Raw genomic sequence first — 56,741 nt, forward strand, 5'->3', positions numbered from 1 at the left:
CCCCCGGGCCGGCCGCCCCGGCCCGGGCCGCTCCCGCCCGGGCCGCTCCCGCCCGGGCCGCTCCCGCCCGGGCCGGTCACCGCCACGGCCCCGTCACCGCGAAGGTGGTCCCCGGGTCGTAGGCGTTGACGTACATCGTGCGGCCGTCGGGGGCGAAGGTCACCCCGGCGAACTCGCTCCACAGCGGCGCACCCCCCGTGCCGATGTCCTCGGCGGCGCGGGCCACCGGGTACACCGTGCCGCGCCGGGTCACACCGAAGACGTACTGCGCCCCGCCCCCGTCCTCGCACACCATCAGGCCCCCGTCCGGGGCGAGGCAGATGTTGTCCGGGGAGTCACCGGGCAGGGTCACGTCGGTGGCCGGGCCGAAGACCACCTCCAGGCGGATCAGCCGGGCGTGCGGATCGTGGAACCACACCTGCCCGAAGTGGTCGGCGACCGCCCCCTCGCGGCGGCGCGCGTAGCTGGAGACGAAGTACACCCCGCTGCCGCCCCAGTAGCAGCCCTCCAGCTTCTGCGCGTGCGTGATCCCGCCCGGCCCGAAGTCCTGGAGCCGCACCGGGGTACGGGCCGCCGACGGGTCCGGCACCGGCACCCACTCGACGGGCAACTCGGTGCCCGGCTCCCGCACCGCGGCCAGGTCCGCAACCCCCGGGACCCGCATGGCCTCCAGCGTGCCGCCCGCCCGCAGCGAACCGGTGCCGCCCAGCGGCCGGTCCGGCAGGAAGCGGTAGAACAGCCCGAACGGCGCCACGAAGGCGTCCTCGGTCTCGTAGACGACCCCCCGGTACGGGTCCACGGCCACGGCCTCGTGCGGGAACCGGCCGAGCGCGGTCAGCGGGACCGCCCCGGTGCGCAGCGGGTCGGCCGGGTCGACCTCGAAGACGTACCCGTGGTCCTCGGCGTAACCGGCGGTGCCCGCCCGGTCCTCGGTCTCCTCGCAGGACAGCCAGGTGTGCCACGGGGTGCGTCCGCCCGCGCAGTTGACGGCCGTACCGGCGAGGGCCACCCGCTCCCCGGTCAGCTCGCCGCGCCCGTCGAGCGAGAGGACGGTGACCCCGCCGACGGCGTACGGGTCGTACACCAGGCCGGGGACCTTCGGGACCGGATGCGGGGCGTCGACGCGGTTCTCGTGGTTGCGGGCCAGCCGGACCCCGCCGCGCCCGGCGGGGAAGGCGGCCATGCCGTCGCAGTGGCCCGGGACCCGCCCGCCGCCGGACCACAGGGGGTCACCGGCCCGGGACAGCAGCCGGTACGAGAACCCGTCGGGCAGGTCCAGCAGCCCGTGCGGATCGGGGACGAGCGGACCGTACCCGGGGGTGCGGCCCTGCGGCAGGGCCCTCGGCGTGCCGGCGAACAGGGCGCCCAGCGCCCCGCCGAACGCCACGGCGGCGCCCGCCAGTACCTTGCGACGGTCCACGGACATCGGCAACTCCCCACGACGGGACAGGAGATGTGACGCCAGTCGTGGTACCACGCGGGCCGGGGGCCGCCCGGGCGACGCGCGGAGCACCCGCCGGGGGCGCTCCGCGCGGCGGACGCCGCAGGTGCGGCCGGGGCTCAGGCCTGCTCGACGCTCAGGGTGATCGTCGTACCGGTCAGGGCCTGGCTGACCGGGCAGTTCTTCTTCGCCTCCTCGGCGGCGGCGACGAACCCGTCGTGGTCGAGGCCGGGGACCTCACCGCGGACGGTGAGGTGGATGCCCGTGATGCCCTCGCCCGGCTGGAAGGTGACGTCGGCCTTGGTCTCCAGGCGGGTGGGCGGGGTGCCCGCGCCGGCCAGGCCGTGCGACAGCGCCATCGAGAAGCAGCTGGAGTGGGCCGCGGCGATCAGCTCCTCGGGGCTGGTCCTGCCGTTCGGCTCCTCGGAACGGGCCGGCCAGGAGACCTCGTACGAGCCGATGCCCGAGGAGTCGAGGTGGACGACACCCTTGCCCTTGAGCAGGTCGCCTTCCCAGATGGTGTGCGCGTGGCGGACCGTGGCCATGGTGGATCCCTTCGCAGAAGAAGCGGAAACGACCGGGCACCGGCCTGCGGCCGACCCGGCGTCCCCCAACCTACTGCGCCACCAGCCCCTTCGCGTCACGCGCCAGAGCGGTGAGCCGCGAGATGGCCCGGAAGTACTTCTTGCGGTAACCGCCGTTCAGCATCTCTTCACTGAACAGCCGGTCGAACGGCGCGCCCGAGGCGAGCACGGGTATCTCCCGGTCGTACAGCCGGTCGGCGAGCACCACCAGGCGCAGCGCGGTCGACTGGTCCGGGACCGGCGTCACATCGGTCAGGCAGACCGCCGATATGCCCTCGGTCAGCGCGCCGTAGCGGCTGGGGTGCACCTTGGCCAGGTGCTCCAGCAGGCCCGGGAAGGCGTCGAAGGTCGCGCCGGGGGTGGCGTACGCGGCCTTGGCGACCTGCTCGTCGGAGTAGGGGGCCGGCGCCTCGGGCAGGCCGCGGTGGCGGTAGTCCTCGCCGTCGATGCGCAGCGGGCGGAAGTGCGCCGACAGGCCCTGGATCTCGCGGAGGAAGTCCACGGCGGCGAACCGGCCCTCGCCGAGCTTGCCGGGCAGCGTGTTGGAGGTGGCGGCGAGCGCCACGCCCTGCTCGACGAGCTTGCTCAGCAGGCTGGAGACGAGCACGGTGTCGCCCGGGTCGTCGAGCTCGAACTCGTCGATGCACAGCAGCCGGTGCCCGCCCAGGGTCTGCACGGTCTGCTGGAAGCCGAGCGCGCCGACCAGGTTGGTCAGCTCCACGAAGGTGCCGAAGGCCTTGAGCGAGGGCTCGGCCGGGGTGGCGTGCCAGAGCGAGGCCAGCAGGTGGGTCTTGCCGACGCCGTAGCCGCCGTCGAGGTAGACCCCGCGGGGGCCGGCCTGGGGCTTGGGGGCCCGGGAGAACCAGCGGCGCTTGCCGGCGCCCGAGGCGTGGGCCCCGCCGAGCCCGGCGGCGAAGCCGCTCAGGGTGGCGACGGCCTCGGCCTGGCTGGGCTGGTTCGGGTCCGGCCGGTACGTCTCGAAGCGCACCCCGTCGAAGCGCGGCGGCGGCACCATCTCGGCGACCAGCCGCTCGGCGGGCACATGGGGCTCGCGGGCGCACAGGGACTGCGGGCCCGCGTCGGCTATCGGACTCCGCCCGGTGGCGGAACCGGACGGGGAGAGTGAAGTCGGCACAGCATTCCACTCTACGGCGCGTGGCACACTGCACCGATGCGACGCCTGTTCCCTGTGACCGATCAGACACTGCCCGGCGCCATGGCCGACGACCGCGAGTGGTCGCTGGACGAGCTGGCCGAGGCCTACGCCTATCCCGAGCCGGCCGGGGACCGCGGAGCCGGAGCCGCCGGGGACGCGAGCGGCACGGCCGGGGACACCGGGGCCACGCACTGGCTGCGCGCGAACATGGTCTCCACGCTCGACGGGGCCGCCCAGCACGACGGCCGCTCGCAGCCCATCTCCAGCGAGACCGACATGCGCGTCTTCGGCACCCTGCGGGCGCTGGCGGACGTCGTGGTGGTCGGGGCCGAAACGGTTCGTCAGGAGGGCTACCGCCCGGCCCGCGCCCGGGAGGCCTTCGCCGCCCGCCGGGCGGCGGCCGGCCAGGGCCCCGCGCCCGCCATCGCGGTGGTCACGGCCGGCCTGGACCTGGACTTCTCCCTGCCGCTGTTCACCGCCCCGCTGGTGCCCACGCTGGTGGTCACCGGCGCCGGCGCCCCGTCGGACCGGGTGGCCGCGGCCACCGCGGCCGGGGCCGAGGTGGTCTTCGCGGGCGAGGGCGCGACCGTGGACCCGCAGCGGGCCGTACGGGCCCTGGCCGGGCGGGGGCTGCGGCGGCAGCTCACCGAGGGCGGCCCCCGCCTGCTGGGCCAGTTCGTGGCGGCCGGGGTGCTGGACGAGCTGTGCCTGACGGTGTCGCCGATGCTCACGGCGGGTGACGCCCAGCGCATCGCCGGAGGACCCGCGATGGCCGTGCCGGCCCGGCTCGTGCTGGCGTCCGTACTGGAAGAGGCCGGGTTCCTGTACACGAGCTACCGTCGGATCTGACAAGGGGCGGAATTTCTCGTTCCGCTTTGCCTCCGCTGGGCACATATACCTGGGCCGGCCCCGTGCGCATGCGGGGCAGGATGGTTTCCGCAGGGGCCTGCACGGGCCCATGAAGGAGAGGGCGTCCGTGTTCACGAGCGTTTTGATGATCGAGAAGCCCCTGACATCCGTGGACGTGGACTTCGTCACCACGCTGCACGGGGACGACCCGGTCACCTTCCGCGTCCTGATGCAGCCGCGGGGCGACCAGGACCGGCTGTTGCGCGCCATCGACGACGTCGCGCTCGGCGAGATCCCGGACGCGATCCGTGAGGGCGACGAGCCGGAGGGCGCCGAGGCCCGCGGCCCCGCCGAGCAGGCGCTCGCCCACTCCCTGGCCGCCCTGCGCAAGCGCGGCTGCACCGCCGTCGGGGAGATCATCGAGGACCATCCGCTCGACAGGCTCAAGACCGTCGTGGAGGAGTCCGGCGCCGACGAGGTGATCGTTCTGACCGCCCCGCACTTCGTGGAGGAGTTCTTCCACCGGGACTGGGCCTCCCGGGCGCGCCACAAGGTCGGCGTTCCGGTGCTGAAGCTCTTCGCCCACAACGAATAGGCTGGGCCCGCACAGCTCCACCGTGCACCGTCCGACCCTTCGTCTCGATCCTGGAGCACCCCGTATGACGCCCGGCCTGCCGACCGCCATGGACCGCCCGCACTTCATCGGCATCGGCGGCGCCGGGATGTCCGGGATCGCCAAGATCCTGGCCCAGCGCGGCGCCCTCGTCGCCGGCAGCGACGCCCGGGACTCCGAGACCGCCCAGGCGCTGCGCGCCCACGGCGCCACGGTCCACATCGGGCACGCCGCCGGCCACCTCGCCGACGACGCCACCTGCGTCGTCGTCTCCAGCGCCATCCGCGCCGACAACCCGGAGCTGGCCCGCGCCGCCGAGCTGGGCGTGCCCGTGGTCCACCGCTCCGACGCGCTGGCCGGCCTGATGCAGGGCCTGCGGCCCATCGCCGTGGCCGGCACGCACGGCAAGACCACCACCACCTCGATGCTGGCGGTCTCCCTCTCCGCCCTGGGCCTGGACCCCTCGTACGCCATCGGCGGCGACCTCGACGCCCCCGGCTCCAACGCCCACCACGGCACCGGCGACATCTTCGTGGCCGAGGCGGACGAGAGCGACCGCAGCTTCCACAAGTACGACCCGCAGGTCGCGATCATCCTCAACGCCGAGCTCGACCACCACGCGAACTACGCCTCGATGGACGAGATCTACGAGTCCTTCGAGACCTTCGTCGGCAAGGTCGTCCCCGGGGGCACCCTGGTCGTCGCCGCCGACCAGGAGGGCGCCGCCGAGATCGCCGCCCGGGTCGCCGGCAAGGAGGACCTGAACGTCGTCACCTACGGCGAGTCCGAGAAGTCCGACGTCCGCATCCTGGCCGTCACCCCGCGCGGCCTGACCAGCGAGGTCCGCGTCGACATCGCCGGCCGCGAGATCGTCTTCACCGTCTCCGTCCCGGGCCGCCACTACGCGCACAACGCCGTCGCCGCCCTGGCCGCCGGCGTCGCCCTGGGCGTCCCGGCCGAGGACCTGGCCGCCGCCCTCGGCAAGTACACCGGCGTCAAGCGCCGCCTCCAGCTCAAGGGCGAGGCCGCCGGGGTCCAGGTCATCGACTCCTACGCGCACCACCCCACCGAGATGACCGCCGACCTGGAGGCCATCCGCGGCGCCGCCGCCGACTCCCGGATCCTGGTCCTCTTCCAGCCCCACCTGTTCTCCCGCACCCAGGAGCTCGGTACGGAGATGGGCCAGGCCCTGGCCCTCGCCGACGCCTCCGTGGTCCTGGACATCTACCCGGCCCGCGAGGACCCGGTCCCCGGCGTCACCAGCGAGATCATCATCGCCGCGGCCCGGGCGGCCGGCGCCGACGTCACCGCCGAGCACGACAAGGCGGCGGCGGCCGGGGTGATCGCGGGAATGGCCAAGCCCGGTGATCTCGTTCTCACCATGGGCGCGGGAGACGTCACGGACATCGGTCCGCAGATCCTCGCGCACCTGTCGCACTGAACCGAGGGAGCGGGAGACACACGCCATGGCGTACGAAGTGGAGAAGACCGACGAGCAGTGGCAGGCGGAGCTGACCCCCTCCGAGTACCAGGTCCTGCGCCTGGCCGGCACCGAGCCCGCCTTCCGCGGTGAGTACACCGACACCAAGACGGTCGGCACCTACGCGTGCCGCGCCTGCGGCGCGGAGCTGTTCCGCTCCGAGACCAAGTTCGACTCGCACTGTGGCTGGCCGTCCTTCTTCGACCCGAAGGACTCCGACGCGGTCGAGCTCCTCGCCGACACCTCGCACGGCATGGTCCGCACGGAGGTCCGCTGCGCCCGCTGCGGCTCCCACCTGGGCCATGTCTTCGAGGGCGAGGGCTACGGCACGCCCACGGACCAGCGGTACTGCATCAACAGCATCTCGCTGCGGCTGACGCCGGACTCCGACGCCGCCGGGGCCTGACCCCTACGACGCCCCGCGCGGGGCCCGGCCGCCGAGGCGGCACCCGGGCCCCGCGCGAGCGGGGGCGCCGAGGCCGGGCCGGGCACTTAGGCCGGGCGGCCGGGCGGGCGCCGAGGCCGGGTCGGGTCGGTCCGGCAGGGCCGGTCAGTCCGGCCGGGCCGGGCGCCGAGGCCGGATCGGGTCAGTCCGGCAGGGCCGGCGCGAGGCCGAGCTGCGCCAGCACGGTCAGCGCGTCGAAGTACACCCGCTCGCAGACGAGTTCCCGGCCCTCGAAGAGGAACAGGGCCAGCATCCGGCACCTGAAGGACCGCCCGGTGGGCGGGAACCCGTACAGCTCGCCGAGGTGCGTGCCGTGCAGGTCGAACTCGACCACCACGGCGTCGTCGGCATGGCGCAGCGAGACGAGGTCGTTGCGCTGGTCGGGGAAGGCCGCCCGGGTGGCCCGGTAGTAGGCGGCCACCTCGGCCGGTCCGTCGTACACCCGGCCGCCCGCGACGATCTCGTACCGGGGGTGGGTGGCGAAGGTCCGGAGCGTGGCGTCGAACGCGTGCCGGTTCTCGCTCTCCATGTGCTCCCGCACCAGTGCCTCGCGCTCGGCCCTGTCCGTCATCCGCTCCGCCTCTCCGGGACGCCGTGTCACTGTTCCTACGCGCGGGGGCGGGCGGCGGTTCAACGCGCGGCGCTTCGACGGCGGCGCCCCGTGTCGCCCGGCTCGGTGGCACGCGCGGCGCCCCGTGCCGCCCGTGCCGCCGCACGTTCCTCCGTGGTTCTCGCCGATTTCGCCGTGGCCATGTCGGGTTCGGCCATGGCTGGATATGATCAGCCCCTTCGCAAGGACGTTCTCCCGCCTGCCGTCCGTTCCCTGCCGCTCCCGAGGACCGATGTCTGCCGATGTCTGCCACTGAACCCGAAGGCGCACCGGCGCCCCGTGCCGGCCGGCGACGGCGGACCGTCCGCCTGCGCACCCTGCTGATCTGCCTGGCCGTCGTCCCCACCGTGGCGATGGCGACCCTGACCGGACTGGTCGCCCAGCGGCAGCTCGCGCAGGCCGAGCACCTGCGGACCCACGTGGCGGACGGCCGGCGCGTCGGGGAGCCGCTGTTCCGACTGCTCGGCACGCTCCAGGCCGAACGCCGCGTCACCGCCGCACGTTGGGCCGGCACCCCCGTGCCCGCCAGCGAGCAGCGCGACGGACGCGCCGCCACCGACCGGGCCGCGGCCGAGTTCCGCCGGTCCACGGCCGTCGGCCCGCACCGTGCCCCGGACGTGACCCGGCTGCTGACCGAGGTGACCGCCGCGCTCGACGGCCTGACGGCCCAGCGCGACCGGGTCGACGCGAAGGGCGGCGGCTCCGAGAAGGCGCTCGGCTACTACACCGACGTCATCGACCGGATCATCCGGCTCTACCAGGACGGGTTCAACCACTCCGAGGACGTCGAGCTCTCCCAGGAGAGCCGCGTGGTCGTCGCCACGCTCGCGGCGGCGGAGATGGTCTCCCGCGAGGACGCCTTCCTCGCGCTCGCCGGGCCCGGCCGGGAACTGAGCGCCGCCGGCTTCTCCGCCTTCCTCGACGCGGTCGGCGCCCACCGGTACCTGTACGAGTCCCACGTCGTGCCCTACCTGCCCACCGAGCAGCGCGAGTTCTACGGGCGGATCACCAGCTCCAACGCCTGGCTGACCAAGCTGAGCATCGAGGGCGCGGTCGCCTCCGAGCGCAAGGACCTGGAGACCGGGGTGCGGCTGCCCGCGCAGGTGGCCGGCTGGCCGGCCGCGTACCAGCAGTTCGCCCCGCAACTGGCCCAGCTCACCGCCGATCGCGGCCTGGCCCAGCTCGCCCACGCCGACGCACGGGCGGACGCACTGGAGGACGAGGTCTACCGGCTGGTCGGCCTCAGCGTCGCGATCCTGCTGCTGGTCGCGGGCGTCGTCGTGCTCACCACCCGCTCGGTGCTGCGCCGCCTCGACAGCCTGCACCGGCGGACCGTCACCATCGCCGAACGGACCCTGCCGGACGTCGTGGAGCGGCTCCACCGCGGCCAGCCGGTCGACGAGGCGGCCCTGCCCGTCGTCCGCGGCGAGCAGGACGAGGTCGGCCGGATCAGCGACGCCTTCGCCCGCGCCGTGGCCGTGTCCGTCGACGGGCACCGCCAGCTCGCGGCCGAGCGGCACGGCTTCGGCCTGTTCGCCTCCGGCATCGCCTCGCGCACCGGCAACCTGGTCAGCCGTCAGCTGAGCCTGACCGAGGACCTCCAGGACGCCTTCGGCCACGACGAGGCGCTGCTCGCCGAGTTGATGCGCGCCGACCAGCTCACCGTCGGCATGCGCCGGCAGATCGAGAACCTCCTGATCCTCGCGGGCGGCGAGATCCCCGACCCGCACACCGAGCCCATGCGCATCGCCGACCTGCTGCGCGAAGCCGCGGCCGAGGTCGAGGACTTCCGGCGCATCGAACGCCAGGCCCTCGACGAGGCCACCGTGGAACCCCAGGTGATCAGCCAGATCAGCCATCTGCTGGCGGAACTGCTGGACAACGCCACCCGGTTCTCCCCGCCGCGGTCGAAGGTGGTCATCCGCGCCGAGGTGGTCGCGGACGGGCTGTCGGTCGAGATCGAGGACCGCGGGCCCCGGGTGTCCGCCGCCAGCTACGAGGAGATGAACCGGCGACTGCACTCGGCCCCGCCGTACGCCGTCCTCGCCGAGGAGGCCCACCGGCTCGGCCTGTTCGTGGTCGGCCACCTCGCCGACCAGCTCGGCGCCACGGTGACCCTGCGCCGCTCGGTCTTCGGCGGCACCTCGGCCGTGGTGGTCCTGCCCGGCTCGCTGCTGGCCTCGCAGCACGCCAAGGCCCCGCGCCGCACCCAGGCCCCGGACCCGGAGCCGCTCCCGGCCCGCACGCCGGAGCCCGTGGCCGCGCCCGCGCCCGTACGCGCCCCGGCGCCGGTCCTGCTGCACACCGCGGCCGGGCTGCCGGCCCGCCGGGCGGCGGGCACCGACGAGGGCGCCCGTCCGGGCCTGCCCCAGCGCGTGCCGCAGACCCATATGACGGAACAGCTCCGCGAGCCGCGGACGCCCGAGCCGGAACCCCGCCCCGACACCGAGACGCCCGAAGAGGTGGCAGACGCCTGGGCGGACTACGAAGAGGGGACCCAGACAGTGGAAATCGAGCTGCGACAGGAACAGCCATGACGACGACCTCCCACGACATGATCTACAGCGTCCTGGACAACAATCTGAGCCGGATCGCCGGCATCGAGGGCGCGGTGCTGCTGTCCAACGACGGCATCAGGCTCAGCGACTACCGCCTCGACCGGGACCAGGCCGAGCGCATCGCGGCCGCCTCCTCCGGGGTGGCGGCCACGATGAAGGCGATATCCCGCGAGATCGACGGCGGCCGGGTGATCCGCCAGCTCGTCGAGATGGACGACCGCTACCTGTGCATCGTCGGCTGCGGCGAGGGCAGCACCCTCATCGTGGTCACCTCCCGCAAGGCCCGCCTCGGGGAACTGGGCGGCGAGGCGGTCCGCACGGCCCAGGCGCTCGGCGAGTGGTTGGGCACCCCGGAGCGCGTCCAGCCGCACGCGTCGTAATGCCGGACGACACGCCGGACGCGGCGGAGCACCCGACGCCCGCCGCCACCGACGCCCGGGCGCCGCAGGACCAGGCCCACGGCGAGGACGCCGGCGAAGGCGCGCGGGCCGAGGAAGGCGTCGCGCCGGCCGGGGAGGGCGTCGCGCCGGCCGGGGAGGGCACGGCGGCGGCCGGGGAGCGGTTGCCGGCGCGCCCGCCTCGCGGACGCCGGACCCGGCTGTACGCCCTCACCGACGGCCGTACCGCCGCCCCGCACACCGTCCTGACGATGGACACCACCATCACGGCGGCGGTGGACCCGGGCGCCGACAGCAGCCTGCCCTCCGAATGGCGGGCCGTGCTCGCCCTGTGCCCCTCGCCCGACGGGCGGGCGGTCGCGGAGCTCGCGGCCCGGATGCACATCCGGCTCACCCCGATGACGCTGCTCCTCGGCGAACTCGCCGACCGGGGGCTGATCCACCACCGGGCGCCCTTGGCGGGCGCCGAGACCAGCAATGTCCACCTGCTCAGGAGAATCAGGGACAACCTTGCCCGGATATGACACCTCTGCGCCCCAGGCGGCCCCCGTCAAGATCCTCGTCGCGGGGGGATTCGGGGTCGGCAAGACCACGCTGGTCGAGACGATCTCCGAGATAGCGCCGCTGCGCACGGAGGAGCGGCTGACGTCCGCCGGGGTGGGCGTGGACGACCTCGACGGCATCGAGTCCAAGGCGGTCACCACGGTGGCCATGGACTTCGGCCGGCTCACCCTGGACGACGCCGGTGTGGTCCTGTACCTGTTCGGCACACCGGGCCAGGAGCGGTTCTGGTTCATGTGGGACGACCTGCTCAGCGGCGCCCTGGGCGCGATCGTCCTGGTCGACACCCGCCGCCTGGACCGCAGTTTCGCGGCCGTCGACTTCTTCGAGAGCCGCGGCCTGCCGTTCGTGATCGGCGCGAACTGCTTCCACGGCGTCCAGCCCTACACCGCCGAGGAGATCGCGGCGGCCCTCCACCTGCGCGACCCGGCCACCCCGGTCCTGATGCTGGACGCCAGAAACCGCCCCGACGTCCGCGACGCCCTCCTGGCCCTGCTGGACGTCCTGATCACCGAGGCCCCGGACACGGAACCGGAGCCGGCGGTCACGAGGTGATGCGGGGCGAGGTCGGGACGAAGCGCTGGTTCTCGTAGGTCCAGACCGTGGTGGCGCGGCCCTGGGGGCAGCACGTGGGGTCCTCCGGGTGGTACCAGTGCTCGGTCACGGTGGCCCGTCCCGGGCCGAGGACCACGCCGCCCATCCGCGTGGTGGCCACCCCCGACGGACGCTGCCGGGCGGTGAGCGAGCCGAGGGCCACCAGTCCGGCGGCGGAGCGGCCGAACACCACGTAGCCGAAGACGAGTTGTCCGGAGGCGGTGCCCCCGCCGTTGTCGCAGCTCACGCTGATCGCCGCCTCGTCGCGGCCGTCCCCGTCGAGATCGCCGTAGGTCACCTCGGCGTACCGGAACACGTGGACCGCTCCCCAGGTGCGGGAGTGTTCCTTGACCTGGTCCGAGTCACTGGACCGGACCAGGCCCGGTACGTCGCAGTACTCGCCCGGGAACGGCGTGGAGGCCCAGTCCACTTCGTGCAGGTCGCCCGGGGCCGGTCCGACGACGGCCGCGGAGGCCGTCGGTGATGATCCGGTGGGGGGCACGGCAGCCGCCGGGGACGACGGGGCGGGCGCCGACGGCGGGCCGGCCGAGATCCGCGGGGACGCGCCGGGGCCCCCGCACCCCGCGCTCAGCAGGAGGAGTCCCATGAGGCCCGTCGACGCGAACCGCTTCCCGATGGTCATCCGTGATCTCCTTCCGTCGTCCCGCCACTCACGCGCAGGGCGGGTCGTAGGCGTGCTCGGGCAGGTACTGCACCCACTGTTCGGGCGTGATCCTCGGGGACTGGGCGCACAGCCGTCGCAGGATCGCGTCCCGCTCGACGGACCACAGTTGCACCTCGTCCGCCCGGCTGACCGCCAGCAACCGTCCGTCCGGACTGAACGCGACCGTCGCCGAGGAGAGCAGCCCGCCACCGCTCAGTGACGTGAGCTCCACCAAGCGGTCCGGGGCAGAGACGTCCCACAGCCGGACACGCCCGTCCTCCGCGGCGCTGGCGGCCAGGCTGCCGTCGGGGTGGACGGCGAGTCCGACGACCGGACCGGTGTGCATGGTGGAGGTGCTCCTGCGGCTCGGCCGCGGGGTTCCGGTCTCCCATACCGAGACGGATCCGTCGACGGCACCGACCAGGAGGCGTCCGTGCGGGCCGAACGCCAGCGAGGTCACCCGCTGTCCCGGACCGACGTCTCCTGCGGGGCTCGGCGCCGCTCCCTCGCCGAGCCGCCACAGCCGGGCCGCACCGTCCTTCGTCAGGGTCGCCAGCACGGTGCCGTCCGGGCTGAACGCCAGGGTCTGGCTGCCCATGGCCTCTGTTCCGGCGAGGCTGGCGCGCTGTACCGGCTTCGTGCGGTCGCCGACGTCCCACAGCTGTACCGGTCCGAACATGCTCTGCACGGCCAGTAAGGGTTTCCCCGGGGCGAAGACGATGCTCTGGGCCCCGTCGGACCGTGTCACTGCGGGGGTCAGCGAGCGTGGGTGCGCCGGGTCCCCCACGTCCCACAGCACTACGGGAAGCCCGGAGGCCAGGGTGTGCCCGTCGGGCCCGAAGGCGACAGCCTGCCCGCCGACGTTGAACGTCTCCAGGGTGGCCAGGGGCCGCTGCGTGTTCCGGCCGTCGGTGCGCCACAGGGTGGTGGGGTGACCGGCGGCCAGGAGCCGGCTGTCCGAGCTGAAGGTGGGAGGAGCGGAAGCGGGTGCGGGAAGGGTGGTGAACGCCGAGGTCCGCTCGGCTCCGGACACCGGCCAGAGCCGGACGGCGTTGTCGCTCGGCCGACCGTCCTCGGCGTTCCGCGATCCGCCGTAGGCGCCGACGGTGGCCAGCAGTCGCCCGTCCGGGCTGTAGGCGGCTGCCGAGACGTCATCGCTGTGGCCACCCAACCGGGCGCCGGCACGAGGACGCAGCGGGTCGTACACGTCCCACAGGGCGATGACGCCGTCTCCCGCCCCGGTGGCCAGGCTCCTGCCGTCCGGGGCGAAGGAGACGGTGCCGTGGGCGACTCCCTTGGCCGACCCGAACAGATCGGGTCGGACGGCCGGGTGGGCAGGGTCCGAGACGTCCCAGAAGCGGACGTTGCCTTGACCGGCTCCGAAGGCCAGTGACTGGCCGTCGGCACTGAACGCGCCGTGGGAGAAGAGGTTGTCGTACGGCACGGCGAGCGTGGAGACCTGACGGAGCGGAAAGGCCCCGGTCGGCCCGGCCCCGGCCTCCTCCTGCTGTCCCGCCCCGGGGACCGTCCACAGGTGCAGGAGCTGGTTCTTCTCACGGGTGGCGAGCAGCCGGCCGTTCGGGGCGACGGCCACCAGGTCCCCGGGCAGCCTGCCGAGGACCACCGGGCGGGCGGGGTCCCGGACGTCCAGTACGGCACCGCCGTACTCCGTGGACACGAACAGCCTGTGATCGGGGGTGAACACGAGGGAGTCGGTGCTGTCGGGCAATGCGTGGGATCCGGTGCTCGTGGCGAGGATCCCGAGCTGCCGGGGTGAGCCTCCGGTAGCAGCGTTCGCCGTGTCGAACAGCCGGACCTCGCCGTGCACGTCGCCGGTCGCCAACAGCGCGCCGTCCGGGCTGAATGCGAGCGCCCGTACCGAGCGGTCGGGCACCTCCAGAGTGGCCCGCACGGTGAGGGATTCGGGATCGAACAGTCGCACCCCGTCGTCGGCCACGGCCAGGAGCCCCGTGGCGCTGAAGGCGATGCCGTGGCCGTCGCCCCGCAGGTGCAGGACGCGGGGCAAGGAGGCGCTGTCGACGAGGGCACCGAGGACCTCGGGTGTGGGCGCCAGCCGGTAGGCCTGGACCAGTAACTGACGTGCCAGGTCCGGTTGCCCGTCGCGCAGCGCCGCCGCCTGTGCCACCAGTTGCCGGGACTGGGCGACCAGGGTCTGGGCACGGGCGTTGTTGCGCTGGAGGTAGGCGATGACGCCGCCGGTCACGGCGGTCAGCAGGAGTACGGTCAGTAGGACGACGGTGGCCTGCACCATGCGGACGGTCCGCCGGTGCTGGCGGACGTGGGAGCCGATGAGCTCGTCCTTGGGCCGTCCGGTCAGCGGCGCGACGAACTCCGCCACGCACTCCAGCAGCCGCGGGTTCGCGGAGCTGGCCTGTTCCGGGGTGCGAAGCCAGCGCAGGTCCACCCAGCGCGGCTCCGCGGCGAAGGCCCCGCTGATCTCCTCGCGGGGCAGGGCGTCGGTCCGCGACCAGTCGAACTCCGTCCGCTCCGCGTCCCACGCCAGCGTTCCGTCCGTCCAGGCGATGAGCAGGGTGTCGGTGGAGCGGTGGGTGCGCCACCACCGGATCTCCTGCCGTACCCACGGAGACTGCGCCGCCCGTGGGCAGGCCAGCACCACGAGCCAGCGCGACGCGGCCAGCCCCTGCTCGATCTCCCGCCACAGGTGCGGGCTGGCGCCGAGGTTGGTCTCGTCGCGGAACAGCCGTAAGCTCCGCGGCCGGTACCAAGGCCGGTCGAAGCCTTGGAGGTGGCCCTGGAACGCCTTTGCGACGGATTTGTCCCAGGCGTGACTGTACGAGATGAACGCGTCGTACGCCTGCTGATGTCCTCGCTCGACCACATCGCCCCCTGGGTCCCCCGTCCGGGCAGCCCTCCGGACGGGGGACCCACCGTAGTCCCCCGGCAGGCCGGCTCGGGGGCGTACGGCGAAGAAGGGGGAGGCTGCCTCCGACCCCCCGGTCGGAGGCAGCCTCCCCTGTTGTGGGGGGCGTGCGGGTTACGGGGCCGACAGGCCCAGGGTGTAGGCGCCGGAGCCGCTGTAGGCGTGGATCACGTAGCGGTAGTAGCCGGGTGAGCCGTTGTAGCTGATGTCCTCGTTCTCACCCTCCGTGCCGGAGACGGCCACGTTCACCCAGCCCGAGCCGTTCCACTTCTGCAGGTAGAGGTCGAAGTCGGTGCCGGCCGGGCCGCGCAGGCAGCCGGTGTGGGTGCCCGAGGTCGCCGACCAGTAGTACGAGCCGTCCGGCTGGGCCGCACTCTGGCCGGACGCCAGGGTGCCGCGGTAGGTGTACTCGGTGTTCTCGCAGCCGGTGGGCGGGGTGGTGGTCCCCACGGCCAGGGTGTACGTGACGCTGTGCGTGGCCGAGCCGGTGCCGGTCACCGTGATCGGGTAGGTGCCGTTCGGCGTGCCCGCCGCGACCGAGACGGTCATGGTGGCGGCGTTGCCGGAGGTCACCGAGGACGGGCTGAAGGAGACCGTGACCCCGCCGGGCTGGCCGGAGGCCGAGAGCTGGACGGTCTGCGGGTCGCCGCCGACGGTCGAGGTCTTCACGGTGGCGGTCACCGACGCACCCGGCTGGGCCGAGCCCGAGGTCGGGTCGAGGGCGAGGGTGAAGTCCGGGGTGTTGGTGCCGCCGCAGTCGGTCTCGCCGGACTGGGCCGGGACCCGGATCGCGTCCCACGCCGCCTTCACGGCCTGGCACTCGGCGCTGCCGTAGGTGTTCTTGGCGGAGGCCAGGGTCGCCTTGCGGGCGGCCGGGTGGTTCCATGCGGAGGTCTTCATCAGCAGGGCGCCCATGAAGATCTTGCCGGCCTTCTGGATGCCGATGCCCGTCACGGACGAGGGACCGCCCGCGCATATCGGGCTCGCGGGCTTGCCGCCGCCCGGGTTGGAGCCCTCGGCCAGCAGGTAGAACCAGTGGTTCTGCGGGCCGGCGGCCGCGTGCACCTCGGTGCCGGAGCTCAACTGGTTGTAACAGTTGGGGTCGTTGTTGGCGAGCGACGGGTTGTACATGTAGCGGATCGGCTTGTTGTCGCCGAGGAAGTTCAGCTTCTCGCCGACGGTGTAGTCCGGGGTGTCGTTCGGGTTGTTCGCGAAGTGCTCGGTCAGCGCGCCGAAGATGTCGCCCGTGGACTCGTTCATCCCGCCGTTCTCGTTGGACGAGCCGGAGGAGCCGGGGGTCTTGTCGAAGATCTCGTGGCCGTACTCGTGCGCGACGACGTCGATGCCGGTGAGCTGCATGGTGCCGTTCTGGTTGCGCCCGTAGGTGGTCTTGGTGCCGTCGTAGTAGGCGTTGACCTCGCTCAGGCCCGCCCGGGCCGGGACCATGCCGCCCTGGCCGTTGATGCCGTTGTAGCCGAACCACTGCTTGAGCATGTCCGACTCGCGCTGGGCGGCGTACATGATGTCCACGCAGGCGGTGACCAGGTCGTTCGCGCCGCCGTTGCCCCAGGGCGAGGAGCCGGTGTACGCGCTGCCGTTCTGGCCGCCGCACTTGAACGAGCCGCGGCCGGTGTCCGTCATGGAGGTGGCGGCGGTGTCGATGGTGACATTGCCGTTGTGGTAGCCGCGGCCGTCGGCGTGGCGGACCTTCTCGGTGGCCCGGACGACCTTGCCGGTGGTGGCGTCCACGTACGTGTCCAGGCCGCTGGGCGTGTTCCGCGCGGTCCGGCCGGCCACCAGGACGTGCCAGGCCAGCACGCCCTTGCCGTCCTTGACCAGCACGGTCAGCTCCGGCTCGGTGGCCTCCTCGACGGAGGCGAGCTGGGCGCGGGCGGTGGCCGCCGCGGCCGCCGCCGGCACCGTGGCCCGGGTGGACAGGCTCAGCGCGGGGGAGGCGGCGGCGGCGAGGTTCCGGACCGTGCCCGAGCTGTCGGCGAGCACCACCGCGTCACCGCCGCCGTGCACCGGGACGCCCCGGTACGTGCGCTGGTACGCGGTGTAGAAGAGACCGTCGGCCCACGGGGTCACCGAGGTCCGCACGAGCTTCTCGTCGGGGCCGTGCCGGAGCCCGTCGAGCCCGCTGCTCGCCGCCTGGTCGGCGGCGGCGAGGGCGAGGGACCGGCCCCGCTCGGGGGGTGCGGGCTGCGGCGCGGGGGAGGCCGCCGAGGCGCTGCCGGCGACCGCGCCGGCGAGGCACGCGGTGAGCGCGAGGGCGGCCGCGGCCGCGGTACATCGGGTGCGATACAACATCTGCTCCGATCAACTGTGGGGGTGGAGTCAGGGGGATCGCGCCGAGTATGGGCGTGTGCATGACCGGATCGGGACATCCTTGCAGGCATAAGGCCCGCGTTATGGTGCGCCGGGCGCCGCGTGCGTACCCTGCCGAAATGCAGCTGGAGTTGAGGCATCTACAGGCCGTCTGCCGGATTGCGGAAGCGGGCAGTCTGGGCCGGGCGGCCACCCGTCTGGGCGTCTCGCAGCCGGCCCTGAGCGCCCAGCTACGCCGGATCGAACGGGTCGCCGGAGGCGAGCTGTTCTACCGCGGCCGGCGCGGTGTCGAGCCCACCCCGCTGGGCCAGTTCGTGCTGGCCAAGGCCCGTCGGGTGCTCGGCGAGATGGATGCGCTGGCCGCCGGAGCCCGGGCCGCCACGACCGCGGACCGCCCGCTGCGGCTCGGCTGCATCCTGCTGGTCCTCGTCGACGGCCTGCTGGCCCAGCTCGACCTGCTGCTGCGGGAGCGGGAGGTCGCCGTCGAGCTGGAACACTCGGTCACCGCCCTGACCCGGATGCTGGGCGCCGGACAGTACGACGTGGTCCTGTACGGCGAGGTCAACGACCACGAGGTACCGCTGCCCGAGGGCGTGGTGGCCCGCACGTTGATCGCCCGCGAGCCCTTCTGCGTCCGTCTCTCCGACCGCCATCCGCTCGCCGGCCGGCCCCGCATCGACCTCGCCGACCTGGCCGGCGAACCCTGGATGACGCTGGTCGAGGACGACGACGGCGGACCGGAGGCCCTGGTCACCGCCTGCCGGAAGGCCGGCTTCACACCGCTGCTGCGGCACCGGATCACCGACCGGAAGATGCACTACGACCTGATCGCGGCCGGCCGCGCCGTCTCGCTGACCCAGCCCACCGCCCCGCCGACCCCCGGCACCGTCCTGCGTCCCCTGACCGGCGACCCGGTCACCGGCCGGATCCGGCTGGCCTGGAACCGTTCGGCCGTCCCGGCGGCCCATGCCGACCTGCTCTACCGGGCCGCCGCCCACGCCTACCTGGCCAACCTCGACAACAACCCGTTCCACCGCACCTGGTGGGACGCCCGGCCCGAACTGCACCCGGTGCTCGACCGAACGTGAGGCCCGGTGCACGGTCCGCGGTGTCCGGCCGCGGTGCGTACGCGCGGAGACCGGCGTTCGCCGGTTGTACGACGAACCGTCACGGAGGAGCCCCCGGGACGTACCCGGAAGGCGCTGTCCTTGGGGCGCTCCTCCACCCCTCGTCCTCGCCCCACGCCACCGTCCCCCCGTCCCCAGAGGTCGTCACCCCATGGCTGAACTCAACCGCCGCAGGTTCCTGCAGATCGCGGGCGGTACCGCCGCGCTCACGATGCTCGACCAGAGCATCGCCCGGGCCGCCGCGATCCCCGCCCAGGGCAGCACCGGAACCATCCAGGACATCGAGCACATCGTCGTCCTGATGCAGGAGAACCGTTCCTTCGACCAGTACTTCGGCACCATGAAGGGGGTCCGCGGCTTCGGCGACCCCCGCCCGGTGCTCCAGGACAACGGCAAGTCCGTCTTCCACCAGTCGGACGGCGTCAAGGACGTCCTGCCGTTCCACCCCCAGGCCGGCGACCTCGGCATGCAGTTCGTCGAGGGCCTCGACCACGACTGGAACGGAGGCCACAACGCCTACAACAACGGCAAGTACAACAAGTGGGTCCCCGCCAAGACCGCGACCACCATGGCGTACATGACCCGAGGGGACATCCCCTTCCACTACGCCCTCGCCGACGCGTTCACCGTCTGCGACGCCTACCACTGCTCGTTCATCGGTGCCACCGACCCCAACCGGTACTACCTGTGGACCGGCCACACCGGCAACGACGGCACCGGCGGCGGCCCGGTCCTCGGCAACCAGGAGGCGGGCTACGGCTGGAAGACGTACCCCGAGCGCCTGGAGGCCGCCGGGATCTCCTGGAAGGTCTACCAGGACATCGGCGACGGCCTGAACGCCGCCGGCTCCTGGGGCTGGATCAACGACGCCTTCCGCGGCAACTACGGCGACAACTCCCTGCTCTACTTCAACGCCTACCGCAACGCCCAGCCCGGCAGTGCCCTCTACGACAAGGCCCGCACCGGCACCGACGCCAAGGCCGGGGAAGGCCTCTTCGACCGCCTGCGCGCCGACGTCACCGCGGGCACCCTGCCCCAGGTCTCCTGGATCGCCGCCCCCGAGGCCTTCAGCGAGCACCCGAACTGGCCGGTCAACTTCGGCGCCTGGTACATCTCCCAGGTCCTCGACGCCCTGACCTCGAACCCGTCCGTCTGGGCCAGGACCGCCTTCTTCATCACCTACGACGAGAACGACGGCTTCTTCGACCACGTCGTGCCGCCGTACCCGCCGGCCTCCAGCGCCTGGGGCCTGTCCACCGCCGACGTGACCAAGGACCTCTACAAGGGCGGCGGGGGCTACAACGCCGGCCCCTACGGCCTCGGCCCGCGCGTCCCGATGATCGTCGTCTCGCCCTGGAGCAAGGGCGGCTACGTCTGCTCCGAGACCTTCGACCACACCTCCGTCATCCGCTTCATGGAGAAGCGCTTCGGCGTGGCCGAGCCCAACATCTCGCCCTGGCGCCGCGCCGTCTGCGGAGACCTGACCTCGGCCTTCGACTTCACCGCCGGCGACCCGGCCCCCGCCGCCCTGCCCTCCACCGCCGGCTACCTGCCCCCGGACCACAACCGGCACAGCAGCTACCACCCCACCCCGCCGGCCACGGGCGCCCTCCCCGCGCAGGAGACCGGCGCCAAGCCGACCCGCGCCCTCGGCTACGCGCCGTACGTGGACGGCACCCGGACCCTGTCCACCGGAAAGTTCACCCTCACCTTCGCCTCCGGTCCCACCCTCGGGGCGCACTTCCACAGCACCTCGGGCAACCGGACCGACGGCCCCTGGCCCTACACCGTCGAGGCGGGCAAGACCCTCTCGGACACCTGGAGCACCAGCAGCTCCACGGGGTACCAGATCGACCTGACCGTCTGGGGCCCGAACGGCTTCCTGCGCACCTTCAAGGGCCCCACCAAGAAGTCCGGCCCCGAGGTCACCGCCCGCCACGACGGCACCACGGGCAACCTCACCCTCACCCTCACCAACTCCGGCTCGGCCGCGGTCAACCTCACCGTGACCAACGCCTACGGGGGCGGCGCGCAGACCCTGCGCGTCGCGTCCGGTGCCACCGTCAGCCACGTCGTGGACCTGCGCACCACCGGCCGCTGGTACGACGTGCGGGTCGTCTCCGACCTCGACACGACCTTCCTGCGGCGGTTCGCCGGCCATGTGGAGACGGGCGCCCCGGGCGTCTCCGACCCGGCGCTGCGGACGGTCTGACGGCATGACGGTGTGACGGCATGACGGTGTGACGGCACGAGGGGGTGACGGCACGACGGTGTGACGGCGGGTCCGCTGGGAAGAACGAACGGCGACCCGTCCGTCACACCCGCCCCGCCCCGCCACCGTCATCGTCACCGTGACCGTCATCGTCACCGCCACCGAGGAGACCGCATGGCCATCGCCCACCGCAGGATCGGCACCGGACCCGTCCGCGTCCTCGTCCTGCACGACTGGTTCAGCACCTCCGGCCACTGGGGCTCGGTGCTCGACCACTTCGACCCCGAGCGGTTCAGCTACGCCTTCCTCGACTACCGCGGCTACGGCGACCGCCGGGAGGTCCCCGGGCGCTACGACCTGGCCGAGATCGCCGACGACGCCCTCGCCCTGGCCGACGAGCTCGGCTGGGACACGTTCAGCCTCATGGGGCACTCCATGGGCGGCAAGGCCGCCCAGCAGGTGCTCGTCCGGGCGCCCGAGCGGATCGAGCGGATCGTCGGCATCGCTCCCGTGCCGGCCGCGCCGTACGTGATGGACGAGGCCACGCACGCCCTGTTCTACGGCGCCGCCGAGGACCCCGCCAAGCGGCTGGCCATCCTGGACCTGGTCACCGGGCAGCGGGCCTCCCGGCACTGGCTGGCGGGCATGGTCGCGCGGTCCCTGGAGACCTCGCTGCCGGAGGCCTTCGCCGGCTACCTCGCGAGCTGGCAGACCCTCGACCTGTCGGACGCGGTCAAGGGCAGCACGGTGCCGGTGCTGGTGCTCGTCGGCGAGTACGACCTGGCCCTGACCACCGAGGTCATGCAGGCCACCTGGAAGGCCTGGTACCCCCACTGCCGCGTCCACTCCCTGCCCGGCAGCGGCCACTATCCCCCGGTGGAGACCCCGGTGGCCTTCGTCACCGCGGTGGAGTCCTTCCTCACGGCGGCCTGAGGCGCTCCCACGCCGGCCTGAGGGCGTTCCCACGGCGGCCTGAGGCGCTCCCACGCCGGCCTGAGGGCGTTCCCACGGCGGCCTGAGGGCGTTCCCACGCCGGCCTGAGGGCGTTCCCACGCCGGCCTGAGGGCGTTCCCACGCCGGCCTGAGGGCGTTCCCACGCCGGCCTGACGGCCTGCCGGCGCCCCGTCGGGCGGCCCGTCGGCGGCCCGGGCGGGACGCCGTAGGCTCGCTCCTCGGACGTGCACGCCCCGCCCGTGGCGGCGGGGACCCGCAACGGAGGAGTGACCCCATGACGATCGCCCGCCCGGGCCGCCCGCAGGACCTGCCCGCCCCGGACGTGCTCTGGGCGCGCTGGGGCCTGGTCGCCGTGCTGGAGGCCACGGTGGCCGCGGAGGAGCGCGGCGGCCACCGCACCGGCCACTGGATCGACGGGCACGGCCTCCGGCTCGACGACTGCGGCTGCACCTGGTGGACGCTGTCCCGGCTGGGCGAGGGGCGGTTCGTCCTCTACGGCGAGGACGAGTCGAGCGGCGTCAAGTGGCACGAGCCGGCCGTCGACATGCTGGCGACCGGGCCGGACTGGCTGCCGTACGAGCGCCTGCGCGAGCTCCTGGAGGGCTACGAGCTGGGCTGCGTCTACTGGTACGAGAACGGTGCCTGGGCCCGCGCCCCGTACCCCGAGGACCTGTCCGACGACGGGCTGGACTGTGGCATGAGCCGGTTCGTGGACCGCGCGGACGCGCTGCGGAACCTCGCGTACGGCGATCAGGAGTGGGGCCGCCCGGCCGTTCCCGCCGAGGAACTGCTGACGGCGGCCGAGGAGCGCCGGCTCACCCCGGAGCTGCTGCGGGCGGCCGTCGGGGACTCCCCGGCCGCGGCCCGTGAGCTGCCCGCGATGCTGCGGACGCTGGAGCGGACGGGGCTGGGGTGAAAAGCCCGTGGGGGGTACGAGGAAGACCTCGTACCCCCCACGGGGATCACAGGGTGAGTGACGGGACTCGAACCCGCGGCCACCTGGACCACAACCAGGTGCTCTACCAGCTGAGCTACACCCACCACGACGGGCGGCGGACCGCCCGTTCGATGTGCACGCACAGCATAGCGGATCAGCGGGACCGTTCCGGCACGGGAGGTCCGGGAGGCCGCCGCCGCCCTACCGGGCGGCGGCGTGGGCCACGGCGGCGGTGGCCAGCGCCCGCAGGACCGGGTGCGGCCGGGTCCCGTCGCCGTACAGCTCGGGCTGGAAGAGCGTGGCCAGGAAGAAGGGGTGCTCCGTCAGCTCCACGATCCGCACCTGCCCGTCCTCGTCGTGCCCGGACAGCACCAGGCCGTGCTCCACGAGCACCGGAAGGTGCCGCTCGACCGGGCCGTACTGGCAGTGGTAGCGCTCGGTGGACCGCTCGGCCCCGAGCACCGCCTCGGCGAGCGATCCGGGGCGGGCGTGGACCACGCCCTCGTGCCCGACGAGCGAACAGGCGAGCGGGGCGATCAGCGGATCCTCGGCCTCCGGGTCGTTCTCGGCGTGGCCGGCACCGGTCATCCCGCAGACGGTGCGGGCGTACTCCAGCAGCGTGTGCTGGAAACCGCCGCAGGTCCCGAGGAACGGGATGCCGTGCTCCCGCGCCGTCCGCACGGCGGCGACGGCCCCGGCCTCGCTGGCGTACGGGCTGCCGGGCAGCACCCAGACGGCGTCGAACCCGTCGAGCGGGACGGTGGCGGCGTCGGGCGTCGGGATCCAGTACGCGTCGAGGACGAGCCCGTCGCGCTCGGCGAGCGCGTCGAGGAGGCCCGGGATCCGGGTGTGGGAGGCGACATGGGGCGAGCGGTCGCCGACGAGGGCGATCTTGGCGACGTGGCCGTGTGCAGGGGTCATGCGGATCATGGTGCGGGCGGGGAGGTCTTCAGTGCCAACGATTGTTCTGCGTGGGTCGATAAGCGTTGCTGATGGCAGGTGTTCCTGAGGGCAGCCGGCGGGCTGCCATCCTGCGGGGATGGACCCGCACCTCCTCCGTACCTTCGTCGCCGTGGCCCGCCTGGGCTCGTTCTCCGGCGCCGCGCGCGACCTCGGCTACACCCAGTCCGCCGTCTCCCAGCACATCGCCGCCCTGGAGGGCGACCTGCGCACCGAGTTGCTCACGCGCCGCCCGGTCGCCCCGACCGCGGCCGGGGCCCGGCTGCTGGAGCACGCCGGTCCGCTGCTGCTGCGGCTCGACGCGGCCCGGGCCGACGTGGCCCGGCTGGCCGCCGCGCCGCCGGGGCGGGTCATCCTCGCCGCGTCGCCCCTCGCCGTCGGGCCCCGGCTGCTCGCCGCGCTGCCCGCGGCCGGGGTGACGCTGCGGATCACGGCCCGGGGGGACGTACCGGCAGCCGTCGCGACCGGGGCGTGCGACCTCGGGCTCGTCGACGGGCTCGCCGCGCCCAGCGACCCCCTGCGGCTGCCGGACGTGGCCCCGCTCACGGTCACCGGCGTCGGTGAGGAGGAGCTCGCGGTGCTCCTGCCCGCCGGCCACCCGCTCGCAGGCCGGCCGGGCCTGCGCCTGGCCGACCTCGCCGACGCCCGCTGGCTCGACGCCCCCGACGCCGGCATCCCCCTGGCGGCCGTCCGCGCGGCGCTGGGCACGCCCGGCTGCGCGCCGTCGCTGCGCTACGACGGCACCGACCTGCACACCCTGTGCGCCCTCAGCGCGGCCGGGCACGGCCTGACGCTCCTGCCGCGCCGGGTGGCGGCCCGCCTGGCGCCGGAGGCGGCCGCGGTCCCCGTGGCGGCCCCGCGCCTGGTCCACCGCACCGAGCTGCTCACCCCGGGTGCCCCGACGGGCCTGGCGGCGACGCTGGCGGAGCGGTTGACCGGCGGGGGATGAGATCGCCGGCCCGGGTGGATCGCCGGGCCGGGTGGATCGCCGGCCCGGGTCGATCGCCGGCCGGGGGCGGGCAACCGAATTCCCGCGACCGGTGGTCTGGAGGTCGAGGGGGTGTGAGATGCAGACGCAGAAGCAGGAGGACGAGGCGGAGTTCCAGGCGTTCGTCAGGGCGCGGTGGCCGCATCTGGTGCGCACCGCGTACCTGCTGACGGGCGATCCGCACGATGCGGAGGACCTCGCCCAGACGGCACTGGCCAAGGCGTACCGGTCGTGGCGGCGGGTCTGCCGCACCGACAATCCGGAGGCGTACGTCCGCCGGATGCTGGTGAGCTGCAACAGCGACCGGTTCCGTAAACGCCGCGTCGCCGAACGGCTCACCGCGGCCCCGCCCGAGACCCTGGCGCCGGACCCGGCCGCGGCCTGGGCGGACGAGCGCACCGCGCTCATGGCCGCGTTGGCCACGTTACCGGCCCGGCAGCGGGCCGTGGTGGTCCTCCGGTACTGGGAGGACCTCTCCGAGGCGGAGGTGGCGGAGGCCCTGGGATGCTCCCCGGGGACCGTGAAGAGCCAGGCCTCCAAGGCCCTGGCCAAGCTGAGGGCCTGCCCCGGGCTGGACCAGATCGTCGAAGGACCCGTGCGCGTGGGCGGAGCGGCCCCCGTGCGCGGAGCGCGCGGCATGCAAGGAGCGACATCATGATCGAGCAGGAGCAGGATTCCGCCCTGGAGGCCCGGCTGCGCGAGCTGCTGGCCGACGACGCGGGGGAGGTCCGGCCGGGGCAGGCCCCCGTGGCCGACATCGTCCGCCGGGGGCAGCACGAGCGCCGGCGCCATCTGGCGGCGACGGCCGTGGCCCTGGTGGTGCTCTGTGGGCTCGCCGGCATACCGGCGGTCGCCCTGACGGTCACGGTGGACGGTGACAAGGACCCCGGTCCGGCGCGCTACCTGGCGATGGCCTCGGCCACGCCGTCGGCCGATCCGGGCGAAAGGCAGTCGCCGCTGCCCGGACGCCCGTCCTCGCCGGACCTGCTGGCCGACGGGGCCACGTACGAGCAGGCGGCGTCGTGGCTGGACGACTGCCTGCGGCACAAGAACGAGTACGGCATTCTGAGCGAGGTGCTGCCCCGGCTTCAGCCGTCGCAGCTGCGCATCCTGATGGCCCATGGGGCGACTCGTGAGGACAAGGTGCCGGGCGGCGCCTACTGGATCACGGCGGTCGGGGACGACGCCTCGCAGGCGGTCCTCATGTGCCGGATACAGGAGGGCCGGGTGACCGAGGTGCTCGGGGGCCAGGGCCCGCAGCGCGGGCCGGGCAGCCCCCTGGTGCAGCGGGACCCGAAGGCCCTCAACCTGTGGCAGCGGACGCTGCCCCAGGTCAGGACCGGCAAGCCGGTCTACCGGTGGGCCGACTTCGGGACGGTGGATCCCAAGGTCACCAAGGTCGAGGTGCGTTACGGCGGGCATACCGTCCAGGCCGCGGTGGAGCGGGGACGGTATGCGGCCGTGGGCATGTCCGACGGCCCGGAGACCGCCCCCCCGCAGCTCCGGGGGTACGACGCCCGGGGCGCCCTGGTCTACGACTCCGCGTCCGCGCCCGGACCCACCTCCGACATCGACCCGTCCATACCGGGGGACGGCTCCTGACTCGTGGCGGTCCGGGGGTACAGGGGTCTCCCGGGCCGCTGCGACCTACGGACCGTCGGCGGGGCCGGTCACGGGGCCGAGGGCCCGCCGGGGCCCGGGCGGCCGGTCAGGGTCCCAGCACCACCACGGACCGGGCCGGGACGTGGACGCGGCCTTCGGGGTCGGGGTGGTCGACCGGCTCCCAGGCGGCGAGCACCCGCACGCCGTTGCGGCCCAGCGCGACGGTGTGCGGTTCGGCGGACAGGTTGGCCACCACCCGCACGTCCCCGCGCCGGAAGGTCACCCAGCGGCGCTCCTCGTCGTAGGCGACCCGCACGGCGGCGAGGTCGGGGTCGCGCAGGTCCGGTTGGGTGCGGCGGAGCCGGACCAGGGTGCGGTACCAGTCGAGGAGCCGGGCGTGCGTGGGCTTGTCCGGCTCGGACCAGTCCAGGCAGGAGCGCTCCCGGGTGGCCGGGTCCTGCGGGTCGGGGACGTCCTCGGCGCGCCAGCCGTGCGCGGCGAACTCGCGGCGGCGGCCGGCCCGGACCGCCGCGGCGAGCTCGGGGTCGGGGTGGTCGGTGAAGTACTGCCAGGGCGTGGAGGCACCCCATTCCTCGCCCATGAACAACAGGGGCACGAACGGCCCGGTCAGCACCAGCGCGGCGGCGCAGGCCAGCAGGCCGGGGGGAAGGGAGGAGGACAGCCGGTCGCCCTGCGCCCGGTTGCCGATCTGGTCATGGGTCTGGCTGTAGCCGAGGAAGCGGTGGGCGGGGGTGCGCCGGCGGTCGACGGGGCGGCCGTGGGTGCGGCCGCGGAAGGAGGACCAGGTGCCGTCGTGGAAGAAGGCCCGGGTCATGGTCTTGGTCAGGGCGGCCAGCGGGGCCCGGGCGAAGTCGGCGTAGTAGCCCTGGGACTCGCCGGTCAGGGCGCAGTGCAGGGCGTGGTGGAAGTCGTCGTTCCACTGGGCGTGCAGGCCGAGTCCGCCGGCGGCGCGCGGGGTGGTGGTCCGCGGGTCGCACCGGTCGGACTCGGCGATCACGAACATCGGCCGTCCCGCCTCGGCCGCCAGCTCGTCCACCGCGGCCGCCAGCTCCTCCAGGAAGGTCAGGGCCCGGCCGTCGGCCAGGGCGTGCACGGCGTCCAGCCGCAGTCCGTCGATGCGGTAGTCGCGCAGCCAGGCCAGGGCGCTGCCCAGGAGGTAGGCACGGACCTCGTCGGAGCCGGGGGCGTCCAGGTTGACCGCGGCTCCCCACGGGGTGCGGTGGGTGTCGGTGAAGTACGGTCCGAACGCGGGGAGGTGGTTGCCGGAGGGGCCCAGGTGGTTGTGGACCACGTCCAGGACCACGCCCAGGCCGTGCCCGTGGGCGGCCTCGACGAAGCGGGCGAGCCCGGCCGGGCCGCCGTACGGTTCGTGGACCGCCCAGGGGGCCACGCCGTCGTAGCCCCAGCCGTGCCGGCCGGGGAACGGGCAGACGGGCATCAGCTCCACGTGCGTGATGCCGAGGGAGACCAGGTGCGGCAGCAGCGCGGCGGCCGCGTCGAAGGTGCCCTCGGGGGTGAAGGTGCCGATGTGCAGCTCGTACAGGACGGCGTCCTGCAACGGGATGCGCGGGACCGGTTGCTGCCGCTCCGGCGGCACCAGCGCCTCGACGTCCACCACGGCCGACAGCCCCTCGGGGCCGTCCGGGAGGCGCCGCCCGCGCGGGTCGGGGCGGACGAGCGGGTCGTCGTCGAGCAGGAAGCCGTAGCGGTCCCCGTCGGCGGCGGGGGCCGAGACGACCCACCAGCCGTCGCGTTCCGCGTCGCGCACCATCCGGTGCGTGTGGTCGCGCAGTCGCAGCGCGACCTGTTGTGCCTGTGGTGCCCACACCTCGAACTGCACGGACGTTCCCCTCGTGACAAGCGGTGCCCAGCGGACCTGGCGTGGCCCATCATTCCTGTCCCGGCGGGGGAGTTCTGGACAGTTCGGGCAGGTCGGCCCGACAATCACCCTGTGACGTCCAGTTTCGAGTTCCCCGTACACCCCGCTCCGCGGCTGACCGACGCCGAGCGGGACCGGGCGCTCGGCCTGCTCAGGGAGGGCGCCGCCCAGGGACGCCTGTCGCACGACACGTTCCTGCGCCGGATGGAACTGGCCCTGGCCGCCCGGCGTTCCGAGGACCTGGCCGTCCTCACCGCCGACCTGGTCTCCGCCGAAAGCGCCTGGTCCCGGAGGCTGTTCGGCTGGGTGGGCCGGGTCTCCGCCGTCACGGTCGGCGTCCGCCGCGCCTGGAACGCCGAGCGGCTGCCCAAGCTGCTGCTGCCCCAGCCCAGTGTCGAGCCGCTGCGGATCGGGCGCGACCCGGGCAACGGGCTGCGGCTGACCCATGAGACCGTCTCACGGGCCCACGCCGAACTGAGCCTGCGGGACGGGCTGTGGGTGCTGAAGGACCTCGGTTCCACCAACGGCACCACGGTCAACGGCCGCCGGGTCACCGGCTCCGCCGTGGTGCGGGACGGGGACCAGGTGGGCTTCGGCCGGGTCGTCTTCCGGCTGTCCGCCCGCTGACGCCGTAGCCGGGGCCGGGGCCGTGGCCGGAGGTGCGGCCGGGGGTGGTCGTGGGCGTCATCGGGTGAGGGCGGCCAGGCGGGCCCAGGTGGCCAGGACCGTGCGGGACTGGTGCTCCACCTGGGTGGCCACCGGCACCCACCGGGCCTGGAACCGGTCGGCGAAGGCCGCGCACCACAGCGTCACCAGCCGTTCCAGTTCCGGCGCCGACCCGTGGCCGGCCGAGCGCAGCACCCGCAGGAGCATCGCCGCGGCCCGCAGCGGCAGCCGCCGGCCGAAGGCGTCGATGCTTCCCACGTACGCGGCGGTCGCCTCCGCCGGAACCTCGCCGCCGGCCCAGGCCTGCTCGATCCGCGGGATCAACTCCAGCGTCCAGTCCACCGCCCGCAGCAGCGGCGCCGCCAGCGCCTCGTCGTCGGCCGGCAGCCCCGGCCGGGCCGCGGCGAGCACCCGGGCCACCTGCCCGGCCTCCTCGCCGAGCCGGTGGGCGAAGGCCGCCAGCGCGCCGCGGGGGTCGGGGTGCGGTGCCGGGTCGTCCACCAGGTCGCTGGCCCACATCGGGGCCTCCACGATGGCGGTGGTCCCGTCGTAGCGGTGGGCGTGGTACCAGGTGCTCAGCCGGGTGTCGTCGGGGTGGAAGACCCCGGTGGCCTCGCTGCCCGCGTGCGGCATCACGAAGATCCCGGGCCCGGGCGAGGGCCAGCCCGCCGCGTCCGAGGCGCCCGTCTCCACCGGGATCCGCAGCTCCGCCGCCGACTTGCCGAACGGCTCGGCCAGTCCCGGGACGTCCCGGGTGAGCTGCACCCAGCTCCCGCCGAGGTCCGTGCCGTGCAGGGAGACCTGGAGCCGCGGGCGCAGCTCGTCGATGAGGGCGGTCAGCGCCAGCGTCTCGGGCGGCAGCCGGTCCGGGGGCAGTAACGACGGCGCCCACTCCGGCTGCTCCGGGCCGGGCGGCCGGAAGAAATGCCGGTGGTAGTCGAGCAGCGAGTACGGGCGGGGCGTGCGGTGCAGGGCGGCGCCGTCCGGATCGGCGCACAGCAGCAGGTGCCAGCCGCACCCGTCCCGCAGCGCCGGCTCCTGGATGACCCGGCGGGCGAGGGACAGGGCGGTGGCGCCGCCGACCGGCTCGTTGGCGTGGGCCCCGGCGACGACCAGGACGTTCCGGCCGCCGGAGGAGTCCGCCCCGGCCGACAGCAACCACAGGGGCCGCCCGCCCCGGGAGGTCCCGGCCCGGCGGAGCCGGACCAGCCCGGGATGTTCGTCGGCCAGGGCGCGCCCGGCCAGGGCGAGTTCATGCGGAGTGGGGTAGCGCATGTCACGGAAGAGGGTCACGGTGATGCTTTGCCCGCCGTACGGGCCTCGTACTGCTGCGGTCCACGACCTCGTCCCCTGACGCACCCCCGAACATCCGCCCGGGCGGCGGGACCTTGCGGCCCCCGGCCCGGTCAGCCCCCGTCGGACGGGCGGCGCAGCAGGACCGTCACCGGAGCGGTGCGCAGCAGCTCGGCCACGGTGACCTCGCCCCGGTGGCGGACGTCGGCCGGGCCCAGGAGGGGCGACCAGTCGCCCGGGGGCAGGGGCAGCGTCGTGGTCCGCCAGCCGCCCGCCACCGCCAGCCGGTACGACAGCCGGGTCGCCACCACCACCAGCCCCGGGCCCGCCGCGCCGCCCGGGCCCGCCGCGTCGTCCGGGCCGCCCGGGCCCGCCGCGCCGCCCGGGCCCGCCGCGCCGCCCGGGCCATCAGCGCCGCCCGGGCCGGCCGCGCCGCCTGCCCCGCGGGCGTATGCCACCAGGTGGTCCGCCGCCGGGCCCTTCGCGGTCAGTGGCGCATAGCCGGTGAACAGCTCCGGACGGTCCCGCCGCAGCCGCAGCACCGCCGCGGTCAGCGTCCGCTTCTCCTCCGCCGGCCCGCCCGGACCGGTCGGACCGCCCGGACCGGTCGGCCCGGTGGGCGCGTCCGGCGCCTGCGCGGGGAAGCGGAACGGGCGCCGGTTGTCGGGGTCGACCAGGGTCCGGCAGTCCGTCTCGCAGCCCTGGTACACCTCCGGGACGCCCGGCATCGTCAGGTGCAGCAGGGCCAGGCCCAGCATGGTGACCCGGGCCGCCTCCGCCAGGTGCGCCGGCAGCTCGGCCGCGGCCGGGACATGGGCGCCGACCTGTTCCTCGTAGGCCTCGTCCGGCGCGGTCCAGCTCGTGTGCAGCCCGGCCTCGCGGACCGCCTTCAACAGCGCCTCGGCAAGCCGCGGTTCGCGGTCCGGGGCTTCACCCAGCCCCAGCGCGGTCTGCCGGGCGACCCAGGCGAGCTGCGGGTCGGCGCCCGCCGGCCGGCCCATCGCCGCCGGGTCCTGCGACAGCGCCGCGATCCGGGCCCGGACGTCGGCGCTGCGCTTGGTGTCGTGCGTGGACAGCACCGTGCCGGTGGCCGGCCAGTCCCGTTCGATCCGCTCGCAGTAGGCGTGGAACTCCGCCACCGACACCGCCGGCCGGCCCGGATCGCCGCCGACCTCGGTGGCCGACAGCAGCGGCGCGTACCGGTAGAAGGCCCGGTCCTCCAGGGACTTGGCGCGTAGCGCCGCCGAGGTCTGCGCGAAGCGCGCCGCGAACGCCGCGTCCTGCCGCAGCAGGACCCGTACGGCGTCCAGTGCGGCGGCCGGCACCCGGGCCCCGGCCCGGGCGAGGGTCTGCGCGGACGGGCCGGGGCCGCCCGGATAGGGCCGGTACACCGGATAGGCGATCAATAACTCGGCCACCGCGTCCTGGAGTTCGGCCCCGGCCAGTCGGCCGAGTGCCGCCAGCTCGGCCGCCAGGTCGACCGTGAGCACCGTGCGGGCGCAGTCGGCGGCCGTGGCCTCCCAGTCCGCCGAGCCGGTGAACTCCTGGTACTCCCGCGCCAGTTCCGCCGCGCCCTCCGGGTCGGTGAACACCCCGTCCAGCCGCCGCAGGGCGTCGTAGCCGGTCGTCCCCGCCACCGACGCCGCCCAGGAGGCCGGCAGGCGTTCCTCGTCGGCCAGGATCTTCTCCACCACCACCCAGCAGTCGTCCCCGACCTCCGTCCGCAGCCGCCGCAGGTACTCCTCCGGGTCGGCCAGCCCGTCCACATGGTCGATCCGCAGCCCCTCGGCCACCCCGTCCCGGACCAGCTCCAGCACCTTCGCGTGCGTCGCCGCGAACACCTCCGGATCCTCCACCCGGACCCCGATCAGCTCCGCGATGGTGAAGAAACGCCGGTAGTTGAGCGACGTCCGGGCCTCCCGCCAGCACGCCGGGCGGTACCACTGCCGGGCCAGCAGCTCCGGCAGCGGAAGCCCGGCCGTCCCCTCCCGCAGCGGGAACTCCCGGTCCCCGCACACCAGTACGCCGTCCCGCACGCGCGGGGCACACTCCTCCAGCGGCCCGGGCAGCACGGGCAGCAGCACCTGGCCCCCGCCCGCCGGCCAGTCGATGTCGAACCAGCGCGCGTACGGCGAGCCCGGCCCGGTGCGCAGCAGCTCCCACAGCGGCCTGTTGAGCCGCAGCGGCGAGGGCACGGCCATGTGGTTGGGCACGATGTCCAGCACCAGGCCCAGCCCGTGCCGCCGGGCCGTGCCGGCCAGCGCCCGTAGCCCGGCCTCACCGCCGAGTTCCTCCCGGACCCGGGTGTGGTCGGTCACGTCGTACCCGTGCGCCGACCCCGGCACCGCCTCCAGCACGGGCGACAGGTGCAGATGGGTGACGCCGAGCCCGGCGAGGTAGGGGACGGCCGCACCGGCCGCGGCGAACGGGAACTCCGGACGCAGCTGCAGCCGGTAGGTGGCGGCGGGCCGGCGGGGGCGCGCGGGGGTGCTCGAATGCTGCGGGGTCATGAGAACGTACGTACCCAGCCTGGCGATTTCCGTGCCATTGCCCAGTGCATCCGGGTGACTGCACCGGGTTAGCGTTCAGCAAGTGGTCTCCACCGTCGACACCTATCGCAGAGTCATCGCCCTCACCGGGCCCCTTCTCCCCGTCTTCTCCTTCCTCGCCCGACTCCCGGTCGCCATGTGCCAGTTCGGGAGCGTGCTGCTGATCGCCGGGACCAGCGGCTCCCTCGCCACCGCCGGCATCGTCGGGGGCGCCCTGTCCGCCGGACAGGTGATCTGCGGCCCGCTGCTCGGGCGGCTCGCCGACCGGTACGGACAGCGGCCCGTCGTGCTGTCCGCGGCCGCCGTCAACGCCCTCGCCACCGCGGGCCTGGTCTCCGCCGCCCTGGCCGGCCTCGGCACCCTCCCGCTCGCCCTGATCGGCGCCGTCACCGGCGCGTCCGTACCGCTGATCGGGCCGCTGGCCCGGACCCGTTCGGTGGCCCTCGCCCACCGCGCCGGCGCCGACGAGGGCGTCGTCGGGGCCGTGCACTCCCTCGAAGGCACCCTGGACGAGGTCTCGTTCGTCATCGGCCCGGCGCTGGTCGGGCTCGCCGCCCTGCTCTCCCGGCCCGCCGTCGCCCTCGCCGGCGCGGCGGCCCTCGTGGCCGTCTTCGCCACCGCCTTCGCGCTGCACCCGACCGCAGCCGTCACGGCCGGCCGGCGCGCCGCGGGGGACCGGGACGGCCGGCGCGGCCGGCACCCCGGCGTCGTGCACGCCGTGCGCGGCTCCCTCGCCCTCCAGGGCGCGATGTTCGGCGGCTGCCAGGCCGGGATCGCCGCGCTGACCGACCGGCTGGGCGCCCCGGGGCAGGCCGGCCTCGTCTACGCCGCCATGGGCGTGGTCAGCGCGGCCGTGGGTCTCGCGCTGGGGGCGCTGCCCGCCCGGTTCGGGCTGCGGCTGCGCTGGCGGGTGGCCACCGCGGCCGCGCTGGTGCTGTCCGTACCGCTGCTGTTCGCCGGCAGCCTGGGGGCCCTGTACGCGGTGGTGACCGTCCTCGGCGCCGCCTACGCACCCCACCTGATCACCGCGTTCGCCCTGACCGAGCGGGCGGTGGCACCGCAGCGGCTCGCCGAGGCCATGGCCTTCGCCGCCAGCGCCCTGGTCGGCGGGCAGGCCGTGGGGCTGGCCGTCTCCGGGCGGCTCGCCGAGGCGTACGGGCCCGCGGGGGCCTTCGCGGTCGCGGTGGGCTCGGCCGCAGCCTGTCTGCTCCTGGCACTGGCCGCCCGGGTGCCGGCGTCCCGTGCGCACGCCCCGCTCCCGGCGGGGCCCGGCACCTCCGCCACGGAGGTGCCGGGGCAGGTCGCCTACGCCGGCCGCTGAAGCACGACCAGGCTCCGGCCCGTCAACGCCACGCGGTCCCCGGCCGCGTACTGCGGCCCGGTACCCGGTGGCAGGACCTCGGCCCGGGCCGTGTCCACCACCAGCCGCCAGCGGTCGCCGTGCCCGGCCGGGAGGGTGAACTCCTGGGGATCGGCACTGGCGTTGAACATCAGCAGGAACGAGTCGTCGGTGATCCGTTCCCCGCGTGTGCCCGGCTCGGAGATCGCCTCGCCGTTGAGGAACACCGTCAGGGCCCGGGCGTTCTGCGACTGCCAGTCCCGGGCCCGCATCTCCTCGCCGTGCGGGGTGAACCAGGCGATGTCCGACAGCTCGTCGTGCGTGCCCTCCACCGGCCGTCCGTGGAAGAACCGGCGGCGCCGGAACACCGGGTGGTTGCGCCGCAGCCACACCATCTGCCGGGTGAACTCCAGCAGCGGGGGCGCCGACTTGCCGGGCTCCGGCCACTGCACCCACGACAGGGCGTTGTCCTGGCAGTAGGCGTTGTTGTTGCCGCCCTGGGTGCGGGCGAACTCGTCGCCGTGGCTGATCATCGGCACCCCTTGGGACAGCATCAGGGTGGCGACGAAGTTGCGCATCTGACGGGCCCGCAGCTCCAGCACCTCGGGGTCCTCGGTGGGCCCTTCCACCCCGCAGTTCCAGGACCGGTTGTACGTCTCCCCGTCCCGGTTGCCCTCCCGGTTGGCCTCGTTGTGCTTGTCGTTGTACGCGACCAGGTCGTGCAGGGTGAAACCGTCGTGGCAGGTGTGGAAGTTGATGGAGGCCAGCGGCCGGCGCCCGTCGTCCTGGTAGAGGTCGGAGGAACCGGTGAGCCGCCCCGCGAACTCCGCCAGCGTGCGCGGCTGGCCGCGCCACAGGTCCCGTACGGTGTCGCGGTACTTGCCGTTCCATTCGGTCCACAGCGGAGGGAAGTTGCCCACCTGGTAGCCGCCCTCGCCCAGGTCCCACGGCTCGGCGATCAGCTTCACCTGGCTGACCACCGGATCCTGCTGCACCAGGTCGAAGAACGACGACAGCCGGTCCACCTCGTGGAACTGGCGCGCCAGGGTGGCCGCGAGGTCGAAGCGGAACCCGTCCACATGCATCTCGGTGACCCAGTACCGCAGCGAGTCCATGATGAGCTGCAGGACGTGCGGGGACCGCATCAGCAGCGAGTTCCCGGTGCCGGTGGTGTCCGTGTAGTAGCGGGGGTCGTCGGCCAGCCGGTAGTACGAGGCGTTGTCCAGACCCCGGAAGGACAGGGTCGGGCCCAGGTGGTTGCCCTCCGCGGTGTGGTTGTAGACCACGTCGAGGATCACCTCGATACCGGCCTCGTGCAGTGCCCGTACCGCCGACTTGAACTCCAGCACCTGCTGGCCCCGGTCGCCCGAGGCGTACCCGTTGTGCGGGGCGAAGAACCCGATGGTGTTGTAGCCCCAGTAGTTGCTCAGCCCGTCGTCGACCAGCCGGTGGTCGTGCACGAACTGGTGCACGGGCATCAGCTCCAGCGCGGTCACGCCGAGCTTGACCAGGTGCCCGATCACCGCGGGATGGGCGAGGGCCGCGTAGGTGCCGCGCAGCTCCTCGGGGAGGTCCGGGTGCCGCATCGTGAGGCCCTTGACGTGGGCCTCGTAGAGCACCGTGTGGTGGTACTCCGTACGCGGCGGGCGGTCGTTGGCCCAGTCGAAGTACGGGTTCACCACGACCGAACTCATCGTGTGCGGGGCCGAGTCCAGGTCGTTGCGGGAGTCGGGGCGGCCGAAGTGGTAGCCGTAGACCTCCTCGCCCCAGGAGACGGCCCCGCTGATCGCCCGGGCGTAGGGATCCAGCAGGAGTTTGGCGGCGTTGCACCGCCGGCCGCGTTCGGGCTCGTACGGGCCGTGGACCCGGAAGCCGTAGCGTTGCCCCGGCATCACGCCGGGGAGGTAGGCGTGCCGGACGAAGGCGTCGGTCTCCCGCAGTTCGACGGCGGTCTCCGAGCCGTCGTCGTGCAGGAGGCACAACTCGATCCGTCGGGCGGCCTCCGAGTAGACCGCGAAATTGGTTCCTGCGCCGTCGTACGTGGCGCCGAGGGGGTACGACTGTCCGGGCCAGACCTGCATAGCTGAGACTCTTCCACTCCTGCCTGATCCGACATCGTGCGTCCGAGCACAGATCTTCCCCGAAAGAGGGGCTCCGCGTGGGGACTTGGGTTGGTCCTGCCGGGTGACCGCGCGGACGGACCTTCAGGCTGTCGGACTGTCGGTGCATCGGATAATGGGTCAACCGCCCATCGGTGTAGGGGGCATCGGGCTGCACCGGACCGTGTGCGCGGAGTACTCTTCCTTGATCACTGGAGGGGTAGCGGAAGGCGGTGCACGGGTGAGCTCGGGAGGTCTGGAGCTGCCCCCTGGTGACGGCGGTCACGAGGGCGGCCCTGCGGCGGAGGCCCCCGGCGGCGGCCCCGGCGGGGTCGTGGCCGGTGCGGTGTCCCTGGCGGGGTCGGCGACGGCCGGGAGCGTGCGCACCGGGGTCGAACTGGACTGGGGCGCGGACGCCTGGACCGAGGTCCGCACCCGCGCGCAGCGGGCCGGCCGTGCGTACATCTGGCTGAACCTCATCGAACAGCGGTTGCGGGCCGTGGTCGGGGCGGTGCTCCGGCCGATCTACGAGCCCGTGCACGGCGAGGACGACTGGGTGGTCGCCGCCGCCGGGCCCGCCGGGCAGGAGTGGGTGCAGCGCGCCGTCGCCGTCCGCGAGGTCAGCCGCCGCAAGGGCTACCTGCTGGACCCGGCCGACGACAACGTGCTCAGTTTCCTGACCCTGCCGCAGTTGCGCGAGCTGATGGTCCAGCACTGGCCCTGCTTCGAGCCGTACTTCGACGACCGGCGCGAGATCGAGCTGGCGCTGGACGAGCTGGAGGTCACCCGGAACGTCGTCTCGCGCAACCGCGCCCTGTCCCAGGCGGTGCTGTCCCAGGCGGAACGGGCCTCGGCCCGGCTGTTGGAGGTGCTCGGGGGCGGCTCCGGCAGCCCGTCGGCGGAGCGGCTGCCGATCGACGCCGTCGAGGACCTGGTGGGCGACCGGTACGCCGACGTGGTCTCGGTCCATCCCGACCGGGTCCGGCTGCAGCGGCAGCTGCCGGCGGAGGACCTGTTCGGCGGGGCGCGCCGGCTCGACGCGATCGGGATAGGCCTGAACCTGCTGGTCCAGAACTACTCCGGGCGAAGACTCGTCCGGCTGGTCGAGGCCGGCTGCCGGGTGCGGCTGCTCTTCCTGAACCCGGCCAGCAGCGCGGTCAAGCGGCGCGAGCGGGAGCTCGGGCTGCGCAAGGGCGAGCTGAGCCGCTCGGTGGAGATGAACATCCTGCACGTGCGCCGGGTGCGGGCCGGGCTGCGCGACCCCTCCGGCTTCGCCATCCACGTCTTCGACGAGACCCCGCGCTTCACCGCGTACCTGGTGGAGGGCGAGTCCTCGGGGATCGCCGTGGTCCAGTCGTACCTGCGGCGGGCGCGGGGCATGGAGGCGCCGGTGCTCGTGCTGCGGGGCGGCGGGCGCGCCGTCGCCCGTGACGTGGATCACGGTCTGTTCCCCACCTACCGCGAGGAATTCGAGTCCGTGTGGCAGGACTCCCGCCCGGTGTCGTGACTGTCAGTGGCCCGTGGCAGGCTGAAAGTCGTTGTCCGGGCCGGGCGGTCCGGCGGGACGGGGGAGGCACGGCCATGGGGGAGTGGCACAGGGGAGAGCTGGTCGGGTTCGACCTGGAGACGACCGGCACCGAGCCGGGGGAGTCGCGGATCGTCACGGCCGCGGTGGTGCAGGTCCGTGACGGGGAGGTGCACGGCCGCCGGGGCTGGCTCGCCGATCCGGGCATACCGATCCCGGCGCAGGCGTCGGCGATCCACGGCATCAGCACCGAACGGGCCGCCGCGCAGGGCCGGCCGGCCCGGGAGGTGGCCGACGAGGTGGCCGGGGCGCTGGTGGAGCGGTGGCGCCGGGGCGCGGTGGTCGTCGCGTACAACGCCGCCTTCGACCTGACCCTGCTGAGCGCGGAGCTGGCCCGGCACGGGCTGCCGTCGCTCGCGGACCGGCTGGAGGGGGCGGGGATGCCCGGGGAAGGGACCGGACCGGTGGTGGATCCGCTGACCATCGACCGCGCGGTGGACCGCTACCGGCGCGGCAAGCGGACGCTGGAGGCGGTCTGCGGGGTCTACGGGGTCGAGCTGGACCGGGCGCACGACGCGGGCGCCGATGCCCTGGCGGCGGTCCGGGTGGCCCGCGCGATAGCCGTCCGCCACCCGCGGGTGGCGGAGCTCACCCCGGCGGACCTGCACACCCGCCAGACCACCTGGTACGCCCGCTGGGCCCGCGACTTCGAGTCCTACCTCCGCCGCGAGGGCACCCCTGACGCGGTGATCGACACGGCCTGGCCCCTGCGCCCCCTGACCCCGACGGCGGCCTGACGTTCCCGCGGGGGCGGGGGTGCGGGCCGAGGCGGCACGGATCCGTGCCCACCGCGGGCCGCCGCGCGCACGCCGCCGCCGCGGGCAGGCGCCTGCCCGCCGCCCGGCCGTCCGGCCACTGCCCGGCCATACGCCCGGCCGTGCGGCCACCGCCCGGCCGTGCGGCCACCGCCCGGTCGTGCGGCCATACGCCCGGCCGTGCAGCCACCGCCCGGGCGTGCGGCCAGCGCCGGGCCACCGCCCGGCCGCGCAGCCGCCGTCCGGCTGGCGTGCGGCCGCGTAGCCACCGCCCGGCTGGCGCACAGCCGTGCGGCCAGCGTCCGGCCGTGCGGCCAGCGCCGGGCCAGCGCTGGGCCGCGCAGCCGCCGTCCGGCTGGCGTGCGGACGCGTAGCCACCGCCCGGCTGGCGTGCGGCCGGGCAGCCACCGCCCGGCTGGCGCCCGGCCGTGAGGCCAGCGGCCGGCCGTGAGGCCAGTGCCGGGCCGTCCGGCAGCCGCCCGGCCGTCGGGCCACCGCCCGGCCGTCCGGCCAGCGCCCGGCCGTGCGGCCAGCGTTGGGCCAGCGCCGCGCCGTCCGGCCACCGCCCCGCCGCCCGGCCAGTCCTGCGGCCACCGCCCGGCCGTCCGGCCACCGCCCGACCGCGCAGCTACCACCCCGCCCGTGCGGCCAGCGCCGGGCCGTCCGGCCCGTGCTCGGCTGGTGGTGGTCAGAACGGGTGCCAGCGGACTTCCGTGGCGCGTTCGCGCAGGGAGGTGACGCGGCGGCGGAATTCGGCCAGGGCGCCCGGGTTGGTCGGTGCGTGCTGGGCGATCCAGGCGCAGCTGGCCGTCTCCCGGGCGCCGCGCAGCAGCGCGCAGCCCGGCCAGTCGCGCACGTCCCAGCCGTAGGCGCGGACGAACTCCTCGTACGCCTCGTGCGCCAGCCCGTACCGGTCGCGGGACAGCGCCATCACCACCAGGTCGTGCTCGCGCAGGTCCGTGGAGAAGGTCTCCAGGTCCACCAGGACCGGCCCGTCCGGGCCCACGTGGACGTTGCGCGGCAGGGCGTCGCCGTGGATGGCCCCCGGGGCCAGGTGCGGGGTCAGCTCGGCCACCTCGGCGGCGTAGGCGTCCCGGCGCGCCCGCAGGTACGCCGCGTCCGCCGGGTCGATCGCGCTGCCGGCCAGCCGTAGCCAGCGCTCCACGCCGCCCAGCAGGTCCCGGCGCGGCAGCTCGAACGGCGCCGCCGGCAGCTCGTGCACCCGGCGCAGCAGCAGCGCCAGGTCCTCCGGTCCGGCCGGGCGGACCGCGTCCGGCAGCCGGTGCCACAGGGTCAGCGCATGGCCCTCCGCCCGCCGCGGCGCGGGCTCGGCCGCGCGCACCGCCGGCACGCCGGCCTCCTCCAGCCAGCCCGCGACCGCCAGTTCGCGGGTGGCCCGGTCCAGCAGCTCCGGGTCGGCGCGGCCGACCTTCACCACGAGGTCCCCGGCCGCGAACACGGCGTTCTCGCCCAGTGCCAGCAGGGTCGCGCCGCCGTCCGGCAGCCCGGCCGCCGCCAGCGCCTTCCTGGCCTGTGCCTCGTCCATCTCGTACTCCGGCTCCGGATCGTCGTCTCTGCGGTCCCGGACGTCCCTGCCTTCCCAGGTCCCCCGGACCACCCAAGTTTCCCAGGGTCCCCAGGGCTTCCGCCCGCCGGTGCCGTGGCGGGCGCGCCGTCGCCGTCCGTGCCGCCCACCCAGTTGCACGAGACGTCTCGTCTCGTTAGAGTTCTCGCATGACCACAGCCGAACGCCCCGCCCACATCGCCATGTTCTCCATCGCCGCCCACGGCCACGTGAACCCGAGCCTGGAGGTGATCCGCGAGCTCGTGGCCCGGGGCCACCGGGTCAGCTACGCCATCCCGCCGGCCTTCGCCGACACGGTGGCGCAGACCGGCGCCACGCCCGTCCCCTACACCTCGACGCTCCCCACCGACGACGACCCCGACGCGTGGGGCACCGAACTCATCGACCAGATCACCCCCTTCCTCGACGACGCGATCCAGGCGCTGCCGCAGCTCGCGGAGGCCTTCGCCGGGGACGAGCCGGACCTCGTCCTGCACGACATCACCTCCTACCCGGCCGCCGTGCTGGCCCACCGCTGGGGCGTCCCGGCGGTCTCCCTCTCCCCGAACCTGGTCGCCTGGGAGGGCTACGAGGAGGAGGTGGCCGAGCCCCTGTTCGCGCCGCTGCGCGCCTCCGAACGGGGCCGGGCCTACTACGCGCGCTTCCGCGCCTGGCTCGACGAGAACGGCATCGCCACCGACCCCGACCGGTTCGTCGGCCGCCCCCGCCGCAGCCTCGTCCTCATCCCCCGCGCCCTCCAGCCGCAGGCCGACCGGGTCGACCCGGCCGTGTACACCTTCGTCGGCACCTGCCAGGGCGACCGTTGTGCCCAGGGCCACTGGGAGCAGCCGGCCTCGGCCCGGGGCAAGAAGGTCGTACTGGTCTCCCTGGGCTCGTCCTTCACCAAGCAGCCGGCCTTCTACCGTGCCTGCATCGACGCCTTCCGGGACCTGCCCGACTGGCACGTCGTCCTCCAGATCGGCCGCTTCACGGACGAGGCCGAGCTCGGGGAGATCCCGGGCAACGTCGAGGTCCACCGCTGGGTGCCGCAGCTCGACGTGCTGCGCCAGGCCGACGCCTTCATCACCCACGCCGGCGCCGGCGGCAGCCAGGAGGGCCTGGCCACCGCCACCCCGATGGTGGCCGTGCCGCAGGCCGTCGACCAGTTCGCCAACGCCGACGTCCTGGCCGCCCTCGGCGTCGCCCGGCACGTGCCGATGGCCGAGGCCGACGCCGCCACCCTGCGGGCGGCCGTCCTGGAGCTGGTCGCCGACCCCCGGGTGGCGGCCCGGGCCGAGGCGATCCGCGCGGAGATGGCGGCCGAGGGCGGGGCACCCCGGGCCGCCGACCTCATCGAGGCGGAACTGTCGTAGCCGTGCCCTACCGTGCCCCCATGACGCACACGAGGACGTACGCGGCGCTGCTGCGCGGGATCAATGTCGGCGGCAACAAGAAGGTGCCCATGGCCGAGCTGCGGACGGTCATGGAGGGCCTGGGCCACGACGCGGTCCGGACGTACCTGCAGAGCGGCAACGCCGTGTTCCGCAGCGACCGCACCGACCCCGTGGCGCTCGCCCGGGAGCTGGAGGCGGCCATCGAGGCCCACTTCGGCTTCCGGGTGCCGTGCCTGGTGGTCGACGGCGCCCACCTGCGCGCCGTCGTGGCCGCCTGCCCCTTCCCGGCCGCCGAGCTCCAGGGCAAGCAGCTGCACGCCACGTTCCTGTCGGAGCAGCCCGCCGAGGACCGGTTCGCCGGCATCGACGCCGCGGCGTTCCTCCCCGAGGAGTTCCGCCTCGGCGACAAGGTGATCTACCTCTACGCCCCCGACGGCCTCGGCCGCTCCAAACTCGCCGAGGCCCTGGCCCGTCCGTCCCTGCTCAAGGGCATCGACGCCACCACCCGCAACTGGAACACGGTCCTCAAGCTGGTCGACCTGACCACCTCCTGACCCTCCGTCCGCCTCTCCGGCTGTCCCGCGGCCCTCCCTCCGGCCGTCCCCGCCCGCCCCGACAAAATCGGATGTGCGGACCTGTCCGACGTTGTTACGTTCGGTGCGTGCCGAAGCTGAATCAGATCATCGCCGTGGAAAAGGGCGTCAAGTCCAAGTCCCTCCAGGAACTCACCCAGGCCCATCACGACGTCCAGAAGCCCGCGCTGCTCGCCGGGATCTCCCGGACGTACCAGCCCAAGGACGAGGAGGGCGAGCAGCTGCCGCCCGAGTCCACGCGGGTCCAGATCAAGGCCGAGGACGTCCTGCGTGCCACGGCGGGGACCCTGACCCGGCTGTTCGACGTGACCGCGACCAAGGACTGGGCCAACCGGTCCGCCGCCGCCGACGTCGTCGTGGACGGCACCGTCCTGCTCCCGCAGGTCCCGGTCCCGTACCTGCTCTTCCTGGAGAAGCAGCTCACGGACCTGCACACCTTCGTGCGCAAGCTGCCCGTCCTGGACGCGTCGGAGTCGTGGAGCCCGGACCCCTCGACCGACTGCTGGAAGACGGACCCGGTCCGCACCATCCGCACCAAGAAGGTGCCCCGCAACCACGTCAAGGCCGAGGCCACCGAGAAGCACCCGGCGCAGGTCGAGGTGTACTACGAGGACGTCCCGGTCGGGCACTGGACGACCGTGAAGTTCTCCGGGGCGCTGCCCGCCCGCCGGGTGAACGAGCTGCTGGACCGTGTCGAGAAGCTCCAGCAGGCCGTCAAGTTCGCCCGCGAGGAGGCCAACGGCACCGAGGTCACCGACCAGCGCATCGGTGACGCGGTGTTCGGCTACCTGTTCCGGTAGCCCACAGATCGCCCTCCGTGCGAGCGGAGGGTGCGCGAAGAGCGCAAGCTGACACTGATGTCGAAGCTGAACCGGGAAGCGGCGAGCCGTCGCCCCCGTCATCCTCAGATTCTCGCTCCAGTCTCAGCATTCGCCGCCGAACGCCGGATCGACCGGGCGCGGACGATCATCGACGGACGGGGGTTCAAGTCCCCCCTGCACCTCTTTCCCCTCGCTTCCCGTGGTGCGGTAGTTCAAAGGCAGAACACGTCGATCTCAGCATGATCCGCGCCCTTCAACGCCGCCGGCGTGCGCAATTGGGTGGCACTCAGGAGCCCGGGAGCTGGGTCTGCTCCCGGGCCCCGTCACGTTCCGGGGCCACCCCGTAGGCTGCCGCCATGCGTTATCTGATCATCGGCGCGGGCGCGGTCGGCGCCACCATCGGAGGCCGGCTCGCCGAGGCCGGTCGGGACGTCGTGCTCGTCGCCCGGGGCGTCCACGCGCGCGCCCTGCGCGACCAGGGCCTGACCCTCACCACCGCCCAGGGCACCCGCGTGCACCGGCTCCCCGTGGCCACGGACCCCGAGGAGCTCGGCGCGCTGCGCCCCGACGACGTGCTCCTGCTGTGCGTCAAGACCCAGGACGCCGTCGCCGCCCTGGAGACCTGGGGCGACGCGGAGGTCGCCGGCGGCGGCACGGCCGCGCAGCGGCTGCCGGTGTTCTGCGCGCAGAACGGGGTCGAGGGCGAGCGCATGGCGCTGCGCCGCTTCGACCGCGTCTACGGCGTCTGCGTCTGGCTGCCCTCCGACTTCCTGGAGCCCGGCAAGGTCTCGGCGCTGTGCGCGCCGCTCACCGGGATCCTGCACCTCGGCCGGGCCGCGGGCGGGGCCGACGCCACCGCGCGGCGGTTCGCCGCCGACCTGGAGGCGGCCGGGTTCGAGGCACCGGTCGTCGAGGACGTGATGCGCTGGAAGTACGCCAAGCTCCTGGGCAACCTCGGCAACGCCGTCCAGGCCACCACCGGCCCGGAGCCCGCCCCGGCCAAGGCGGCCCTGCTGCTGCGGGCGATCCGCGAGGCCAAGGCCGTGTTCGAGGCCGCCGGCATCGCCTACGCCTCCGACGCCGAGCAGTCCGCCGCCCGCGAGGGCAAGGTCGTCCCGCCCCCGGGCGTACGCGGCGGCTCGTCGTGGCAGAGCCTGCACCGCGGGACCGGTTCCATCGAGGCCGACTACCTGAACGGGGAGATCTCCCTGCTGGGCCGGCTGCACGGCGTGCCGACCCCGGTGAACGAGACCCTCCGCCACGCGGCGAACATCTTCGCCCGCGAGGGCCTGCCGCCCGGCTCCATGTCCATCGCCGACCTCACGGCACTCGCGGACGAGGCCGAAGGGCGCGCGCAGGGCCGGGCCTGAGCCCGGGTCACCACCCGGCCCGGGTCACCACCCGGCCCGGGTCACCACCCGGCCCGGGTCACCACCCGGCCCGGGTCACCGCCCGGCGGGATCAGGCCGAGCGAGGTCAGGCCGACAGGGCCGGGCGGGCCGGGGCGGCGGGCGACAGGGCGGCCTCGTAGCGGGTGAGCAGCAACGCGGCCAGTTCCGGGGACGGGCCCAGGACGTCGGCGACGACGTCCGCGCCCGCCGCGGCGGCACCGGCCGCGATCCGGTCCGGGAGCCGGCCGGGCGCGATGACGTACGGGGCCACGGCCACCCGCCGCACGCCTTCGGCGCGCAGCGCCCGTACGGCGTCCTCCGTACGGGGCAGAGCGGCGGAGGCGAACGCAGGCCGCACGGCGCACCAACCGGTGTGCCGCCACTCCCGCGCGATTTCTGCGATCACTGCGATCGCCTCCGGGTCGGTGGACCCGGCGGACGCCAGCACCACACCGGTGCCGGCGCGGTCCGCCGGGGTCAGGCCCGCCTCCGCCAGACGACGTTCCAGCGTCGCCGTCAGCAGCGGGGACGGGCCGAGGACGTCCGCGATGCGGACGGTCAGGTCCGGCAGGCGGGCGGAGGACTCCGCCAGCGCCGCCGGGACGTCGGCCTTCGCGTGGAAGGCACGGGTGAGGAGCAGCGGCAGGGCCACCACCTCGCGGACCCCCGACAGGTACAGCGAGGACAGCGCCTGGCCGACCGACGGGGTGGTGAAGTCCAGGTACGCGGTCTCCACCCGCAGCCCGGGCCGCAGTGAGCGCACCCGCTCGGTGAGCGCGTGCACGGTGGCCGCGTGCCGCGGGTCGCGGCTGCCGTGGGCGACGACCAGCAGGGCGGGCAGCGGAGCAGCGGACATGATCAGCTCTTCACCAGCAGGCCACGGCTGCGCAGCACCCACCGCTCGACCGGGCTGAAGACCAGCAGGTCGATCGCGATGCCCACGACCAGGATCAGGATGATCGCCAGGAACACGCCCGGCAGGTCGATGTTGTTGCGGCCGTTCTCCAGCAGCTGGCCCAGGCCCAGCCCCAGGTCGGGGGAGGAGGCGATGATCTCCGCGGCCATCAGCGAACGCCAGGAGAACGCCCAGCCCTGCTTCAGCCCGGCCAGGTAGCCGGGCAGCGCGGCCGGCATGACCACGTGCCAGGTGCCCTTGAAGCCGGTGGCGCCCAGGGTGCGCCCGGCCCGCAGGAACAGCGGCGGGACCTGGTCCACGCCCGACACCAGGCCGTTGGCGATGGACGGGACGGCGCCCAGCAGGATCACCGTGTACATCATGGCGTCGTTCAGGCCGAACCAGAGCACGGCCGGCGGCACCCACGCCACCGACGGCAGCGACTGCAGGCCCGACAGGACCGGGCCGATCGCGGCGCGGACGAACGTCACCCGGGCCACCAGCAGGCCCAGCGGGGTGCCGATGGCCAGGGCCAGCAGGAAGCCGAACAGGCCGCGCGAGACCGAGGTCCAGATGACCTCCAGCAGCGTGCCCTTGAGCCACATCTGCTCCAGGCCGTGCCACACCGCGGACGGCGCCGGCAGCTTGGTCGGGTCGGTGACCTTCGCCGAGACCAGGACCTGCCACACGGCGAGGACGAGCGTGACCGCCAGCGTCGGCGGCAGGACCTTCTTCAGGAGGACCTCGCGCACCGGCGTACGCCGGATCTCGACGGCGTCCAGGGCGTCGAGACCGGCCTCCAGACCGGCAAGGTCGTCCGTCTTGGCCCGGGGGGCGGTGTCAGTGCTGGCCATGGCGGCGGATCTCCCCACGCAGATGTTCAGTGATCTCCAGCGACAGCTCCGCGACGGCCGCGTCCTCGATCCGGCGCGGCTGCGGGATGTCGACGGTCCACTCCTTGGCCACCCGGCCCGGCCGGGAGGACAGCAGGACCACGCGCTGGGCCAGCCGCACGGCCTCGCGCACGTTGTGCGTGACGAAGAGGACCGACAGGTCCGTCTCCTCCCAGATCCGGGTCAGCTCGCCGTGCAGCACGTCCCGGGTGATGGCGTCGAGCGCCGCGAACGGCTCGTCCATCAGCAGCAGGTCGCTGGCCTGGGCCAGGGCCCGGGCCAGGGCCACCCGCTGGCGCATGCCGCCGGACAGCTCGTGCACCCGCTTGCCGTACGCGCCCCCGAGCCGGACGAGCTCCAGCAGCCGCTCGGCCTCCGGCCGGCGCTCGGCCTTGGGCACGCCCCGCAGCCGCAGGGCCAGTTCGATGTTCTTGCCCGCGGTCAGCCACGGGAACAGGGCGTGCTCCTGGAACATCAGCGCCGGGCGCCCGCCGGGGGTCTCGATCGACCCCGCGGACGGCGCGTCCAGGCCGGCGACCAGGTTGAGGAGCGTGGACTTGCCGCACCCCGAGGCCCCCAGGATGGTGACGAACTCGCCGGGGGCGACATCGAGGCTGATGTCGTCCAGGACGAGCTGCGCACCGGCCGGGCCGGGGAAGGACTTCGAGACGTGCTCGATGCGGGCGGCGTGCGCCGCCGCCACTGCGGTGGCTCCCTCGGCAGCCTTGGCAAGCGTCGTGGCCATGATCGTCACCTCCTGGGGACTACGGGACGTGCGGGGTTACTTCGCGCCGAGACCGGCGTCGGAGACCTCGGGCTTGCCGGCGGCCTTGAGCACCTTGTTCAGGAGCGTCAGGTCGTAGATGCCGGTCAGGTCGGGCTGCTCGACGAGCTTGGCCTTGACCGCCCAGTCCGACTCCGTCTTCAGCGTCGTGGCCAGCGGGTCGTCGGTGACGAGGATGCTCTGCCACGCCGGGTCGAGGACCTTGGCGTCGAGACCCTTGCCGGTCTCCTTCTCCAGCGCCGCGTTCGCCGAGGTCTTGGCCTTGTCCGGGTTGGCGGTGATCCACTCGTTGGTCTTCACCGTGCCGCGCAGCACGGCCTCGACCACGTCCGGGTGGGCCTTGAGGAACTTCTGCGACACCACGATGTTGGTGATCACGAACTTCTTGTCGGGCCACAGGCTGGTCTCGTCCAGCAGCACCGAGCCGCCGTCGGCGACGAGCTTGGAGGCGGTCGGCTCCGGCACCCAGGCGCCGTCGATGGAGCCGGTCTTGAAGGCGTCCGGGGTGACCTTGTTGTCCGTGCGGACCACGGAGACGTCGCCCTTGCCGGACTCCGGGTCGACCTTCCAGCCCTTCTCGGCGATCCAGTTGAGGAACGCCACGTCCTGCGTGTTCCCCTTCTGCGGGGTGGCGATCTTCTTGCCCTTGACGTCGTCCAAGGTCTTGATCTTCTCCGGGTTCACCACCAGCTTGACGCCGCCGGAGGCGGAACCGGAGATGATCCGCAGGTTGGAGCCCTTGGACTTCACGTAGCCGTTGATGGCCGGCGAGGGGCCGATGAAGCCGATGTCCAGGGAGCCGCCGTTGAGGGCCTCGATCTCGGACGGGCCGGCGTTGAAGGTCTGCGGCTTGATGGCCGTGCCGCCGAGCTCCTTGGCGATCAGGCCCTCCTGGAGGCCGACCAGGGCGGTGGCGTGCGTCAGGTTCGGGAAGTACCCGATCCGGACCTCGGAGGCCGACAGCTTGGCGCCGTCCGCGGCGGACGCGGTGGCGGCGGACTTGTCCTCGCTCTTGTCGGCCTGGGCGCCGTAGCCGCAGGACGCGAGCGCACCGATCAGCAGCGGCAGGGAGGCGGCGGCGGCGACGCCGCGCAGGGTGGTGCGGGTGGTACGGGTGGCAGGCACGGAGGACTTCCTCTCGGACGTCGTCAGCTCATGACGGACGTCTTCGTCTGTGGTACGGGTCGAGTTCTGTTGCATGGGGGGTGTGGGCGCGCATGCGGTGCGCGTACGTCATCGCGCACATCGGGCCACGCCTCCCTGGCCGCTGCCGGTGCGGCCGCTGCCGATGCGGCCGCCTTCCTTGGCGAAGCTGGCGTACATGTCGGTCCGCATCGTTCAGAAGTCCCAGCCCTCTTCGTCCTGGACCGCCCCTTCGGGGGCCCGGGAGGCGAAGGACTCGCCCGCCATGCCCGCCGCCAGGGTGGTGCCGTCGGCCGGGTCGATCAGCAGGAAGGACCCGGTGCGGCGGGAGTCGGCGTACGCGTCGAGCGCGAGCGGCTCGGCGGTACGGACGACCACCCGCCCGATGTCGTTGGCCACCAGCTGCCCGGGCTCCGGGTGCTGGGAGAGGTCGTCCAGCGTCAGCTTGGACGGGATCTCCTTGACGATGGCCTTGACCGTGCGCGTGGTGTGCTTCAGCAGCACCCGGGCCCCGACCGCGAGCGGCTGGTCGGCCACGTGGCAGACCGTCGCCTCGACGTCCTGGGTGGTGGCCGGGGCGCTCGCGCTCGGCGCGATCAGGTCGCCGCGCGAGATGTCGATGTCGTCCGCCAGCCGCAGCGTCACCGACTGCGGGGCCCAGGCGATGTCCACCGGCTCACCGAGCGCGTCGATGCCCTCGATCACCGAGGTCCGGCCCGACGGCAGCACCGTGACGGCCTCGCCGACGCGCAGCACGCCGGAGGCGATCTGGCCGGCGTAGCCGCGGTAGTCGGGGTGCTCGGCGGACTGCGGGCGGATCACGTACTGCACCGGGAACCGGGCCGGGCAGGCCGTCAGGTCGTGGCTGACCGGCACGGTCTCCAGGTGCTCCAGCACGGTCGGGCCGCCGTACCAGTCCATGTTCGCGGAGGGCTCCACCACGTTGTCGCCGGCCAGCGCGGAGATCGGGATCGCGGTGATCTCCGGGACGCCCAGTCCGGTGGCGTACGCGGTGAACTCGTCGGCGATGGCGGCGAAGACCGACTCCTCGTAGCCGACGAGGTCCATCTTGTTGACGGCGAGGACCACGTGCGGCACGCGCAGCAGCGCGGCCACGGCCGCGTGCCGGCGGGTCTGCTCGACCACGCCGTTGCGGGCGTCGACCAGGACCACGGCCAGCTCGGCGGTGGAGGCGCCGGTGACCATGTTCCGGGTGTACTGCACGTGCCCGGGGGTGTCGGCCAGGATGAACCGGCGCCGGGCCGTCGCGAAGTAGCGGTAGGCCACGTCGATGGTGATGCCCTGCTCGCGCTCGGCCCGCAGGCCGTCGGTCAGCAGTGCCAGGTCGGGGGCGTCCTGACCGCGGTCGGCGGACACCCGCTCCACGGCCTCCAGCTGGTCCTCCAGGACCGACTTGGAGTCGTGCAGCAGCCGGCCGACCAGGGTGGACTTGCCGTCGTCGACGGAGCCCGCGGTCGCGAAGCGCAGCAGCGTGGTGGCGCTGAGCTGCTCGGTGGTGCTGGTCATGGCTAGAAGTACCCTTCGCGCTTGCGGTCTTCCATCGCGGCCTCGGACAGCTTGTCGTCGGCGCGGGTCGCGCCCCGCTCGGTCAGGCGGGACACGGCGATCTCGGCGATCACGGCGTCGAGCGTGGTGGCGTCGGAGTCGACGGCACCGGTGCAGGACATGTCACCGACGGTGCGATAGCGGACGAGCCGCTTCTCGACGGTCTCGTGCTCCTTGGGACCGCCCCACGCGCCGGCCGTCAGCCACATGCCGGCCCGCAGGAACACCTCCCGCTCGTGGGCGAAGTAGATCTCCGGCAGCTCGATGCCCTCGCGGGCGATGTACTGCCACACGTCCAGCTCGGTCCAGTTGGACAGCGGGAAGACGCGCACGTGCTCGCCCGGCGCGTGGCGGCCGTTGTAGAGCTGCCACAGCTCGGGACGCTGGCGGCGCGGGTCCCACTGGGAGAACTCGTCGCGCAGCGAGAACACCCGCTCCTTGGCGCGGGCCTTCTCCTCGTCGCGGCGCCCGCCGCCGAACACGGCGTCGAAGCGGTGCTGCTGGATCGCCTCCGTCAGCGGGACGGTCTGCAGCGGGTTGCGGGTGCCGTCGGGGCGCTCGCGCAGCGTGCCGGCGTCGATGTAGTCCTGGACGGAGGCCACGTGCAGCCGCAGGTTGTGCCGTGCGACGGTGCGGTCGCGGTAGTCGAGGACCTCGGGGAAGTTGTGCCCGGTGTCCACGTGCAGCAGGGCGAACGGCACCGGGGCCGGGGCGAACGCCTTCAGCGCCAGGTGCAGCATGACGATGGAGTCCTTGCCGCCGGAGAACAGGATCACCGGCTTCTCGAACTCGCCCGCCACCTCGCGGAAGATGTGCACGGCCTCGGACTCCAGGGAGTCCAGGTGCGACAGGGCGTACGGCGCGTCCGCGCCGGCGGACGCGTCGTGCAGGTGCGCGGCGGTGGTCATGCCAGACCCCTCTCGGTGAGCAGCGCGTACAGGGAGCCGGCCGACTCCTGGACGGACTGGGTGTGCGACTCGATGCGCAGGTCCGGGGACTGCGGAGCCTCGTACGGGTCGTCCACCCCGGTCAGCCCGGAGATCTCGCCCGCCGCCTGCTTGGCGTACAGGCCCTTGACGTCGCGCTCGGAGCACACCTCCACGGGGGTGGCCACGTGCACCTCCAGGTACGCGGTACCGGCGGCGGAGTGCCGCTTCGCGACGGCCTCGCGGCTGTCGGCGTACGGGGCGATGACCGGGACCAGTGCCTTGACGCCGTTGCTGGCGAGCAGTTCGGCCACGAAGCCGATCCGCTGGACGTTGGTGTGCCGGTCCTCGCGGGTGAAGCCCAGCCCGGCCGAGAGGAACTCGCGGATCTCGTCGCCGTCGAGGACCTCCACCCGGTGGCCCTCGCCGCGCAGCCGCTCGGCCAGCGCGTGGGCGATGGTGGTCTTGCCCGCGCTCGGCAGACCGGTCAGCCACACCGTGGCCCCCTGGTCCGTCACGCTCATCTGCTTCTCCGTAAGTTCCGTCATCAGCCGTGCAGCCCGCACTCGGTCTTGGCCCGGCCCGCCCAGCGGCCGGCCCGCGCGTCCTCGCCCTCCGCCACCCGGCGGGTGCAGGGGGCGCAGCCGACCGAGGCGTAGCCGTCCATCAGCAGCGGGTTGGTGAGGACCCCGTGCTCCACGACGTACGCGTCCACATCGTCCTGGGTCCAGCGGGCGATCGGCGAGATCTTGACCTTCTGCCGCTTCTCGTCCCAGCCGACCACGGGGGTGTTCGCCCGGGTGGGGGACTCGTCCCGGCGCAGGCCGGTGGCCCACGCCCGGTACCGGGTCAGGCCCTGCTCCAAGGGCTTGACCTTGCGCAGTGCGCAGCACAGGTCGGGGTCGCGGTCGTGCAGCTTCGGGCCGTACGCGGCGTCCTGCTCGGCGACCGTCTGCCGCGGGGTGAGGGTGATGACGTTCACGTCCATCACGGCCTCGACCGCGTCACGGGTGCCGATGGTCTCCTCGAAGTGGTAGCCGGTGTCCAGGAACACCACGTCCACGCCGGGCAGGACGCGGGACGCCAGGTGGGCGACGACCGCGTCCTCCATGGAGGAGGTCACGCAGAACTCCTTGCCGAAGGTGTCGGCCGCCCACGTCAGGATCTCCAGGGCGGAGGCGTCCTCCAGCTCGCGGCCCGCCTGCTCGGCGAGTGCTCTGAGGTCCGTACCGACGGTGGTCATATGTCTTCCCCTCCCGTGCCGTTGGTGCGAAGTCCCCGGGCCAGCAGCCCGAGGTACTTCAGCTGGAAGGCCCGGTTGCACGACCGGCATTCCCAGGCGCCGTGGCCCTGCTCGTGGGGGAACAGGTCCTCGTCGCCGCAGTAGGGGCAGTAGAAGGGGGCGGCGCGCTCGCTCACGACAGCGCCTCGTCACTGGCGCGGCCGACCCAGGCCGCGAACCGCTCGCCGTCCTCGCGCTCCGCCTCGAAGCGCTTGACGACGCGCTCGACGTAGTCGGGGAGTCCGTCCTTGGTGACCTTCAGGCCGCGGACCTTGCGGCCGAACCCGGCCTGGAGGCCGAGGGCGCCGCCGAGGTGGACCTGGTAGCCCTCCACCTGGTTGCCCTCGTCGTCCAGGACCAGCTGGCCCTTGAGACCGATGTCCGCCACCTGGATACGGGCGCACGCGTTCGGGCAGCCGTTGATGTTGATGGTCAGCGGCTCGTCGAAGTCGGGCAGCCGGCGCTCCAGCTCCTCGATGAGGGTCTGGCCGCGCTGCTTGGTCTCGACGATCGCCAGCTTGCAGAACTCGATGCCGGTGCAGGCCATCGTGCCGCGCCGGAACGGCGAGGGGGTGACCCGCAGGTCCAGCGCCTCCAGGGCGGCGACCGCGGAGTCGACCCGGGCCTCCTCGATGTCCAGCAGGATCATCTTCTGGTCGGCGGTGGTGCGCAGCCGGCCGGAGCCGTGCTGCTCCGCCACGTCTGCGATCTTGTTCAGGATCGTCCCGTCCACCCGGCCCACGCGCGGGGCGAAGCCGATGTAGAAGCGGCCGTCCCGCTGCCGGTGCACGCCCATGTGGTCGCGCCAGCGGCCGGCGGGCTCCTGCGGCGCGGGGCCGTCGGTGAGCTTGCGCCGGAGGTACTCGTCCTCCAGGACCCGGCGGAACTTCTCGGCGCCCCAGTCGGCGACGAGGAACTTCAGCCGGGCGCGGGTGCGCAGCCGGCGGTAGCCGTAGTCACGGAAGATCGAGATGACGCCCTCGTAGACGTCCGGGACCTCCTCCAGCGACACCCAGGTGCCCAGGCGGACGCCGAGCTTGGGGTTCGTGGACAGGCCGCCGCCGACCCAGACGTCGAAGCCCGGGCCGTGCTCGGGGTGCTCGACGCCGACGAAGGCGATGTCGTTGATCTCGTGCGCCACGTCCAGCAGCGGCGAGCCGGAGATCGCGGACTTGAACTTGCGGGGCAGGTTGGAGAAGTCCTTGTTGCCCACGATGCGGCGGTAGATCTCGTCGATGGCGGGGGTGCCGTCGATGATCTCGTCCTCGGCGATGCCGGCGACCGGCGAGCCGAGGATGACGCGCGGGGTGTCGCCGCAGGCCTCGGTGGTGGACAGGCCGACGGCCTCCAGCCGGCGCCAGATCTCCGGGACGTCCTCGATCCGGATCCAGTGGTACTGCACGTTCTGCCGGTCGGTGATGTCGGCGGTGCCCCGGGCGAACTCCTCCGAGATCTCGCCGATCACCCGCAGCTGCTGGGTGGTCAGCCGGCCGCCGTCGATGCGGACGCGCAGCATGAAGTACTTGTCGTCCAGCTCCTCCGGCTCCAGGACCGCGGTCTTGCCGCCGTCGATCCCGGGCTTGCGCTGGGTGTACAGACCCCACCAGCGCATGCGTCCGCGCAGGTCGTTGGGGTCGATCGAGTCGAATCCGGTCTTGGAGTAGATCGTCTCAATGCGTGTCCGCACGTTGAGACCGTCGTCGTCCTTCTTGAACTGCTCGTTGCCGTTGAGGGGGGTGTGGTGACCGACGGCCCACTGGCCCTCACCGCGGTGACGGCCGGTCTTGCGGCGCGCGGCTGCGGGAGCGGCAGCGGGCTTCTCGGTGGTCTCGGCCATGGCGGTGTGTCCTTCTTCGGCGAGTAGAGGGCAGGGTGGAGGCCTTGCGGACTGCCCTGTCGGTCTACGTTGACCTGCGGTTTCGCCAGCGGGTGCGGCTCAGCGGATCCACTGCTGTCGGGCAGCGGACCGGCGCGGTGTCAGGGGGTGCAAGGGTGTCGACGGCGGTTGGCTGGATCTGTCAGCTCGCCGGACAGATGGCGCTGGACATGCGGCCGAGGTCGACGTGACGTCGACTCACCAAGGCGATTCCAGCTCCATTCATGGCGGAAGCGTGTCATGGGCCTCTTGGAGGAGTCCACTACTGTCCATGATGTGGACAGAACCGTCCCGAATAGCGGACTGATGTGGCCCGGGTCACCCTGCGAAGGAGAGGCGCATGTCCGAAAAGCCGGGTGCCGCGCGCCCGGGCGGTCGCGCGGCACCGGTGAAGGGTGGGGCGGGCGGGGCCTAGGCGCCCGGCCACGGTCCCGGGGTGGGGGTGTCGGCCTTCTCCTCGGTCTCCGTCCGGAAGACCGTGAAGCCGCGCTTGAGATAGTTGTCCATCGCCGTCGGCCCGTCCTGGCTGCACGTGTGCAGCCACACCCGGGTCGTCGCCGCCCGGCCCGGCCAGCGGTCCGCCAGGTCCCAGGCCCGCGCCGTACCCACCGTCAGCAGGTGACCGCCGATCCGGCGGCCCCGGAAGTCCGGCAGCAGCCCGAAGTAGAGGATCTCCACCACCCCGTCGTCCTGCGGGTCCAGCTCCACGTACCCGGCCGGGGTACCCCGGTCGTACGCCACCCACGTCTCCACGCCCGGCCGCTCCAGGTGCGCCGCCCACTCGGCACGCGTGAGCGCCAGCCGGTCCGTCCAGTGGATGTCCCCGCCCACCGAGGCGTACAGGAACCGGCTGAACTCCGGCGAGGGCACCTCGGCCCGCTCGATACGGATCTCCGGCCCCGGCACGGTCGCGGGGACCAGCTCGGCCGGCGAGTCCATGGCCAGGGACCAGGTCGTCAAGGTGATGGTGCTGTCGCTCATGCCGTTCAGGGAACCACGCCCGCCCCCGGCCGGCCCAGGCGGGCCCTGATCACACTCGGCGCCGTCGAGTGCGGCAGCAGCGTCAGCGGGTCCGCCGGACGCAGCACCTCGACCTCGACGTCGTCCGCGAACCGGTACGGCCGGTGGGCCAGCACCCCCGCCAGGGTCCGCCGCACCCGGGAGAGCTCCGCCCGCACCGTCACCGTCCGCGTCGGATCGCCGAACAGCTCTTCGGCCAGCTCCGCGGCCGACCGCCCCCGCGGGCTCTCCGCCAGCAGGAACAGCAGCTCCGCGTGGCGCGGGCTCAGCTCCTGCGACCAGCTCCCGCCCGCCCCGCACACCGTCGCCGACCAGTCCCGCGGCCGGCGCACGTCCAGCACCACCCGGCCGGCCCCCGCCGGCTCCTGCTCCCGGTCCAGCCGCAGCAGCCAGCCCCCCGGCAGCGGCTCGGCCGTGCACTCGCCCAGCGGATGGATCCACACCCGGCCCGGCCCGAAGCCCTTCGGCAGCGGCACCCGGTCCGCCGGGGCCAACCCGGTGGCCGCCGCCGTCCAGCCGTGCGCGTCCACGGCCAGCGCCCGGCCACCCAGCCGGGCCAGCACCGGCGCCGACACCGCCCGCAGCCGCTCCAGCGACTCCAGGTGCCGGATCCGCAGCTCCCGCTCGGCGAGCTTGGCCACCGCGTTCACCCAGGCCGGCGTCGCCGGGTGCATCGTGGCCAGCGGCCCGCTGACGTCCACCACCCCCAGCAGCGACCCGTCGCGCGGGTCGTGCACGGGCGCCCCCGTGCACGTCCACTCGTGGTGGCTGGAGACGAAGTGCTCCGCCGAGAACACCTGCACCGGACGCCGGGCCACCAGCGCGGTCCCCACCCCGTTGGTGCCGACCACCGCTTCGCCCCAGTCCGCGCCCACCGAGAACCCCAGCCGGTCGGCCTTGCGCAGGATCGGCGGGGCCCCCTCCCGCCACAGCAGCCGGCCGTCCGGATCCGCCACCACCATGATGTGCAGGGCCCCGTCCAGACTCGGCAGCAGCCCCTCGCGCAGCACCGGCAGCACCTGCCGCAACGGCGACAGGTGCCGCCGCTCCTCGGTCTCCGCCGCCGACAGCACCCGCGCCCGGGCGTCCCGGTCCGGGTGCACCCCGCCCGCCAGCATCCGCCGCCAGGACTCGGCGATCTCCGGGCGCGGCCGGGCCGGCGGCCGGGTCCCCGCCAGCGCCGCCGCCCGAACGCCCTGCAGCAGGCGCATCGCGTCACGCGCGTCCATGGCCGACAGACGAGCCAGATCGACAGCGGTGTGGGACACCCGGATCCTCCCCCGGTGCGGCGTACGTACGAGGCGTGGCGATGCAACCGTACGCAACTCTCGCCACCCCTCGGTCGCCCGACCGAAACTGTGCCGACGCCGCCCCGCGGCGTCACAGCTCCTCCTCGGGGGCTTTCGGGGCGGGGGTGGCGCCGAGTCGGCGCGGCGCCACTCCCGCCCCAACAGGTGAACGGGCCCGGATCCGGGGGCGCGGGGGGTTGGGGACCCCCTATCCCTCGATCCGCGCCCGTGCCACGATCGACTCCAGGTCCAGGCTGTGCGGGAGCGTGCCGAAGGCCGCACCCCAGTCACCGCCCAGCCGCGACGCACAGAACGCGTCCGCGACCTCGGCCGGCGCGAACCGCACCAGCAGCGAACCCTGGAGCACCAGCGCCATCCGCTCCACCACCCGCCGGGCGCGCGCCTCGATGCCCTCCAGGTCCGCCAGCTCCGTCAGCAGGTCCTTGACCGCCGCGTCGAGCCGGTGGTCCGCGCCGCGCGCCAGCCCCACCTCCGTCAGGAACGCGTTCAGCGCCTGCGGCTCCCGCTGCAACGCCCGCAGCACGTCCAGGGCCTGGACATTGCCCGAGCCCTCCCAGATCGAGTTCAGCGGGGACTCGCGCAACAGCCGCGGCAGCCCCGACTCCTCCACGTACCCGTTGCCGCCCAGGCACTCCAGCGCCTCCGCCACCGTCGGCGTACAGCGCTTGGTCACCCAGTACTTGGCCGCCGGCACCGCGATCCGCAGGAACGCCTGCTCCCGGGCGTCGCCCGACTCCTGGACGGCGTCCTGGGCGGCCGCCAGCCGCAGCATCAGCGTGGTCGCCGCCTCCGTCTCCAGCGCCAGGTCGGCCAGGACGTTGCGCATCAGCGGCTGCTCGATCAGCCGGGCCCCGAACGCCGAGCGGTACGCGGTGTGGTGCAGCGCCTGGGTCACCGCCTGGCGCATCACCGCCGCCGAACCGATCACGCAGTCCAGCCGGGTGGCCGCCACCATCTCGATGATGGTGCGCACCCCGCGCCCCTCCTCACCGACCCGGCGGGCCCAGGTCCCGTCGAACTCCACCTCGCCGGAGGCGTTCGACCTGTTGCCCAGCTTGTCCTTCAGCCGCTGGATCGCGAAGACGTTCCGGGTACCGTCCGGCAGCACCCGGGGCACCAGGAAGCAGGTCAGCC

Annotated in this window: 50 protein-coding genes and 1 tRNA gene (1 of these 51 running past the window's edge); 23 read left to right on the top strand and 28 right to left on the bottom strand. The window is 73.8% G+C overall.

Annotated features, from left to right (window positions below; all coding sequences use genetic code 11):
- Positions 1 to 76: 76 nt before the first annotated feature.
- From EF918_RS00400 to zapE, 3 genes are all read right to left on the bottom strand, one after another.
- Positions 77 to 1,426 (bottom strand): alkaline phosphatase PhoX, encoded by a 1,350-nt coding sequence (locus tag EF918_RS00400; protein ID WP_125638665.1) that lies wholly within the window; start codon positions 1,424 to 1,426, stop codon positions 77 to 79.
- A 134-nt stretch (positions 1,427 to 1,560) separates the two neighbouring features.
- Positions 1,561 to 1,986 carry an OsmC family protein gene (locus tag EF918_RS00405; RefSeq protein ID WP_125638668.1) on the bottom strand — a complete coding sequence of 142 codons (426 nt, stop codon included), beginning with the start codon at positions 1,984 to 1,986 and terminating at the stop codon, positions 1,561 to 1,563.
- Between the two features lie 70 nt (positions 1,987 to 2,056).
- Entirely contained in the window at positions 2,057 to 3,160 is a 1,104-nt protein-coding gene (zapE, locus tag EF918_RS00410) for a cell division protein ZapE (protein WP_125638671.1), read from the bottom strand.
- A 36-nt stretch (positions 3,161 to 3,196) separates the two neighbouring features.
- Here zapE and EF918_RS00415 point away from each other — a divergent pair, with 36 nt between their 5' ends.
- From EF918_RS00415 to msrB, 4 genes are all read left to right on the top strand, one after another.
- Positions 3,197 to 4,030, top strand: a complete 834-nt coding sequence (locus EF918_RS00415; protein ID WP_125638674.1) for a pyrimidine reductase family protein — start codon at positions 3,197 to 3,199, stop codon at positions 4,028 to 4,030.
- Between the two features lie 127 nt (positions 4,031 to 4,157).
- Positions 4,158 to 4,625 carry an indole-3-glycerol phosphate synthase gene (locus EF918_RS00420; protein WP_125638677.1) on the top strand — a complete coding sequence of 156 codons (468 nt, stop codon included), beginning with the start codon at positions 4,158 to 4,160 and terminating at the stop codon, positions 4,623 to 4,625.
- A gap of 64 nt (positions 4,626 to 4,689) precedes the next feature.
- A complete protein-coding gene (gene murC, locus EF918_RS00425) occupies positions 4,690 to 6,084 on the top strand; it encodes a UDP-N-acetylmuramate--L-alanine ligase (RefSeq protein ID WP_125638680.1) in 1,395 nt (464 codons plus the stop codon).
- A gap of 25 nt (positions 6,085 to 6,109) precedes the next feature.
- Entirely contained in the window at positions 6,110 to 6,529 is a 420-nt protein-coding gene (msrB, locus tag EF918_RS00430; RefSeq protein WP_125638683.1) for a peptide-methionine (R)-S-oxide reductase MsrB, read from the top strand.
- Positions 6,530 to 6,710: 181 nt separating this feature from the next.
- On the opposite strand, the gene EF918_RS00435 is transcribed toward msrB, so the two are convergent.
- Entirely contained in the window at positions 6,711 to 7,139 is a 429-nt protein-coding gene (locus EF918_RS00435; protein ID WP_125638686.1) for an ester cyclase, read from the bottom strand.
- A 281-nt stretch (positions 7,140 to 7,420) separates the two neighbouring features.
- Between EF918_RS00435 and EF918_RS00440 the strand changes: the two genes are divergently transcribed.
- Genes EF918_RS00440 through EF918_RS00460 form a run of 4 tightly spaced genes read left to right on the top strand, consistent with a single transcriptional unit; the run spans position 7,421 to position 11,250 of the window.
- Positions 7,421 to 9,715: a sensor histidine kinase gene (locus EF918_RS00440; protein ID WP_125638689.1), complete on the top strand. Its 2,295-nt coding sequence runs from the start codon at positions 7,421 to 7,423 to the stop codon at positions 9,713 to 9,715.
- Positions 9,712 to 10,116: a roadblock/LC7 domain-containing protein gene (locus EF918_RS00445; RefSeq protein WP_125638692.1), complete on the top strand. Its 405-nt coding sequence runs from the start codon at positions 9,712 to 9,714 to the stop codon at positions 10,114 to 10,116. The genes EF918_RS00440 and EF918_RS00445 overlap by 4 nt, the downstream gene beginning before the upstream one ends.
- Positions 10,116 to 10,658 (top strand): DUF742 domain-containing protein, encoded by a 543-nt coding sequence (locus tag EF918_RS00455; RefSeq protein WP_221889676.1) that lies wholly within the window; start codon positions 10,116 to 10,118, stop codon positions 10,656 to 10,658. The genes EF918_RS00445 and EF918_RS00455 overlap by 1 nt, the downstream gene beginning before the upstream one ends.
- On the top strand, positions 10,645 to 11,250 hold the full coding sequence (locus EF918_RS00460; protein ID WP_312847799.1) for an ATP/GTP-binding protein: 606 nt from the start codon (positions 10,645 to 10,647) through the stop codon (positions 11,248 to 11,250). Before EF918_RS00455 ends, EF918_RS00460 begins: the two co-directional genes overlap by 14 nt.
- On the opposite strand, the gene EF918_RS00465 is transcribed toward EF918_RS00460, so the two are convergent.
- The 3 genes from EF918_RS00465 to EF918_RS00475 form a co-directional block, all read right to left on the bottom strand.
- Positions 11,240 to 11,932 carry a hypothetical protein gene (locus EF918_RS00465; RefSeq protein WP_125638698.1) on the bottom strand — a complete coding sequence of 231 codons (693 nt, stop codon included), beginning with the start codon at positions 11,930 to 11,932 and terminating at the stop codon, positions 11,240 to 11,242. The genes EF918_RS00460 and EF918_RS00465 overlap by 11 nt on opposite strands.
- Before the next feature lie 28 nt (positions 11,933 to 11,960).
- Entirely contained in the window at positions 11,961 to 14,813 is a 2,853-nt protein-coding gene (locus tag EF918_RS00470) for a TIR domain-containing protein (protein ID WP_125638701.1), read from the bottom strand.
- A gap of 156 nt (positions 14,814 to 14,969) precedes the next feature.
- On the bottom strand, positions 14,970 to 17,165 hold the full coding sequence (locus tag EF918_RS00475) for a M4 family metallopeptidase (RefSeq protein WP_125638703.1): 2,196 nt from the start codon (positions 17,163 to 17,165) through the stop codon (positions 14,970 to 14,972).
- Between the two features lie 137 nt (positions 17,166 to 17,302).
- Here EF918_RS00475 and EF918_RS00480 point away from each other — a divergent pair, with 137 nt between their 5' ends.
- From EF918_RS00480 to EF918_RS00495, 4 genes are all read left to right on the top strand, one after another.
- Positions 17,303 to 18,271, top strand: coding sequence for a LysR family transcriptional regulator (locus tag EF918_RS00480; protein ID WP_125638706.1), 969 nt, complete (start codon positions 17,303 to 17,305; stop codon positions 18,269 to 18,271).
- Between the two features lie 190 nt (positions 18,272 to 18,461).
- Complete coding sequence (locus tag EF918_RS00485) at positions 18,462 to 20,522, top strand: phosphocholine-specific phospholipase C (RefSeq protein WP_125638710.1); 2,061 nt, start codon at positions 18,462 to 18,464, stop codon at positions 20,520 to 20,522.
- 174 nt (positions 20,523 to 20,696) lie between these two features.
- A complete protein-coding gene (locus EF918_RS00490) occupies positions 20,697 to 21,455 on the top strand; it encodes an alpha/beta fold hydrolase (RefSeq protein WP_125638714.1) in 759 nt (252 codons plus the stop codon).
- A 295-nt stretch (positions 21,456 to 21,750) separates the two neighbouring features.
- Entirely contained in the window at positions 21,751 to 22,392 is a 642-nt protein-coding gene (locus tag EF918_RS00495; RefSeq protein WP_125638717.1) for a hypothetical protein, read from the top strand.
- A gap of 52 nt (positions 22,393 to 22,444) precedes the next feature.
- On the opposite strand, the gene EF918_RS00500 is transcribed toward EF918_RS00495, so the two are convergent.
- A tRNA-His gene (locus EF918_RS00500) sits at positions 22,445 to 22,517 on the bottom strand.
- 97 nt (positions 22,518 to 22,614) lie between these two features.
- Complete coding sequence (locus EF918_RS00505; protein ID WP_125638720.1) at positions 22,615 to 23,334, bottom strand: gamma-glutamyl-gamma-aminobutyrate hydrolase family protein; 720 nt, start codon at positions 23,332 to 23,334, stop codon at positions 22,615 to 22,617.
- Between the two features lie 118 nt (positions 23,335 to 23,452).
- Here EF918_RS00505 and EF918_RS00510 point away from each other — a divergent pair, with 118 nt between their 5' ends.
- The 3 genes from EF918_RS00510 (at position 23,453) to EF918_RS00520 (ending at position 25,963) form a co-directional block, all read left to right on the top strand.
- Positions 23,453 to 24,322, top strand: a complete 870-nt coding sequence (locus EF918_RS00510; RefSeq protein WP_125638723.1) for a LysR family transcriptional regulator — start codon at positions 23,453 to 23,455, stop codon at positions 24,320 to 24,322.
- A 118-nt stretch (positions 24,323 to 24,440) separates the two neighbouring features.
- Entirely contained in the window at positions 24,441 to 25,019 is a 579-nt protein-coding gene (locus EF918_RS00515) for a SigE family RNA polymerase sigma factor (RefSeq protein WP_125638726.1), read from the top strand.
- The gene (locus EF918_RS00520) at positions 25,016 to 25,963 is read left to right on the top strand and encodes a hypothetical protein (protein WP_125638729.1); all 948 of its coding nucleotides are present in this window, start codon (positions 25,016 to 25,018) and stop codon (positions 25,961 to 25,963) included. The genes EF918_RS00515 and EF918_RS00520 overlap by 4 nt, the downstream gene beginning before the upstream one ends.
- Positions 25,964 to 26,069: 106 nt before the next feature.
- Here EF918_RS00520 and treZ read toward each other — a convergent pair whose 3' ends face one another.
- The gene (gene treZ / locus EF918_RS00525) at positions 26,070 to 27,824 is read right to left on the bottom strand and encodes a malto-oligosyltrehalose trehalohydrolase (RefSeq protein ID WP_125638732.1); all 1,755 of its coding nucleotides are present in this window, start codon (positions 27,822 to 27,824) and stop codon (positions 26,070 to 26,072) included.
- Positions 27,825 to 27,935: 111 nt separating this feature from the next.
- Between treZ and EF918_RS00530 the strand changes: the two genes are divergently transcribed.
- Positions 27,936 to 28,490, top strand: a complete 555-nt coding sequence (locus EF918_RS00530) for a DUF1707 and FHA domain-containing protein (protein ID WP_125638735.1) — start codon at positions 27,936 to 27,938, stop codon at positions 28,488 to 28,490.
- Positions 28,491 to 28,547: 57 nt separating this feature from the next.
- On the opposite strand, the gene EF918_RS00535 is transcribed toward EF918_RS00530, so the two are convergent.
- Positions 28,548 to 29,822, bottom strand: coding sequence for a M14 family zinc carboxypeptidase (locus tag EF918_RS00535; protein WP_125638738.1), 1,275 nt, complete (start codon positions 29,820 to 29,822; stop codon positions 28,548 to 28,550).
- Positions 29,823 to 29,935: 113 nt separating this feature from the next.
- Entirely contained in the window at positions 29,936 to 32,332 is a 2,397-nt protein-coding gene (gene treY, locus EF918_RS00540; protein ID WP_125638741.1) for a malto-oligosyltrehalose synthase, read from the bottom strand.
- Between the two features lie 82 nt (positions 32,333 to 32,414).
- Here treY and EF918_RS00545 point away from each other — a divergent pair, with 82 nt between their 5' ends.
- Complete coding sequence (locus tag EF918_RS00545; RefSeq protein WP_125638744.1) at positions 32,415 to 33,692, top strand: MFS transporter; 1,278 nt, start codon at positions 32,415 to 32,417, stop codon at positions 33,690 to 33,692.
- Here EF918_RS00545 and glgX read toward each other — a convergent pair.
- On the bottom strand, positions 33,677 to 35,791 hold the full coding sequence (gene glgX / locus EF918_RS00550) for a glycogen debranching protein GlgX (protein WP_125638747.1): 2,115 nt from the start codon (positions 35,789 to 35,791) through the stop codon (positions 33,677 to 33,679). The two genes, EF918_RS00545 and glgX, sit on opposite strands and share 16 nt — an antisense overlap.
- Positions 35,792 to 36,050: 259 nt before the next feature.
- Between glgX and EF918_RS00555 the strand changes: the two genes are divergently transcribed.
- Entirely contained in the window at positions 36,051 to 37,316 is a 1,266-nt protein-coding gene (locus EF918_RS00555; RefSeq protein WP_125638750.1) for an SAV2148 family HEPN domain-containing protein, read from the top strand.
- Between the two features lie 74 nt (positions 37,317 to 37,390).
- On the top strand, positions 37,391 to 38,131 hold the full coding sequence (locus tag EF918_RS00560) for a 3'-5' exonuclease (protein WP_125638754.1): 741 nt from the start codon (positions 37,391 to 37,393) through the stop codon (positions 38,129 to 38,131).
- A 706-nt stretch (positions 38,132 to 38,837) separates the two neighbouring features.
- Here EF918_RS00560 and EF918_RS00565 read toward each other — a convergent pair.
- Positions 38,838 to 39,695: a phosphotransferase enzyme family protein gene (locus EF918_RS00565; protein ID WP_125638757.1), complete on the bottom strand. Its 858-nt coding sequence runs from the start codon at positions 39,693 to 39,695 to the stop codon at positions 38,838 to 38,840.
- A gap of 188 nt (positions 39,696 to 39,883) precedes the next feature.
- Between EF918_RS00565 and mgt the strand changes: the two genes are divergently transcribed.
- The 4 genes from mgt to EF918_RS00585 all read left to right on the top strand — a co-directional run bounded on the left by mgt (position 39,884) and on the right by EF918_RS00585 (position 43,891).
- On the top strand, positions 39,884 to 41,086 hold the full coding sequence (gene mgt / locus EF918_RS00570) for a macrolide-inactivating glycosyltransferase (RefSeq protein ID WP_125638760.1): 1,203 nt from the start codon (positions 39,884 to 39,886) through the stop codon (positions 41,084 to 41,086).
- 20 nt (positions 41,087 to 41,106) lie between these two features.
- Positions 41,107 to 41,661: a DUF1697 domain-containing protein gene (locus EF918_RS00575; RefSeq protein WP_125638763.1), complete on the top strand. Its 555-nt coding sequence runs from the start codon at positions 41,107 to 41,109 to the stop codon at positions 41,659 to 41,661.
- 107 nt (positions 41,662 to 41,768) lie between these two features.
- Positions 41,769 to 42,500 carry a hypothetical protein gene (locus EF918_RS00580; protein ID WP_125638766.1) on the top strand — a complete coding sequence of 244 codons (732 nt, stop codon included), beginning with the start codon at positions 41,769 to 41,771 and terminating at the stop codon, positions 42,498 to 42,500.
- Positions 42,501 to 42,877: 377 nt separating this feature from the next.
- Positions 42,878 to 43,891 (top strand): ketopantoate reductase family protein, encoded by a 1,014-nt coding sequence (locus EF918_RS00585; protein WP_125638769.1) that lies wholly within the window; start codon positions 42,878 to 42,880, stop codon positions 43,889 to 43,891.
- Positions 43,892 to 43,997: 106 nt separating this feature from the next.
- Here the strand turns inward: EF918_RS00585 and EF918_RS00590 are convergent, their stop codons facing one another.
- From EF918_RS00590 to EF918_RS00650, 14 genes are all read right to left on the bottom strand, one after another.
- The gene (locus EF918_RS00590; RefSeq protein ID WP_125638772.1) at positions 43,998 to 44,768 is read right to left on the bottom strand and encodes a sirohydrochlorin chelatase; all 771 of its coding nucleotides are present in this window, start codon (positions 44,766 to 44,768) and stop codon (positions 43,998 to 44,000) included.
- 2 nt (positions 44,769 to 44,770) lie between these two features.
- Positions 44,771 to 45,661: an ABC transporter permease gene (locus EF918_RS00595; RefSeq protein ID WP_125638775.1), complete on the bottom strand. Its 891-nt coding sequence runs from the start codon at positions 45,659 to 45,661 to the stop codon at positions 44,771 to 44,773.
- Positions 45,648 to 46,445: an ABC transporter ATP-binding protein gene (locus EF918_RS00600; RefSeq protein WP_125638778.1), complete on the bottom strand. Its 798-nt coding sequence runs from the start codon at positions 46,443 to 46,445 to the stop codon at positions 45,648 to 45,650. Before EF918_RS00600 ends, EF918_RS00595 begins: the two co-directional genes overlap by 14 nt.
- Before the next feature lie 36 nt (positions 46,446 to 46,481).
- Positions 46,482 to 47,609 (bottom strand): aliphatic sulfonate ABC transporter substrate-binding protein, encoded by a 1,128-nt coding sequence (locus EF918_RS00605; protein WP_125638781.1) that lies wholly within the window; start codon positions 47,607 to 47,609, stop codon positions 46,482 to 46,484.
- A gap of 213 nt (positions 47,610 to 47,822) precedes the next feature.
- Complete coding sequence (locus tag EF918_RS00610; protein ID WP_125638784.1) at positions 47,823 to 49,154, bottom strand: sulfate adenylyltransferase subunit 1; 1,332 nt, start codon at positions 49,152 to 49,154, stop codon at positions 47,823 to 47,825.
- A gap of 2 nt (positions 49,155 to 49,156) precedes the next feature.
- Positions 49,157 to 50,101, bottom strand: a complete 945-nt coding sequence (cysD, locus tag EF918_RS00615; RefSeq protein ID WP_125638787.1) for a sulfate adenylyltransferase subunit CysD — start codon at positions 50,099 to 50,101, stop codon at positions 49,157 to 49,159.
- On the bottom strand, positions 50,098 to 50,643 hold the full coding sequence (cysC, locus tag EF918_RS00620; RefSeq protein ID WP_260609667.1) for an adenylyl-sulfate kinase: 546 nt from the start codon (positions 50,641 to 50,643) through the stop codon (positions 50,098 to 50,100). The genes cysD and cysC overlap by 4 nt, the downstream gene beginning before the upstream one ends.
- Before the next feature lie 23 nt (positions 50,644 to 50,666).
- Entirely contained in the window at positions 50,667 to 51,362 is a 696-nt protein-coding gene (locus EF918_RS00625; RefSeq protein ID WP_125638793.1) for a phosphoadenylyl-sulfate reductase, read from the bottom strand.
- Positions 51,359 to 51,538: a hypothetical protein gene (locus tag EF918_RS00630; RefSeq protein ID WP_125638796.1), complete on the bottom strand. Its 180-nt coding sequence runs from the start codon at positions 51,536 to 51,538 to the stop codon at positions 51,359 to 51,361. The genes EF918_RS00625 and EF918_RS00630 overlap by 4 nt, the downstream gene beginning before the upstream one ends.
- The gene (locus tag EF918_RS00635) at positions 51,535 to 53,238 is read right to left on the bottom strand and encodes a nitrite/sulfite reductase (protein WP_125638799.1); all 1,704 of its coding nucleotides are present in this window, start codon (positions 53,236 to 53,238) and stop codon (positions 51,535 to 51,537) included. The genes EF918_RS00630 and EF918_RS00635 overlap by 4 nt, the downstream gene beginning before the upstream one ends.
- 181 nt (positions 53,239 to 53,419) lie before the next feature.
- Complete coding sequence (locus EF918_RS38915) at positions 53,420 to 53,503, bottom strand: putative leader peptide (protein WP_309550570.1); 84 nt, start codon at positions 53,501 to 53,503, stop codon at positions 53,420 to 53,422.
- 185 nt (positions 53,504 to 53,688) lie between these two features.
- Complete coding sequence (locus EF918_RS00640) at positions 53,689 to 54,258, bottom strand: GNAT family N-acetyltransferase (protein WP_125638801.1); 570 nt, start codon at positions 54,256 to 54,258, stop codon at positions 53,689 to 53,691.
- A gap of 5 nt (positions 54,259 to 54,263) precedes the next feature.
- Complete coding sequence (locus EF918_RS00645) at positions 54,264 to 55,565, bottom strand: GAF domain-containing protein (RefSeq protein WP_125638804.1); 1,302 nt, start codon at positions 55,563 to 55,565, stop codon at positions 54,264 to 54,266.
- Positions 55,566 to 55,794: 229 nt separating this feature from the next.
- Positions 55,795 to 56,741: the 3' portion of an acyl-CoA dehydrogenase family protein gene (locus tag EF918_RS00650; protein ID WP_125638808.1), read on the bottom strand. It continues 721 nt past the right edge of the window; the window shows 947 of its 1,668 coding nt (coding positions 722-1,668); its start codon lies beyond the right edge, outside the window; its stop codon occupies positions 55,795 to 55,797.

This window comes from Streptomyces sp. WAC06614 (genome assembly GCF_003949795.1).
In the GTDB taxonomy this organism is placed as follows: Bacteria; Actinomycetota; Actinomycetes; order Streptomycetales; family Streptomycetaceae; genus Streptomyces.

Bases quoted from the DNA above. Each gene is read 5' to 3' on its own strand.
- EF918_RS00400 (WP_125638665.1), bottom strand. From the start codon at position 1,426: ATGTCCGTGGACCGTCGCAAGGTACTGGCGGGCGCCGCCGTGGCGTTC.
- EF918_RS00405 (WP_125638668.1), bottom strand. From the start codon at position 1,986: ATGGCCACGGTCCGCCACGCGCACACCATCTGGGAAGGCGACCTGCTC.
- EF918_RS00415 (WP_125638674.1), top strand. From the start codon at position 3,197: ATGCGACGCCTGTTCCCTGTGACCGATCAGACACTGCCCGGCGCCATG.
- murC (WP_125638680.1), top strand. From the start codon at position 4,690: ATGACGCCCGGCCTGCCGACCGCCATGGACCGCCCGCACTTCATCGGC.
- msrB (WP_125638683.1), top strand. From the start codon at position 6,110: ATGGCGTACGAAGTGGAGAAGACCGACGAGCAGTGGCAGGCGGAGCTG.
- EF918_RS00435 (WP_125638686.1), bottom strand. From the start codon at position 7,139: ATGACGGACAGGGCCGAGCGCGAGGCACTGGTGCGGGAGCACATGGAG.
- EF918_RS00440 (WP_125638689.1), top strand. From the start codon at position 7,421: ATGTCTGCCACTGAACCCGAAGGCGCACCGGCGCCCCGTGCCGGCCGG.
- EF918_RS00445 (WP_125638692.1), top strand. From the start codon at position 9,712: ATGACGACGACCTCCCACGACATGATCTACAGCGTCCTGGACAACAAT.
- EF918_RS00455 (WP_221889676.1), top strand. From the start codon at position 10,116: ATGCCGGACGACACGCCGGACGCGGCGGAGCACCCGACGCCCGCCGCC.
- EF918_RS00465 (WP_125638698.1), bottom strand. From the start codon at position 11,932: ATGACCATCGGGAAGCGGTTCGCGTCGACGGGCCTCATGGGACTCCTC.
- EF918_RS00475 (WP_125638703.1), bottom strand. From the start codon at position 17,165: ATGTTGTATCGCACCCGATGTACCGCGGCCGCGGCCGCCCTCGCGCTC.
- EF918_RS00480 (WP_125638706.1), top strand. From the start codon at position 17,303: ATGCAGCTGGAGTTGAGGCATCTACAGGCCGTCTGCCGGATTGCGGAA.
- EF918_RS00485 (WP_125638710.1), top strand. From the start codon at position 18,462: ATGGCTGAACTCAACCGCCGCAGGTTCCTGCAGATCGCGGGCGGTACC.
- EF918_RS00490 (WP_125638714.1), top strand. From the start codon at position 20,697: ATGGCCATCGCCCACCGCAGGATCGGCACCGGACCCGTCCGCGTCCTC.
- EF918_RS00495 (WP_125638717.1), top strand. From the start codon at position 21,751: ATGACGATCGCCCGCCCGGGCCGCCCGCAGGACCTGCCCGCCCCGGAC.
- EF918_RS00505 (WP_125638720.1), bottom strand. From the start codon at position 23,334: ATGACCCCTGCACACGGCCACGTCGCCAAGATCGCCCTCGTCGGCGAC.
- EF918_RS00510 (WP_125638723.1), top strand. From the start codon at position 23,453: ATGGACCCGCACCTCCTCCGTACCTTCGTCGCCGTGGCCCGCCTGGGC.
- EF918_RS00515 (WP_125638726.1), top strand. From the start codon at position 24,441: ATGCAGACGCAGAAGCAGGAGGACGAGGCGGAGTTCCAGGCGTTCGTC.
- EF918_RS00520 (WP_125638729.1), top strand. From the start codon at position 25,016: ATGATCGAGCAGGAGCAGGATTCCGCCCTGGAGGCCCGGCTGCGCGAG.
- treY (WP_125638741.1), bottom strand. From the start codon at position 32,332: ATGACCCCGCAGCATTCGAGCACCCCCGCGCGCCCCCGCCGGCCCGCC.
- glgX (WP_125638747.1), bottom strand. From the start codon at position 35,791: ATGCAGGTCTGGCCCGGACAGTCGTACCCCCTCGGCGCCACGTACGAC.
- EF918_RS00560 (WP_125638754.1), top strand. From the start codon at position 37,391: ATGGGGGAGTGGCACAGGGGAGAGCTGGTCGGGTTCGACCTGGAGACG.
- EF918_RS00565 (WP_125638757.1), bottom strand. From the start codon at position 39,695: ATGGACGAGGCACAGGCCAGGAAGGCGCTGGCGGCGGCCGGGCTGCCG.
- mgt (WP_125638760.1), top strand. From the start codon at position 39,884: ATGACCACAGCCGAACGCCCCGCCCACATCGCCATGTTCTCCATCGCC.
- EF918_RS00575 (WP_125638763.1), top strand. From the start codon at position 41,107: ATGACGCACACGAGGACGTACGCGGCGCTGCTGCGCGGGATCAATGTC.
- EF918_RS00585 (WP_125638769.1), top strand. From the start codon at position 42,878: ATGCGTTATCTGATCATCGGCGCGGGCGCGGTCGGCGCCACCATCGGA.
- EF918_RS00590 (WP_125638772.1), bottom strand. From the start codon at position 44,768: ATGTCCGCTGCTCCGCTGCCCGCCCTGCTGGTCGTCGCCCACGGCAGC.
- EF918_RS00595 (WP_125638775.1), bottom strand. From the start codon at position 45,661: ATGGCCAGCACTGACACCGCCCCCCGGGCCAAGACGGACGACCTTGCC.
- EF918_RS00600 (WP_125638778.1), bottom strand. From the start codon at position 46,445: ATGGCCACGACGCTTGCCAAGGCTGCCGAGGGAGCCACCGCAGTGGCG.
- EF918_RS00610 (WP_125638784.1), bottom strand. From the start codon at position 49,154: ATGACCAGCACCACCGAGCAGCTCAGCGCCACCACGCTGCTGCGCTTC.
- cysD (WP_125638787.1), bottom strand. From the start codon at position 50,101: ATGACCACCGCCGCGCACCTGCACGACGCGTCCGCCGGCGCGGACGCG.
- cysC (WP_260609667.1), bottom strand. From the start codon at position 50,643: ATGAGCGTGACGGACCAGGGGGCCACGGTGTGGCTGACCGGTCTGCCG.
- EF918_RS00625 (WP_125638793.1), bottom strand. From the start codon at position 51,362: ATGACCACCGTCGGTACGGACCTCAGAGCACTCGCCGAGCAGGCGGGC.
- EF918_RS00635 (WP_125638799.1), bottom strand. From the start codon at position 53,238: ATGGCCGAGACCACCGAGAAGCCCGCTGCCGCTCCCGCAGCCGCGCGC.
- EF918_RS38915 (WP_309550570.1), bottom strand. From the start codon at position 53,503: ATGAATGGAGCTGGAATCGCCTTGGTGAGTCGACGTCACGTCGACCTC.
- EF918_RS00640 (WP_125638801.1), bottom strand. From the start codon at position 54,258: ATGAGCGACAGCACCATCACCTTGACGACCTGGTCCCTGGCCATGGAC.